Annotated in this window: 37 protein-coding genes; 16 read left to right on the top strand and 21 right to left on the bottom strand. The window is 75.3% G+C overall.

Annotated features, from left to right (window positions below; all coding sequences use genetic code 11):
* Window positions 1–280 (top strand): GNAT family N-acetyltransferase (locus tag ACERUJ_RS08200; protein WP_370248018.1); only part of this gene is annotated, 280 nt, incomplete at its 5' end.
* Window positions 281–321: 41 nt separating this feature from the next.
* On the opposite strand, the gene ACERUJ_RS08195 is transcribed toward ACERUJ_RS08200, so the two are convergent.
* On the bottom strand, window positions 322–1527 hold the full coding sequence (locus ACERUJ_RS08195; RefSeq protein ID WP_370248017.1) for an ROK family protein: 1206 nt from the start codon (window positions 1525–1527) through the stop codon (window positions 322–324).
* An 82-nt stretch (window positions 1528–1609) separates the two neighbouring features.
* On the opposite strand from ACERUJ_RS08195, the gene zwf reads away from it, so the two are divergent.
* Genes zwf through ACERUJ_RS08175 form a run of 4 tightly spaced genes read left to right on the top strand, consistent with a single transcriptional unit; the run spans window position 1610 to window position 6864 of the window.
* Window positions 1610–3097, top strand: a complete 1488-nt coding sequence (gene zwf, locus ACERUJ_RS08190) for a glucose-6-phosphate dehydrogenase (RefSeq protein ID WP_370248016.1) — start codon at window positions 1610–1612, stop codon at window positions 3095–3097.
* A gap of 44 nt (window positions 3098–3141) precedes the next feature.
* A complete protein-coding gene (gene edd / locus ACERUJ_RS08185) occupies window positions 3142–5028 on the top strand; it encodes a phosphogluconate dehydratase (RefSeq protein WP_370248019.1) in 1887 nt (628 codons plus the stop codon).
* On the top strand, window positions 5021–5659 hold the full coding sequence (gene eda, locus ACERUJ_RS08180; protein ID WP_370248015.1) for a bifunctional 4-hydroxy-2-oxoglutarate aldolase/2-dehydro-3-deoxy-phosphogluconate aldolase: 639 nt from the start codon (window positions 5021–5023) through the stop codon (window positions 5657–5659). Before edd ends, eda begins: the two co-directional genes overlap by 8 nt.
* Before the next feature lie 23 nt (window positions 5660–5682).
* Complete coding sequence (locus ACERUJ_RS08175) at window positions 5683–6864, top strand: class I tRNA ligase family protein (RefSeq protein WP_370248014.1); 1182 nt, start codon at window positions 5683–5685, stop codon at window positions 6862–6864.
* 25 nt (window positions 6865–6889) lie between these two features.
* Here the strand turns inward: ACERUJ_RS08175 and ACERUJ_RS08170 are convergent, their stop codons facing one another.
* Entirely contained in the window at window positions 6890–8095 is a 1206-nt protein-coding gene (locus tag ACERUJ_RS08170; protein ID WP_370248012.1) for a PP2C family protein-serine/threonine phosphatase, read from the bottom strand.
* Between the two features lie 25 nt (window positions 8096–8120).
* Window positions 8121–9536: a mycothione reductase gene (locus ACERUJ_RS08165; RefSeq protein ID WP_370248011.1), complete on the bottom strand. Its 1416-nt coding sequence runs from the start codon at window positions 9534–9536 to the stop codon at window positions 8121–8123.
* 160 nt (window positions 9537–9696) lie between these two features.
* On the opposite strand from ACERUJ_RS08165, the gene ACERUJ_RS08160 reads away from it, so the two are divergent.
* Window positions 9697–10755 (top strand): NAD(P)-dependent alcohol dehydrogenase, encoded by a 1059-nt coding sequence (locus ACERUJ_RS08160; protein WP_370248010.1) that lies wholly within the window; start codon window positions 9697–9699, stop codon window positions 10753–10755.
* 125 nt (window positions 10756–10880) lie between these two features.
* Here the strand turns inward: ACERUJ_RS08160 and ACERUJ_RS08155 are convergent, their stop codons facing one another.
* The 3 genes from ACERUJ_RS08155 to ACERUJ_RS08145 all read right to left on the bottom strand — a co-directional run bounded on the left by ACERUJ_RS08155 (window position 10881) and on the right by ACERUJ_RS08145 (window position 15347).
* On the bottom strand, window positions 10881–12716 hold the full coding sequence (locus ACERUJ_RS08155; protein ID WP_370248009.1) for an amidohydrolase family protein: 1836 nt from the start codon (window positions 12714–12716) through the stop codon (window positions 10881–10883).
* A 77-nt stretch (window positions 12717–12793) separates the two neighbouring features.
* A complete protein-coding gene (locus ACERUJ_RS08150) occupies window positions 12794–14218 on the bottom strand; it encodes a phytoene desaturase family protein (protein WP_370248008.1) in 1425 nt (474 codons plus the stop codon).
* An 82-nt stretch (window positions 14219–14300) separates the two neighbouring features.
* Complete coding sequence (locus tag ACERUJ_RS08145) at window positions 14301–15347, bottom strand: alcohol dehydrogenase catalytic domain-containing protein (RefSeq protein ID WP_370248007.1); 1047 nt, start codon at window positions 15345–15347, stop codon at window positions 14301–14303.
* Between the two features lie 69 nt (window positions 15348–15416).
* On the opposite strand from ACERUJ_RS08145, the gene ACERUJ_RS08140 reads away from it, so the two are divergent.
* Complete coding sequence (locus tag ACERUJ_RS08140) at window positions 15417–17318, top strand: FAD-dependent oxidoreductase (RefSeq protein WP_370248006.1); 1902 nt, start codon at window positions 15417–15419, stop codon at window positions 17316–17318.
* Window positions 17315–17926: a TetR/AcrR family transcriptional regulator gene (locus ACERUJ_RS08135; protein WP_370248005.1), complete on the top strand. Its 612-nt coding sequence runs from the start codon at window positions 17315–17317 to the stop codon at window positions 17924–17926. Before ACERUJ_RS08140 ends, ACERUJ_RS08135 begins: the two co-directional genes overlap by 4 nt.
* Before the next feature lie 95 nt (window positions 17927–18021).
* Here ACERUJ_RS08135 and ACERUJ_RS08130 read toward each other — a convergent pair whose 3' ends face one another.
* The 5 genes from ACERUJ_RS08130 to ACERUJ_RS08110 all read right to left on the bottom strand — a co-directional run bounded on the left by ACERUJ_RS08130 (window position 18022) and on the right by ACERUJ_RS08110 (window position 24819).
* Window positions 18022–19095: an ABC transporter ATP-binding protein gene (locus ACERUJ_RS08130; protein WP_370248004.1), complete on the bottom strand. Its 1074-nt coding sequence runs from the start codon at window positions 19093–19095 to the stop codon at window positions 18022–18024.
* Window positions 19088–20593: an ABC transporter permease gene (locus ACERUJ_RS08125; RefSeq protein ID WP_370248003.1), complete on the bottom strand. Its 1506-nt coding sequence runs from the start codon at window positions 20591–20593 to the stop codon at window positions 19088–19090. Before ACERUJ_RS08125 ends, ACERUJ_RS08130 begins: the two co-directional genes overlap by 8 nt.
* 50 nt (window positions 20594–20643) lie before the next feature.
* Window positions 20644–21672: an iron ABC transporter substrate-binding protein gene (locus ACERUJ_RS08120; protein ID WP_370248002.1), complete on the bottom strand. Its 1029-nt coding sequence runs from the start codon at window positions 21670–21672 to the stop codon at window positions 20644–20646.
* Window positions 21669–24224, bottom strand: a complete 2556-nt coding sequence (locus ACERUJ_RS08115) for an AMP-binding protein (RefSeq protein WP_370248001.1) — start codon at window positions 24222–24224, stop codon at window positions 21669–21671. The genes ACERUJ_RS08120 and ACERUJ_RS08115 overlap by 4 nt, the downstream gene beginning before the upstream one ends.
* 94 nt (window positions 24225–24318) lie before the next feature.
* Entirely contained in the window at window positions 24319–24819 is a 501-nt protein-coding gene (locus tag ACERUJ_RS08110; RefSeq protein ID WP_370248000.1) for a VOC family protein, read from the bottom strand.
* Window positions 24820–24867: 48 nt separating this feature from the next.
* Here ACERUJ_RS08110 and ACERUJ_RS08105 point away from each other — a divergent pair, with 48 nt between their 5' ends.
* From ACERUJ_RS08105 to ACERUJ_RS08085, 5 genes are all read left to right on the top strand, one after another.
* Window positions 24868–25848 carry a calcium-binding protein gene (locus ACERUJ_RS08105; protein ID WP_370247999.1) on the top strand — a complete coding sequence of 327 codons (981 nt, stop codon included), beginning with the start codon at window positions 24868–24870 and terminating at the stop codon, window positions 25846–25848.
* Entirely contained in the window at window positions 25836–26162 is a 327-nt protein-coding gene (locus tag ACERUJ_RS08100; RefSeq protein WP_370247998.1) for an antibiotic biosynthesis monooxygenase, read from the top strand. The genes ACERUJ_RS08105 and ACERUJ_RS08100 overlap by 13 nt, the downstream gene beginning before the upstream one ends.
* A gap of 112 nt (window positions 26163–26274) precedes the next feature.
* A complete protein-coding gene (locus tag ACERUJ_RS08095; protein ID WP_370247997.1) occupies window positions 26275–26799 on the top strand; it encodes a DUF2231 domain-containing protein in 525 nt (174 codons plus the stop codon).
* A 62-nt stretch (window positions 26800–26861) separates the two neighbouring features.
* A complete protein-coding gene (locus tag ACERUJ_RS08090) occupies window positions 26862–27566 on the top strand; it encodes a response regulator transcription factor (RefSeq protein WP_370247995.1) in 705 nt (234 codons plus the stop codon).
* Entirely contained in the window at window positions 27563–28879 is a 1317-nt protein-coding gene (locus tag ACERUJ_RS08085; RefSeq protein ID WP_370247994.1) for a sensor histidine kinase, read from the top strand. The genes ACERUJ_RS08090 and ACERUJ_RS08085 overlap by 4 nt, the downstream gene beginning before the upstream one ends.
* 298 nt (window positions 28880–29177) lie before the next feature.
* Here ACERUJ_RS08085 and ACERUJ_RS08080 read toward each other — a convergent pair whose 3' ends face one another.
* The 10 genes from ACERUJ_RS08080 to ACERUJ_RS08035 all read right to left on the bottom strand — a co-directional run bounded on the left by ACERUJ_RS08080 (window position 29178) and on the right by ACERUJ_RS08035 (window position 45044).
* Window positions 29178–30827 (bottom strand): phosphate ABC transporter substrate-binding protein PstS, encoded by a 1650-nt coding sequence (locus ACERUJ_RS08080; protein ID WP_370247993.1) that lies wholly within the window; start codon window positions 30825–30827, stop codon window positions 29178–29180.
* Window positions 30824–32056 (bottom strand): phosphate ABC transporter permease PstA, encoded by a 1233-nt coding sequence (gene pstA, locus ACERUJ_RS08075; RefSeq protein ID WP_370247992.1) that lies wholly within the window; start codon window positions 32054–32056, stop codon window positions 30824–30826. Before pstA ends, ACERUJ_RS08080 begins: the two co-directional genes overlap by 4 nt.
* Window positions 32057–32067: 11 nt before the next feature.
* On the bottom strand, window positions 32068–33144 hold the full coding sequence (gene pstC, locus ACERUJ_RS08070; RefSeq protein WP_370247991.1) for a phosphate ABC transporter permease subunit PstC: 1077 nt from the start codon (window positions 33142–33144) through the stop codon (window positions 32068–32070).
* Window positions 33141–33977 (bottom strand): phosphate ABC transporter ATP-binding protein PstB, encoded by an 837-nt coding sequence (pstB, locus tag ACERUJ_RS08065; RefSeq protein WP_370247990.1) that lies wholly within the window; start codon window positions 33975–33977, stop codon window positions 33141–33143. Before pstB ends, pstC begins: the two co-directional genes overlap by 4 nt.
* Window positions 33978–34000: 23 nt before the next feature.
* Entirely contained in the window at window positions 34001–35011 is a 1011-nt protein-coding gene (locus ACERUJ_RS08060) for a sortase (protein WP_370247989.1), read from the bottom strand.
* A complete protein-coding gene (locus tag ACERUJ_RS08055; protein ID WP_370247988.1) occupies window positions 34996–37305 on the bottom strand; it encodes a hypothetical protein in 2310 nt (769 codons plus the stop codon). The genes ACERUJ_RS08060 and ACERUJ_RS08055 overlap by 16 nt, the downstream gene beginning before the upstream one ends.
* 221 nt (window positions 37306–37526) lie before the next feature.
* Complete coding sequence (locus ACERUJ_RS08050) at window positions 37527–38645, bottom strand: substrate-binding domain-containing protein (RefSeq protein WP_370247987.1); 1119 nt, start codon at window positions 38643–38645, stop codon at window positions 37527–37529.
* 50 nt (window positions 38646–38695) lie between these two features.
* Entirely contained in the window at window positions 38696–40459 is a 1764-nt protein-coding gene (locus ACERUJ_RS08045; protein WP_370247986.1) for a hypothetical protein, read from the bottom strand.
* Between the two features lie 616 nt (window positions 40460–41075).
* Window positions 41076–42587, bottom strand: coding sequence for an SDR family NAD(P)-dependent oxidoreductase (locus tag ACERUJ_RS08040; protein ID WP_370247985.1), 1512 nt, complete (start codon window positions 42585–42587; stop codon window positions 41076–41078).
* 69 nt (window positions 42588–42656) lie between these two features.
* Window positions 42657–45044, bottom strand: coding sequence for an enoyl-CoA hydratase-related protein (locus tag ACERUJ_RS08035; protein ID WP_370247984.1), 2388 nt, complete (start codon window positions 45042–45044; stop codon window positions 42657–42659).
* A 93-nt stretch (window positions 45045–45137) separates the two neighbouring features.
* Here ACERUJ_RS08035 and ACERUJ_RS08030 point away from each other — a divergent pair, with 93 nt between their 5' ends.
* Genes ACERUJ_RS08030 through ACERUJ_RS08020 form a run of 3 tightly spaced genes read left to right on the top strand, consistent with a single transcriptional unit; the run spans window position 45138 to window position 47933 of the window.
* On the top strand, window positions 45138–46469 hold the full coding sequence (locus tag ACERUJ_RS08030; RefSeq protein WP_370247983.1) for an FAD-dependent oxidoreductase: 1332 nt from the start codon (window positions 45138–45140) through the stop codon (window positions 46467–46469).
* Complete coding sequence (locus tag ACERUJ_RS08025; RefSeq protein ID WP_370247982.1) at window positions 46466–47488, top strand: NAD(P)/FAD-dependent oxidoreductase; 1023 nt, start codon at window positions 46466–46468, stop codon at window positions 47486–47488. Before ACERUJ_RS08030 ends, ACERUJ_RS08025 begins: the two co-directional genes overlap by 4 nt.
* A gap of 22 nt (window positions 47489–47510) precedes the next feature.
* Window positions 47511–47933 carry a hypothetical protein gene (locus tag ACERUJ_RS08020; RefSeq protein WP_370247981.1) on the top strand — a complete coding sequence of 141 codons (423 nt, stop codon included), beginning with the start codon at window positions 47511–47513 and terminating at the stop codon, window positions 47931–47933.
* Window positions 47934–47979 lie beyond the last annotated feature (46 nt).

Raw genomic sequence — 47979 nt, 5'->3', positions numbered from 1 at the left:
CGTCGCCGCGCAGGTGGAGCTCGACGGCGCGCCCGCGGCGTCCGGGCGGGCCGCTCTGATCGGCGACGCCGTGGTGCTCGACTCGATCGTCACCGCCCGCGCCCATCGTCGTCGGGGGCTCGGCGCGGCCGTGGTGAGCGCCCTGGTGGCCTGGGGTCGCGGCGCCGGCGCCAGCCGGGGCCTGCTCGTCGCCACCCCCGAGGGTCGCGCGCTCTACACCGCCCTCGGCTGGCGCACCCTCGCCGTCGTCCACACCTACGCCCCCGACCCGGGTCCATGAGATCGGGGCGGCCAGGTCGGGCCGGCGCCGTCGAAGAATCCTCAGGTACCTGACGATTCCTCGGCAGCCCGCGCGGCGCCTCGGCCGGCCACACGCTGCCGGAGCAGCGCGTCGACCGCGCGGGGGGCGAGGGCGTGGTCGAGGGCGAGGGCGGCGCAGCCGACCAGCCCGGCCCGGTCGCCGTGGGCGGCCGGCAGCACCTGCAGGTCGCGGGTGGCCAGGGCGGTGCCGCGGGCGGCGAGGGCGGCGCCGACGCCGTCGGCGTAGAGGTCGTAGGCGGCGGCCATGTCGCCCCCGAGCACCACGGCCGCGGGGTTGAGCAGCGTGACGGCGGTGGCGAGGACCTCGCCGAGCAGCCGGGCGCTGCGGGCGAGGGCGTCGCGGGCCCGCTCCTCCCCGGCCAGGGCGAGGGCGACCAGGTCGCGCACGTGCGCGACGTCCTCGCGCTCGGCCACGAGCGCCCAGCCGCCGGCGACGGCCTCGAGACAGCCGTCGCGGCCGCAGCGACAACGGCGCCCGGCCGCCTCGGGCACCGGCACGTGCCCGATCTCGCCCGCCGCGCCGAGCACTCCGGGCACCCGGCGACCGCCGACGACGAGCCCGAGGCCCAGGCCGGTGGAGGCCTTGACCACCAGCGCCTCGGCCAGGTCGGGACGCGCCAGCTGCTCGGCGGCGGCCAGCACGTCGGCGTCGTTGCCGATCACCAGCGGCGCCCCGGCCACCCCCGGCAGGTCGGCGAGGAAGGGGGCCAGGGGGACGCCGTCCCACCCGGTCATGACGGGCGAGTCGCGGCTGCTGCCGCGCGCGGTGTCGACCGGCCCCGGCAGGCTGAGCCCGACGGCCAGCACCGGCGGGCCGGCGGCGCCCCCCGGGGAGGCGAGCAGCGCCTCGAACCGCTGCGCCACCGAGGCCATCACGACCTCGGGGCCGGCGCCCACCTCGTGGTCGCGGGAGTCGGCGGCCAGGGTGGTGCCGGCGAGGTCCACCACGGCGACCTGGCTGCGCGAGCGGCCCACGGCCGCGGCGAGCACGACCCCGGCTCCGGCCACCAGGTGCAGCCCCAGCGGACGGCGACCGCCCGTGGAGGCCAGCTCGTCGCCGACCGCGACCAGGCCGGCGTCGGCGAGCGCGTCGAGGCGGGCCAGCACGGCGGTGCGGGACAAGCCGGTGAGCCGCACGAGGTCGGCGCGGGTGCGGGCCCGGCCGCTGCGCAGGAGGGCGAGGAGGTCGCCGGCGGTGTCGGGCACGCCTCGACCCTAGTCGCTACTTCTGTCTGAAAAGTGCATAAGACCCTGTTGGATCGATCCAAAACATGTCATCCTCGACCTCGTGACCCTGCCCACCGTCGAGCTGGCCACCGATCTGCCCGTCGCCGACGTCGTCGTCTTCGGCGGCACCGGCGACCTCGCGCTCCGCAAGCTCATCCCGGCCCTCTACCACCGCGAGGCCGAGCACCAGCTCGCCCCCGGCACCCGGATCATCGGGGTCTCGCGCTCCGAGATCGACGACGCCGGCTACCGCCGCTGCGTGCGCGAGGCGATCGCCCAGCACGTGCCCGACGCCGACCCCGACGCCGTCGCCCGGATGTGCGGCCGCATCCACCACCTGCTGCTCGACGCCGAGACCCCCGAGGACTGGCACCTGCTGCACGCCCTGCTCAAGGACACCCCCACCCCCGGTCCGCGCGTGCGGATGTTCTACCTCGCCGTCGCCCCCCACCTCTTCGGCCCCACCTGCCGCCGACTCGCCGAGATCGACGTCGTCGACGAGCACTGCCGGGTGGTGCTGGAGAAGCCGATCGGGCGCGACCTGGCCTCGGCGCGCGCCATCAACGACGCGGTGGGCGAGGTGTTCACCGAGTCCCAGATCTTCCGCATCGACCACTACCTCGGCAAGGAGAGCGTGCAGAACCTGCTGGTGACGCGCTTCGCCAACACCTTCCTCGAGCCGCTGTGGAACAGCCGGTGGGTCGACCACGTGCAGATCACTGTGGCCGAGACCCTCGGGGTCGGCACCCGCGGCGACTACTACGACCGCTCCGGCGCGCTGCGCGACATGGTGCAGAACCACCTGCTGCAGCTGCTGTGCCTGGTGGCGATGGAGCCGCCCACCTACGTCGGGCGCGAGACCGTGCGCGACGAGAAGCTGAAGGTGCTGCAGGCCCTGCGCCCCCTCGACGACGCCGCCCTGCAGCGCGACGTCGTGCGTGGGAGGTACGTCTCCGGCGAGATCGACGGCGTCGCCGTGCCGTCCTACGCCCACGACCTGGGCCGGCGCAGCCGCACCGAGACCTTCGTCGCGATCCGCGCGGAGGTCGGCAACTGGCGCTGGGCCGGCGTGCCGTTCTACCTGCGCACCGGCAAGCGGATGCACCGCAAGGCCTCCGAGATCGTGGTGGTCTTCAAGGAGCCGCCGCACGCGATGTTCCCGCACAGCGAGGGCGTGACGGCCGCCAACCGGCTGCACATCCAGGTGCAGCCCGAGGAGGGCATGCAACTGCACCTCACCGCCAAGGAGCCCGGTCCCGGCGGCATCCGGCTGCGGCCGGTCTCCCTCGACCTCTCCTACGCCACCACCTTCGACCAGCGCAGCCCCGAGGCCTACGAGCGGCTGCTCATGGACGTGCTGCGCGGCAACCCGACGCTGTTCATGCGTCGCGACGAGGTCGAGGCCGCCTGGACCTGGGTCGAGCCGATCCTGCGCCACTGGGAGGCCGGCGAGGACCGCCCGCAGCGCTACGCCGCCGGCACGCCCGGCCCCGCCGCAGCCGAGCGGCTGCTGGCCCGCGACCGACGCACCTGGCAGGAGAGCGCATGACCGCCCAGCCCCCGCACCAGCCCCCGACCCGGCCCCCGGTCCCGCTGCACCCGGTGGTCGCCGCCGTCACCGAGCGGCTGGTCGCCCGCAGCGCCGCCTCCCGTGCGGCCTATCTCGACCGGCTCGCGCAGGCCCGGCGCAGCCACGGCGGCGCCCCGGCGCGGGCGCGGCTGGGCTGCGCCAACCTCGCCCACGGGTTCGCCGCCGCCGAGCCGGAGCAGAAGGACCAGCTGCGCCAGGTGCGCGCCGGCAAGCCCAACCTGGCGATCGTCACCAGCTACAACGACATGCTCTCGGCCCACCAGCCCTTCGTCGACTACCCGCCGGTGCTCAAGGCCGCCGCGATCCGGGCCGGCGGGCTCGCGCAGGTGGCCGGCGGCGTGCCGGCGATGTGCGACGGCGTCACCCAGGGCCGGGCGGGCATGGAGCTGTCGCTGTACAGCCGCGACGTGATCGCGATGTCCACCGCGATCGCCCTCTCCCACGACATGTTCGACGCCGCGGTGCTGCTCGGCGTCTGCGACAAGATCGTGCCCGGGCTCGTGATCGGCGCGCTCGCCTTCGGCCACCTGCCCACCGTGCTCGTGCCGGCCGGCCCGATGCCCTCGGGCCTGCCGAACGCCGAGAAGGCACGGGTGCGGCAGCTGTTCGCCCAGGGCATGGTCGGCCGCGAGGAGCTGCTGGCCGCGGAGGCCGCCAGCTACCACGGCCGCGGCACCTGCACCTTCTACGGCACCGCCAACTCCAACCAGCTGCTCATGGAGGTCATGGGCCTGCACCTGCCGGGCTCCTCGTTCGTGAACCCCGGCACCGAGCTGCGCGAGGCGCTCACCCGGGCCGCCGCCGCGCGCGCCGTCGAGCTGGCCCGCGAGGCCCGCGAGGGCGGGCCCGGCATCGGCGACCTGGTGGACGAGCGCACGATCGTGAACGCCTGCGTGGCGCTGCTGGCCAGCGGCGGCTCCACCAACCACACCCTGCACCTGCCCGCGATCGCCCGGGCGGCCGGCATCGCCCTCACCTGGGACGACCTGGAGGAGCTGGCGGCCGTCACCCCGCTGCTGTGCCGGATCTACCCCAACGGCACCGCCGACGTGAACCACTTCCACGCCGCCGGCGGCATCGGCTACCTCGTGCGCACCCTGCTCGACGCCGGCCTGCTGCACGACGACGTCGCCACGGTGGCGGGTCCGGGCCTGCGCCGCTACACCACCGAGCCCGTGCTGGGCCCCGACGGCGCGCTCACCTGGCGCGAGGGCACCCCCACGAGCCTGGACCCCGCCGTGCTGCGTCCCGCGAGCGACCCCTTCTCCCCCGACGGCGGCATGCGGGTGGTGCGGGGCGCGCTCGGCACCGCGGTGGTGAAGACCTCCGCCGTGGCGCCTGCGCACCGTCGCGTCGTCGCGCCCGCGCTCGTGGTCGACGACCAGGCCGAGCTCATCGCCGCCTTCGAGCGCGGCGACCTCGACGGCCGCGACCTCGTGGCCGTGGTGCGCTACCAGGGCCCGGCGGCCAACGGCATGCCCGAGCTGCACAAGCTCACCCCGCTGCTCGGGGTGCTCCAGGACCGCGGCCAGCGGGTCGCGATCGTCACCGACGGCCGGATGTCCGGCGCCTCGGGCAAGGTGCTGGCCGCCATCCACGTGACCCCCGAGGCCGCCGCCGGCGGGCCGCTGGCGCGGGTGCGCGACGGCGACCTGCTGGAGATCGACGCCGACGCCGGGGTGCTGACGCTGGCCGACGACGTCGCCCTGGCCGAGCTGCCGCTGCGGCCGACGACCGGCGCCCCGCTCGACGCCGCCGCCTGGACCGGCACCGGGCGCGAGCTGTTCGCGATGTTCCGCGCCGGCGTCGGTGCGGCCGACACCGGCGCCAGCGTGTTCCCCGAGGTCCCCACCGCCCCGATCACCGACCGCGAGGTGTCGCATGTCTGAGTCCCCGCCCGACCCGATGGACCCGCTCGCGCTCGTGCCGGTGGTGCCGGTCGTGGTGATCGAGCGGCTCGCCGACGCCGTCCCGGTGGCGCGGGCGCTGGCCGCGGGCGGCCTGCCGGTCGTGGAGCTGACGCTGCGCACGCCCGTGGCCCTGGAGGCGATCGCGGCGATCAGCGCCGAGGTGCCCGACGTGGTGGTCGGCGCCGGCACGATCACCGCCCCCGCCCAGGCGCAGGAGGCGGTCGACGCGGGCGCCCGCTTCCTGGTCTCCCCGGGCGCCACCCCGCGCCTGCTCGCGGGGATGCACGCCACCGGCGCGCCGTTCCTGCCCGGCACGGCCACCGTCTCGGAGGTGCTCGCGGTGCTCGAGACCGGGCAACAGGCGATGAAGTTCTTCCCCGCCGAGCTGAGCGGCGGCACCGGCTACCTCAGGGCGGTCGGGTCCGTGGCGCCGCAGGCGCGGTTCTGCCCGACCGGCGGCATCACCCCCGCCACCGCGGCCGACTACCTCGCCCTGCCGAACGTGGGCTGCGTGGGCGGGTCCTGGCTCACCCCCGCGCCGCTGGTCGCGGCCGCCGACTGGGCGGGGATCACCGACCTGGCCCGTGCGGCGGCCTCGCTGCGCTCCTGAGGTCGGGGTGCGAGGATGACCGCATGGCTCGCACCCTGACCTCCGGGATCCTCGACCCGCGCCTGCGTGCCGGACGCGCGCCCGCGCCGCACCGCCACCTCGTGCTCGGCGGCGCCCGGGTGCCCGCGGTCGGCACGGCCCGCCTCTACGTCTGCGGCATCACGCCCTACGACGTCACCCACCTGGGCCACGCGAGCACCTTCGTGTGGGCCGACGTGCTCGCCGCGGTGCTCGACGCCACCGGCGTGACGCCGTCGGTGTGCCGCAACATCACCGACGTCGACGACGTCCTCACCACCGCCGCCCGCGAGCGCGGCCACCACTACGACGAGCTGGCGCTGCTGCAGCAGGCCCGGTTCGAGCAGCACATGCGGGCACTGCGGGTGGCCACCCCGGCCGCCGAGCCGCACGCGCGCCACCACGTCGACGCCGTGCAGCACCTCGCCGCCGCCCTGCTGGCCGCCGGCCGGGCCTACGAGCACGAGGGCTGGGTGTGGTTCGACGGCACCGGCGTGCCCGCGGCCGCCGGCCTGGAGCGGGCCGAGGCCGAGCGCCGGCTCGCCGAGTACGGCGACGCCCCCGACCGCCCCGGCCAGCGCGACCCGCTCGACGTGCCGGTCTGGCAGCCCTCCGACGAGGGCCACCCAGCGTGGCCGAGCCCGTGGGGCTGGGGCCGCCCGGGCTGGCACGCCGAGTGCGCGGCCATGGCGCTGGCGGTGCACGGCGCCCACGTCGACGTCCTCGTGGGCGGCATCGACCTCGCCTTCCCCCACCACGCCTACCAGGCCGCGCTCGCGGAGGCCGCCTCCGGCACCGCGCCGTTCACCACCGCGACGCTGCACGTCGGCGAGGTGCGGCTGGACGGCGAGAAGATGGCCAAGTCCACCGGCAACCTCGTGCTGGTCGACGACGTCCTCGAGCACGCCTCGCCCGCCGCCCTGCGCCTGCTGCTGCTCGACCGCCCCGTCGGCGAGCCCTGGGACCACACCGACGCCGGGCTGGCCCGCGCCCAGGAGCGGCTCGAGCGGCTCTTCGCCGCGGCAGCGGCCCCCGGCCCGGCCGACGCCGAGGCGGTGCAGGCCGGCGTCGACGCCGCCCTGGCCCGCCTGCTCGACGGTCTCGACGTGCCCGGCGCCCTCGCCGTGGCCGAGCAGGCCGGCGGCGAGGTCGCCCGACGCCTGCTCCACCTGCTCCGGCTGTCCTGAGCGCCGCCCGGCCGGCCCGCGGTCGCTAGACCGGGGGGCCGTTCCAGCGCACGAACACCGCGGTGGCGTCGTCGTTGAGCCAGGCGTCCTCGCGGGCGAGCAGGTCGGCGCGCACGCGGCGCACGATCTCGGTGGCGGTGCGCTGCTCCCGCGCGGCGGTGGCGAGCACGTCGGCCAGGCCGTCGACGCCGAGCAGGTCGCCGTCCAGGCCGCGGGCCTCGGTGAGGCCGTCGGTGAAGGCCACGAGCAGGTCGCCGGGCTCGAGGTAGTCGACCCCCACGTCGGGGTCGGTGAGCACCAGCCCCGTGCCCAGCGGCGGCACGGGCTCGACCTCCAGGGTGCGCACGCCGCCGTCGAGGGCGACCACGAGGGCGCCGGGGTGGCCGGCGCTGACCCACTCGATGCGCCCGGTGGCGACGTCGAACTCCGCGAACCAGGCCGTCACGAACCGGCCGCCCAACCCCTGGGTGTCGAGCAGGGCGTCGGTGGCGCGGACGTTCTCGGGCAGGTGGAAGCCCTGGCGCCGGTGGCTGCGGTAGGCGGTGATCGCGACGGTGGAGGCGTGGGCGGCGCCGTAGCCGTGGCCCATGGCGTCGAGCACGCCCAGGTGCAGGACGTCGGCGTCGACGGCGTGGTCGTAGGCGTCGCCGCCCGCGGAGTAGACCGGCTCGACGAGCGCGGCCAGGCTGAACCGGGCGGTGGTGAGGGCGGCCGGGGGCAGCACCGCCTGCAGCAGCTCCGCCGCCGAGGCCATCTCCTGGGAGCGCCGTGCGAGCTCGAGGTCGTCGCGCAGCGGGCGGGCGGCGGCGAGGGCCTGGGCCACCGCGGGTGCCACCCCGCGCAGCACCGCGGCGAGGTCGGCGTCGATCACGCCGCCCTCGGGCAGCCGCACGAACAGCACGCCCAGCCGCTCGCCGGCGTAGGTGATCGGCTCCCAGCGGGTGCAGGGGTGCGCGGCGTCGGTGACCCCGACCCCGCCGATGTAGGCGCGGCCGGCCTCGGTGCCGGCCACCGCCACCGGACGACGGCGTCGGGCCGACTCGATCGAGCCCACCGGCACCAGCTCGGTCTCCTCGTAGGTGACCAGGTGGATCGCCACCTCGGCGGCGCCGAGCAGGGAGGTGAGCGTGCCGCTGACGGCGTCGGCCAGGCCGGTGGGGCCGTGGGTCGCGATCCGTTCCAGCAGGTCGGCGATCAGCACGCCGGGCCGCGGGAGGGGCTGGGCACTCACCCGCCCATCATCGCAGCCCGACGGCTCACCGGGGCGGGGCCAGCTCGCGGGCGAGGTCGAGCAGCGCGTTCTCGACCACCTCGGTGGGCGCGGGGTGGATCCAGTACTGGCCGCGGGCCAGGCCCGCCACGGGCTGGTCGAAGCTCATCGCCTGGATGAGCGGCTGGATCAGGGTGGCGGCCATGGGTCCGATCAGGTGGGCGCCCACGAGCCGGCCGGTGGCCCGGTCGGCGAGCAGCTTCACGCACCAGCCGGCGTCGTCGTGGTGCTGCGCCCAGCCGTAGGCCGTGCCGGCGTACTCGCGCACGGTGACGGCGGCGTCGATCCCGCGGTCGCGGGCCTGCGCCTCGGTGAGCCCGACGGCGGCCACCTGCGGGCTGCTGAACACCGCCTGGGGCACGAAGCGGTGGTCGGAGACGCGGAGGTCGTCGGGGTGCAGGATGTTGTGGGCGACCACGCGGGCGTCCTGGTTGGCGACGTGCTTGAGCGGCTCGGGGCTGGAGGCGTCGCCCAGCGCCCAGACCCCGGCGGCGGTGGTGCGCTGGTGCTCGTCCACGACCACGCGCCCCGCGTCGTCCACCTCCACCCCGACGTGCTCGAGCCCGAGGTCGTCGGTGGTGGGGCGCCGGCCCACCGCGACGAGGAGTCGGTCCACCACGAGCTCCTCGCCCCCGGCCAGGTGCAGGTGCAGGCCGTCGGCGTCGCGCGTGACCCGCTCCAGGGCGGCGTCGGTGCGCACGTCCCACTGCTGCCGGGCCTGCGCCGTGAAGCGGCGCGCGATCTCCTCGTCCTGCGCGCCGAGCAGCACCGGACCCCGCTCGAGCTGCACCACCGGGTCGGGCCGGCCGGCGGCCCGCCCGAGGGAGGCGAAGACGTGGGCGAACTCGGTGCCGACGTAGCCGCCGCCGAGGATCGCGAGCCGGGCGGGCAGCGCGGTGAGGTGGCGCAGGTCGTCGCTGGTGTCGTAGCCGGACCCGGCCAGGCCGGGCAGGTCGGGCACGACCGGGTGCGAGCCGGTGGCGATGACGACGTGCGCGGCGGTGACCTCCCGCGCCGTGCCGTCGAGCAGGTCGATGCGCAGCCGGCCCGGTCCGAGGAACCGGCCCCGCCCGCGCAGCACGTCCACGTGCGGCTGCTCCTCGCGGAACCGCAGGCCCTGGGCCGCGACGTCGTCGGTGCGGGCGAAGACGCGCCCGTGCAGCCCCGGCCAGTCGACGCCGTCGACGTGGGTGAGCAGGTCCAGCCGGGCACCGTCGTCGGCGGCGGCGCGGGCGAGGTCGGCCGGCACCACGAACATCTTGCTCGGGATGCAGCCCCGGTTCAGGCAGGTGCCGCCCCAGGGGCCGGGCTCGACGATCGCCACCCGCAGGCCGGCGTAGCCCCGGTGCACGATCGAGTTGCCGGAGCCGGCGCCGAGGATCACCACGTCGTAGTGCGTCACCATCCGAACCTAGCGGGGCCCCCTATTCCCGGTCGGTCGCGTGAACCATCCCTCACCCGCGGGTGGTCTAAGCCGGGCGCGGCCCGGGGAATGATTGCCGGTGTCAACGACCTTGATGGTCTGTCGAACCCGTCCCTCGAGCCGTCCCAGGAGGACACCCGTGCCCACCCTCGTCCCCGCGCTGTCCGTGCCGTCCGCCGGCGCCCCCTTCGAGCGCATCGAGCTGACCCGCCGCGACCTGCGCCCCGACGACGTGCGCATCGCCATCCGCTACGCCGGCATCTGCCACTCCGACATCCACCAGGTGCGCCAGGAGTGGGGCCGCACCACCTACCCGATCACCCCGGGCCACGAGATCGTCGGCGAGGTCGTCGAGGTCGGCTCCGAGGTCACCCGCCACGCCGTGGGCGACCGCGTCGGCGTGGGCTGCTTCGTCGACGCCTGCCTGGAGTGCGCGGCCTGCAAGGACGGCGAGGAGCAGTTCTGCGAGCGCGGCGTCGTCGGCACCTACGCCGCCACCGGCTACGACGGCGAGCGCACCCAGGGCGGCTACAGCGGCCAGATCGTGGTGCGCGACCACTTCGTGGTGCGCATCCCCGACGCGTTCAGCGACGACCAGCTGGCCGCCGTCACCCCGCTGCTGTGCGCGGGCATCACCACCTACTCCCCGCTCAAGCGCTTCAACGTCGGCCCCGGCACCCGGGTGGGCGTCATCGGCCTGGGCGGCCTGGGCCACGTCGGGGTGAAGATCGCCGCCGCCATGGGCGCCCGCGTCACCGTGTTCAGCCGCACCGACTCCAAGGCCGCCGACGGCCTCGCGATGGGCGCCACCGACCACGTCGCCACCGCCGAGAAGGGCGCGCTGCGGGCCAAGGCCAACTCCTACGACCTGCTGCTCAACACCGTCGGCGACGGCATCGACCTCAACGGCCACCTCGCCACCCTCGACCGCGGCGGGGTGATGATCAACGTCGGCGCCCCCAGCGACCAGCTCTCCTTCGGCGCGTTCTCGCTCATCGGGTTCCGCCGCCAGATGGTCGGCTCGCTCGTGGGCGGTCTGCCGGAGACCCAGGAGATGCTCGACTTCTGCGCCGAGCACGGCATCACCGCCACCGTGGAGGTCATCGGCGCCGACGACGTCGACGCCTACTACGACAAGATCGTCGCCGGCGACGTGCGCTACCGCGCGGTCATCGACACGGCCACGTTCTCGGGCTGATCACCCGGGGACTCCCCCGATCCGGCGCGTCGTCGTCCGCTCCTGACGACGCCGCGCCGCCCCTGCCGCCCCCGGTCCCCCCGGGGGCGGTGCACTTTTCCACGCCCTCGGCCGCGGGGCGGGGCTCAGCGGTCGGCGACGCTGCGACGGGCCTCGGCGGTGACGGGCGGCGTCGGCCGGCCGGCGCGCAGGAACACCCCGGTGCGCTCGCGGCCCAGCAGCTCGGTGGGCTCACCGTTCTCCACCACCGTGCGACCGGAGATGAGCACGGCGCGCACGGCGGCTTCGTTGCGGTTGACCATCCGCGACAGGCCGCCGTACTGCTCCACCCGCGACTCGTGGTACTCGTCGAGCCGGTCGTCCAGCGCGGCGGGGTCGACGATCACGACGTCGGCGCGGGAGCCGATGCGCAGGTGGCCGGCGTCGAGGTCGTACCAGTCGGCGAGCTCGCCGGTGAGGCGGTGCACGGCCTGCTCCAGGGACAGGAAGGGGCGACCGGCCTGCGCGGCGTCGTGCACGTGGCGCAGCAGCCGCAGCCCCATGTTGTAGAAGGCCATGTTGCGCAGGTGGGCGCCCGCGTCAGAGAAGCCCATCTGGATGGCCGGCTCGGCCGCCATCCTCTTCAGCATCTCGGGACGGTGGTTGGAGATCGTGGTGCGCCAGCGCAGGTCGGTGCCGTGCTCGAGCACGAGGTCGAGGAAGGCGTCCACGGGGTGCAGCCCGCCGCGCTCCTTGCCCACCTGGCCGAAGGACTTGCCGATCAGCGCGGCGTCGGGGCACTCCACGATCTCGGCGTCGAAGAAGTCGCGGTGCCACACGCGCGGACCGAACTTGGCGTCGTAGTCCTTGCGGAACGTGCGGCGGTAGGACTCATCGCGCAGCAGCTCGTTGCGGGCCACCTGGTCGGCCAGGTGCAGGGCGGCGGCGCCGGAGCCGAACTCCTCGAAGATCACCAGGTCGATGCCGTCGGCGTAGACCTCGAACGGCACCGGCAGGTGCTGCCAGCGGAAGTCGCCGCCGAGCTTGTTGGCCATCGCCGCGAGCGGGCCCATGATCCGGATGACGGCGGGGTTGGCCTTGATGTCGGCGGCCGAGAGCAGGCTGACCTTGAGCTGCTTGCGGCCCACCGCCGCCGAGGACAGCACCTGGGACAGGATGTTGCCGGGGTTGGTGATATCGGGACCGGACTGCAGCACGCGGCCGCGCGTGCGCAGGATCGCGTTGAGGCGGCGCAGCTCGCGGGCCTTGGCGTAGGTCGAGGGCAGGGTGCGGGAACGGCAGACCTCGCCGTCCAGCTTGTCGAAGAGCAGCTGCTGGGAGGACATGCCGATGAACCCGGCGTCCAGCGCCTCGGTGAGCATCTGCTCCATGCGGGCCTGCTCCACCGGGGTGGGGCGCACCTCGTCGCGGGTGGCGCGGTCCAGGCCCATCGTGGCGGTGCGCATGTCGGAGTGGCCGAGGAACGCCGCGAGGTGGGGGCCCAGCGGCAGCCGCTCGAGGGCGGCGACGTAGCCGCGGGCGTCGCGCCAGGACTTGTGGCGCCCGACGGCGTCGATCACGTGCTGGCGCGGGATGGCCTCGACACGGCCGAACAGGTCGCCGGCGTCGACGGGGTCGACGTGCACGGTGGACAGCGAGCAGGAGCCGAGGAAGATCGTGGTGACGCCGTGGCGCACCGACTCCGCCAGGCCGGGGCCCTCCAGCACCTCGACGTCGTAGTGGGTGTGGATGTCGACCATGCCCGGCATGACCCACGCGCCCTCGGCGTCGATGACCTCGGTGTGCTCGGCGACCGGGAGCGGGTCCTCGCTGATGGCGGTGACCACGCCGTCGATGATGCCCAGGTCGCGGATCGCCGACGGCGAGCCGGCGCCGTCGAACCAGCGGCCGCGTCGGATGACGGTGTCGAACCCGGTGGGCGGGGCGGTGGTCTCGGGGGTGGCGGGGGTCACAGCGGTCACCGCACCATTGGACGACCTGGAAATGACTCGCGTCAAGACACCCTGTCCAGAGTTTTCCTCGGGCGGCGGTCGGACGGTCAGGCCCCGAGCCCGGCCAGCGCCCGGCGGGCCGCGCGCAGGCCGCACATGCCGTGCACGCCGGCGCCGGGCGGGGTGGAGGAGGAGCAGAGGTAGACCCCGTCCACGCCGGTGGCGTACGGGTCCCGCAGCCGCGGACGGGCGACCAGCTGCACCAGGTCGTTGGCGCCGCCGGCGATGTCGCCGCCGCGGTAGTTGGCGTTGTGGGCGGCGTAGTCGGCCGGGGTGTGGGTGGCGGTGGCGACGATGCGCGCGCGCAGGCCCGGGGCGAAGCGTTCGACCTGGTCGAGCACGGCGTCGGTGGCGTCCTCGGCGTGGGCGTGGGGCACGTGGCCGTAGACCCACACCGGCTGCAGGTCCGGGTCCTCCCCCAGTCGCAGGGGGTCGGCGACGGCCTGCTGGGCCACGAGCACGAACGGGTCGGGGGGCATCCGCCCCGCCGCCACCGACGCCTCCGCCGCAGCGATCTGCTCCAGCGTGCCGCCGACGTGCACGGTGCCGGCGCGCCGCACCTGCGGCGCCGTCCACGGCACCCCGCCGCGCACGACCAGGTCGAGCTTGAAGGCGGCCGGGCCGTAGCGCCAGCGGCGGTAGGCCCGCGCCGGACCGGCGGGGAGGCGGTCGTCGAGCAGCTCCAGCGCGGCGGTGGGGGTGAGGTCGAGCAGGACGACGTCGGCGGGCGGCAGCTGCGCCATCGACGTGACGCGCACGCCCGTGTGGATCTCTCCGCCCAGGCTCTCGAGCAGGGAGGCGAGGGCACGGGTGATCGCGGCCGACCCGCCCGCGGCGACCGGCCACCCCGAGGCGTGGCCGGCGAGGGTGAGCATCACCCCCACCGCCGCCGAGGCGGGGGCGGTGAGCGGGGTGTAGGAGTGGGCGGCCGAGCCGGCGAACAGGGCGCGTGCCGCCGGGGTGCGGAAGCGGCGGGCGAACCAGGTGGCGGGCAGGCCGGCGCGCAGTCCGAAGCGGGCCAGGCGCACCGGATGGCGGGGCACGTGCACCAGCGGGCGCAGCACCTCGTCGAGCAGGTCGTCGACCCCGGGCAGCAGCGGCGCGAAGCTGCGGCGCCACGCGGCGCCGTCCTCGCCCAGGCCGGCGCAGGTCTGCTCCAGATCGCGGTGCAGCAGGGCGGCCGAGCCGTCGTCGAGGGGATGCGCCAGGGCGATCTCGGGGTGGCGCCACTCCAGACCGTGCTCGGCCAGCGGCAGGGAGGCCAGGAACGGGGAGGCGATGCCGAGCGGGTGCACCGCGGAGCAGATGTCGTGGCGGATGCCGGGCAGGGTGAGCTCGGCCGTGCGGGTGCCGCCCCCGATCTCCTCGGCCGCCTCCAGCACCGTGACGCGCAGCCCCGCCTGCGCCAGCGCCACCGCCGCCGACAGCCCGTTGGGTCCCGAGCCGACCACCACCGCGCTGCGCTGCGTCACACCTCGAGCCTGTCACGCCCTCCGGGCCGCGCGCTCACCCGACGGGGCCCGACACCGGCCCCTGGAACGGCTCCGGCCCGGCTCAGGCGCCGGACCCCGCGACGTCGAGGCGGACCTTGAGCACCTCGGCGCTGCGGGAGGCGACGGCGGCGTAGGCGGCCGCGGCGTCGTCGAGGGCGAAGCGGTGGGTGATCAGGTCGCCGGTGTGGAGGCGACCGTGCTGCACGAGCGGCACCAGCTGCGCCCACGTGCGATGCAACGGGGCGGTGGTCATGCGCAGGGTGAGGCTGCGGAAGACCCCCATCAGGACCGGGAGCGGGTAGGGGGCGAGGTCGTGCACGCCGATGACCGACACGGTGCCGCCGGCGCGCACCGCCGCGAGTGCGTCGTCGAGGGAGGAGTCGGTGGCGACGGCGTCGATCACGGAGTCGGCGCCGCGGCCGCCGGTGAGCGCCTTCACGGCCTCGGCCAGGCCCTCCTCGCCCACGACGAGGGGCTCCGCACCGGACGCGGCGGCGCGGTCGCGCCGACCCGCGACGGGGTCGACGGCGAGCACGCGGCCGGCGCCCTGCAGGAGCGCGGCCCGCACCGCGCACTGCCCCACCGCCCCGAGACCGAGCACGACGACGGTGCCGCCGGGCGGGATGTCGGCGCGCTGGGCGCCGGCCCACCCGGTACCGAGGTTGTCGGTGAGCAGCAGGGCGGCGTCGTCGTCGATCCCCTCGGGCACGGCGAGCAGCTGGAAGTCGGCGGCGGGCACGGCGAGCAGCTCGCTCTGGCCGCCGCCGAGCAGCCCCGAGCCGAACACCTGGGCGCCCTGAAGGCACGTCACGGGGTCGCCGGTGGCGCAGCCCACGCACGCGCCGCAGCCGGCCACCGAGGCCACGAGCACCCGGTCGCCCACGCGGAAGCGACGCACGTCGGCACCGACCTCCACCACACGGCCCACCACCTCGTGCCCGACGGCCACGGGGAAGAAGGGCAGGTCGCCGTCGTAGAAGTGCAGGTCGGACCCGCAGATCGCGGCGGCCTCCACGGCCACGACCGCGCCGCCGGCGTCGGGCAGCACCGGGTCGGGGACGACGTCGACGCTCACCTGTCGGGGTCCGTGCACGATGACCGATCGCATGCCGCGCGACGCTAGCGGCCAGCCTCCCCCTCTGTACACACTTTCCCCAGAGTGTCTACTGTCCGCCTCGTGATCCCCGACGACGCCGAGCTCGCCGCCCACCTCGCCGACGTGGCGGTGCCCGCCCTGCTGGCGGTGTGCGCCCACCTCGGCACCCCCGAGCAGCGGGCGCGGGTCCTGGCCGGCGCGGTGCGGCCGGCGGGCTCGATGCTCAACGAGTACCAGGGCTTCCTCGACCCCGACGCCCTCGCGGCCGGCCGGGCGCTGGGCCTGGAGGTGATCGGCGGGTGGCGCGACCGCGGCGAGCCCGCGCCCGACTCGCTCTCCGCGGACGAGCTCGTGGCGCTCATGGGGCTGGTCGTGGGCGCGGAGGTGGGGCCGGAGTACGTGCCGCTGATGCTCTCCGAACTGGCGCTGGACCGCGACGCGGCGCCGGCACCGGACGCCCCGGTCGAGCCCGTGCCCGGGGCGGGCGACCTGCCGGTCGTCGTCATCGGCGCGGGGATGTCGGGACTGCTGGCCGCGGTGCGACTCCAGCGCGCCGGGCACCCGTTCGTGGTGCTGGAGAAGAACCCCGGCGTCGGCGGCACCTGGCACGACAACACCTATCCCGGCGCCCGGGTCGACGTCGGCAGCCACTTCTACTGCTACTCCTTCGAGCCGTCGCACCACTGGACCGAGTACTTCGCCCGCCAGCCCGAGCTGCGCACGTACTTCGAGCAGGTCGTGGCGCGCTACGACCTCGGCCCCCAGCTGCGCCTGGGCGTGGAGGTCACCGGCGCCACCTGGGACGACGACGCCGGCACCTGGATCGTGCACGTGCGCGACGGCGAGGGGGACCACGACGTCGTCGGCCGGGCGCTCATCAGCGCCGTCGGCCTCCTGCACGCCCCCCTGCTCCCGGAGGTGCCGAACGACTTCGCGGGCCCGCAGTGGCACACCGCCCGTTGGCGCCACGACGTCGACCTCACCGGGAAGCGCGTGGTCATGGTGGGGGCGGGCGCGACGGGCTTCCAGGTGGCGCCGGAGATCGCCGACGACGTCGCCCACCTGACGGTGGTCCAGCGCAGCGCGCAGTGGATGTTCCCCAACCCCGGCTACCGCGACGCCGTGCCGCCCGGTGCCCTGTGGGCGCTGCGGCACCTGCCGTTCTACGACCGCTGGTTCCGGTTCCTGATCTTCTTCCCCAGCTGCGACACCGGGCTGGCGGCCGCCCGCGTCGACCCGGACTGGCCCGGCCAGGAGCGTGCCGTGAGCGAGGTGAACGAGCTGGTGCGCCAGATGTTCACCGAGTGGATCGTGAGCCAGGTGGGTGACGACCCCGACCTCGTGGCGCAGGTCGTGCCGACCTACCCGCCCACCGGCAAGCGCACCCTGCAGGACGACGGCTCCTGGCTGCGCACCCTCACCCGCCCCGACGTCACCCTGGTGCGCGCCGGCGTCTCCCACCTCACCGCCACCGGGGTGGTGGACTCCGCCGGGGTCGAGCACCCGTGCGACGTCGTCGTCTGGGCCACGGGGTTCCGCGCCAACGAGCCGCTGCTGCCGCTGGCGATCACCGGCCGCGACGGCGTGGACCTGCGCGCCTCCTGGGGATCGCGGCCGCGCGCCCACCTCGGCATCACCGTGCCCGGCTTCCCCAACCTGTTCCTGCTCTACGGCCCGGGCACCAACCTCGCCAGCGGAGGCTCGATCATCTTCGCCAGCGAGTGCGAGATGGAGTACGTGATGGGCTGCCTGCGCCTGCTCGGGGAGGGCCGTCGCAGCCTCGAACCGACCACCGCCGCCTACGACGACTGGTACGCCCGCTGCCAGGAGGAGCTTGCGCTGACGGTGTGGGCCTCCCCGCACATCGAGCACAACTACTACCGCGGCGAGGAGGGGCGCGTGCACGTGCTCAACCCCTTCCGCCTGGTCGACTACTGGTCCTGGACGCGCCGTCCCGACCCGGCCGACCTGCTGCTGCGGTGAGCGCCCCGAGGGTCGCCGAGGACACCCGCGACCGGATCCTCGACGCCGCCGAGGTGTGCCTGCGCCGCGACGGCATCCGCCGCACGACGGTGGCGGGCGTCGCCGCCGAGGCGGGCCTGTCGCGCGCCTACCTCTACCGCTTCTTCCCCGACAAGCCCACGCTGCTCTCGGCGGCGCTGATCCGCCGCGACGCCGCGTGGTGGCACGACGTGCGGGCGCGGGTCCTGGCGGCGATGCCGCAGGGCCCGGCGGCGATGGTGGCCGAGGCCGTGCTCGCCGCCCGCGCCTCGCCGCTCGGCCCGCTCGCCCTCGACCTCGCCGAGGCCGAGCCCCGGGCCTACGCCGAGGTGATCGGCACCTACACCCACGAGGTGGTGCCGGGGCTGGCCGGCTTCTGGGTCGACGTGCTCGGGCAGGCCCGGCGCGCCGGCGTCGTCGCCGCCGACCTGGACCTGGACGCGGCGGCCGAGTGGGTGCTGCGCACCGTGGTGTCGCTGGTGAGCATCCCCGGCCGCGCCGTCGACCCCGACGACCGGGCCTCGCTCGTGCACCACCTCGACACCTTCCTCGCCCCCGCCCTCCTCCCCCGCCCCGCCGGTGGTCGCTGAGGGGACGTTGCAACTAGCGAAATGTGCACACCGCACCGCGGTACCCGCCGCGGGCGCTACACATTTCGCTAGTTGCAACGGGAAACGGCGGGGACTCAGACGGCGGGGAGGGCGCGGACGACGGCGGGCAGGCCCACGGCCACCCGGTCGCCCAGGGCGGGGGCCAGGGGGCCGAGCACCCGGGCCCGCAGCCGGATCGGGGCCGCGCCGGGGGCGACGGGGGGCGTGACGTCGACCTCGAGCAGGGCGTCGTGGCCGTGGAAGTCGCGCCCGACCACCACGCCGGTGTGGCCGGGGTCCGCAGGGGCCCCGAGCGCGACCTGCTCGGGGCGCAGCAGCACCTCGACGGCGCCGTCGGGGGCGTCACCGGACACCGTGAGGTCGCCGAGGGCGCAGCGCACCCGGTCGCCGCGCCGCTCACCGGGCAGCAGGGTGGCGTCGCCGAGGAAGGTGGCGACCCAGCGGGTGGCCGGCTCGGCGTAGGCGACCGCCGGCGGGGCCACCTGCTCGAAGCGGCCGGCGTCCATGACGGCCAGCAGGTCGGCGAAGCCCAGCGCCTCGTCCTGGTCGTGGGTGACGAGCAGGGCGGTGGCGCCGGTCTCGCGCAGGATGCGGTGGACCTCCGCGCGCAGGCTGGTGCGCAGCGAGGCGTCCAGGGCGCTGAAGGGCTCGTCAAGCAGCACGAGCGCCGGGGCCGGGGCCAGCGCGCGGGCCAGCGCCACCCGCTGCCGCTGACCGCCCGAGAGCTGGTGCGGCATCCGGTCGGCGAGGTCGCCCAGACCGGTGAGCTCGAGCAGCTCGGCCACCCGGGCACCCACGTCGTCGCGGCCCCGCGCCCGCCCGCGACCGGTGGAGGTCAGCCCGTAGGCGACGTTGCGCCGCACGTCGAGGTGGGGGAACAGCGCCCCCGCCTGCGGCACCAGACCGACTCCGCGCCGCTCGGGGGGCACGACCGAGCGCACGTCGTCCACGACGACGTCGCCCAGGCGCACCTGCCCGGCGCTGGCGCGGTGGAGCCCGGCGAGCACGCGCAGCAGCGTCGACTTGCCCGAGCCGGAGGGCCCCAGGACGGCCGCGATGGTGCCCGAGGGCACGGTGAGGTCGACGCCGCGCAGCACCGGCGCGGCGCCGTAGCCGGCCTCCAGCCCGCGCAGCTCGACGTCACTCACGGTCCCCAGCATCCCGCTCCGGCCGCGAGAGCAGGTACGCGGGTCCGGCGGCGAGCAGGATCAGGGCCACCGCGTACGGCGCGGCCTGGCCGTAGGCGCCCACCCCCGTGGCGGTCCACAGCTCGGTGGCGAGGGTGTCGACGCCGAGGGGGCGCAGCAGCAGGGTGGCGGGCAGCTCCTTCATCGCCGTGACGACGACGAGCAGCAGCCCGGCGAGCACGCCCGGGGAGGCGATGCGGGCGGTGACGCCCACCCACACCCGCACGGGTCCGCGGCCCAGGGTGCGGGCGACGTCCTCGACCTCGCGCGGCACCTGGCCCAGCGCGGCGCGCACCGCCCCCACCGCCTTGGGCAGGAACATCACCGCGTAGGCCGCCGCCAGCGCGAAGGCGGTCTGGTAGAGCGCCGGCACGAGGGTGACGGTCATGAACACCAGCGCGAGACCGACCACGATGCCGGGCAGCGCGTTGCCGAGGTAGGACGCCGACTCCACGACCGCCACCGTGCGGCCGCGGTAGCGGGCCGCCAGGGCACCGATGGGCAGGGCGAGCACGAGGGTGAGCAGCCCGCCGGCCACGCTGAGCACCAGGGTGGCGCCGGTGGCCGCGATCAGGTCGTCCCAGACCACCCCGGCCGACAACGAGGCCCCCATCTGCACCAGGAGCGCCACCGCCGGCACCCCGACGCCGGCGGCGCCGACGACCCCCAGGAACACCATCGCGGGGAGCCGGCCTCGACCCAGCTCGCGCGGCGGCGCCGGCCGCGCCCCCGCGGCGGCGGCCTGACGGCGTTGCGCCCCGCCGCGGCACGCGCGCTCGACCAGCACGACCACCAGCGCCAGCGCGGCGAGCAGCAGGGCGAGCACGGCGGCGAGGGTGCGGTCGAAGCCCACCCGGTAGGCGTTGCGGATGCCGAGGGTGAAGACCTCGTAGCGCATCAGCGCGGGCGCACCGAAGTCGCTGAGGGTGTAGAGCGCGGCGAGCAGGGCGCCCGCGCCCGCGGCCGGGGCGGCCTGCGGCATGAGCGTCGACCACGCCGCCACCACCGGAGAGCGGCCCAGGGTGCGGGCGACGTCCTCGACGTCGGTGTCGGCGCGCCGCAGCGCGGCGGCCACGGGCAGCGTGACGTAGGGGGTGGAGACCAGCGTCAGGACCAGGGTGGCGCCGAGGTAGCCGTCCAGGCCCGGCACCAGGCTGAGCCAGGCGTAGGCGCCGACGTAGGAGGGCACCGCCAGCGGCAGCGCGGCCAGCACCCGCCACCACCCCAGGCCGGGCAGCCGGGTGCGGGAGATGAGCCAGCCGGTGGGCACGCCCAGCAGCAGCGAGCCCAGCGACACCGAGACGCACAGCAGCACGGAGTTGAGGGCCAGGGTGCCGGTGCGCTCGCGCCAGATCAGCGGGCCGATCTCGCCCCAGCCCGCCTGGGTGGTGCGCAGCACCAGGTAGACGAACGGCAGCGCGACGGCGACGACGCTCACCACGGCGGCGAGCAGCAGCACCCGCGGCGGCCGGGCCGTCGCGGGTGTGCGGGAGGGGGTCAGCAGCGTGCTCAGATCAGCCCCACCTCGGTGAGCAGGTCGAGCGTGACGTCGAGGGAGGCCAGCTCGCTGAGCTGCACGCCGGCGCCGGCGCCGAGCTCCTCCAGCGACGGCACGCCCTCGGGCCCGGGCACGCCGGTGAGGGGGTACTCGCCGGTGCGCTCCACGAACTCGGTCTGGGTCTGGTCCGAGAGCAGGAAGTCGAGGAACTCCTGGCCGTGGCCCTCGGGGTCCTCGGCGTCCGCGAGCAGACCGACGCCGGCGACGTTCACCAGAGCGCCGGCGGTGCCCGGCGGCAGGAACTTCAGCTGGGTGCGCACGTTCTCCGCGCCCAGCTCGGCGCGCCGGGCGGTGACGTAGTAGTGGTTGATGAGGGCGACGTCGACCTCGCCCGCCTCGAGCGCGTCGAGCGCGGCGAGGTTGTTGTCGAACAGCTGCACGTCGTTGTCCTGCAGGTCCTCCAGGTAGGTGCGGGCGACGTCCTCGCCCTCGGTGAGGCGCAGCGCGGTGACGAAGGACTGGAAGGAGGCGTTGGTGGGGGCGATGCCCACGCGGCCGGCCCACTGCGGCTCGGCGAACTCCAGCACGTCGTCGGGCAGGTCGGCCAGCGCCACGGCGTCGGGGTCGTAGGCCACCACGCGGGAGCGGCCGGTGATCCCGACCCAGGTGCCCTCCTCGCTCGCGAACTGCGCCGGCACCCGGCCCAGCGTCTCGGCGGGCAGCTCGGCGAGCAGGCCCTCGGCGGTGAGCGCCCCCAGCGCCCCGGCGTCCTGGGAGAAGAAGACGTCGGCCGAGCTGGCGTCGCCCTCCTCCAGCAGCTGCGCGGCGAGCTCGGCGGTGTCGCCGTAGCGCACCTCGACGTCGAGCCCGCTCTCCTGCTCGAACCGCTCGATCACCGGGCCCACCAGGGTCTCGTTGCGGCCCGAGTACACGACCAGGTCGGGGTCGGTGAACAGCCCGCAGCCGGTGAGCAGGGGGGCCGCCACGAGCGCGGCGGCCAGCAGCGGCAGCCGGCGGTGTCGGGGGAAGGGGTGCGTCATCGCAGCGCCTCTCGGGTCGGTCGTTCGGGGACGGGACGGGTGGTGCGGAGGTCGGGAGTGGTGCGGCGGGTCGGGCCCCAGCGCCGCTCGGCGGCGGTGATCAGCAGTCCCACCGTGAGCGAGGCGAGCAGGCCGCCCAGCGGCCACCGGGTCTCGAACCAGGGGTAGATCTGCCAGTGGGTGAGGTAGGTCCACAGCGAGGCCGCGGCCAGGGCGGCGGTGGCGGGCACGAGCGCGCGCGGCCAGCGCAGGGTGGGGCACCACACCAGCAGCAGCACACCGAGGGTGATGACGCTGAGTCGGGGCAGGACCACGAAGTCGGCCGCGGCGAGCAGCACCAGCACGGTGAGGACGACGCGCTGACGACGGGTGCGCACCACCACGGCCGCCCAGCCGGCGGCGAACAGCCACGCCGTCCAGGGCAGGGAGTGGATGTGGTCGCGCCAGGGCAGCAGGTACTCGGTCCAGCGGGCCAACGCCGCCACGGCCAGCACCGTGAGCGCCACCCGCGCAGGATCGCGGCGCTCGGCGCGGGCGACGGCCGGGATCGCGAGCAGGCCCACGCTGAGCACGGTGGCCTGCAGGAGCACCTCGAGGAACCAGTAGTGCCACTGCTCGTCCCAGGAGGAGTCGACCAGCGACTCCACGAGCAGCACCGCGGCCCAGGAGTAGGAGCCGGTGACCACCGTGACCACGCCGATCCACAGGACCGCGGGCACCAGGATCCGGGCCAGCGCGCGGGCGGCGCGGCGGGGACGCTCCGCGGCGGGGACGGGCAGCAGGAACCGCGCGAACCCGGCGCCCGCGACTGCCAGCAGCACGTGGGCGCCGCCCTTGAGCGTGAACAGGTCGGTGTGGGAGCCGACGACGAGCACGATCGCGAGCGCGCGCAGCACCACCGCGGTCTCCAGGCGCGCCCAGCGGCCGGGGGCGTCGGCCGGGCCCCGCGGGGTCGTCGGGGTCGTCGGGGCGGCGGTGCGGTGCACGAGCTCGCGCCAGGTGAGACGGGGCCAGTCCAGCGGCAGGGCGCCGAGCAGCCGCTCCAGGCGCACGCTGGCCTCCACGAAGGACAGGGAGTCACCGCCCAGACCGGCGAACGCCGACTCCGGGGTCACGGTCTCCAGCGGCAGCTCGAGGACCTCCGCGACGGCGCGGCGCACGGCGGTGAGCACGTCGTCGGGGGCGTGGGGGTCGTCGGAGTCCCCCGGGCCGATCGGGGCGGCGGGGGCCGCCGACAGCAGCGCGGCGATGGCGGGCTGGTCGGGCTTGCCGTTGGGCCGGCGGGGCGGCTGGTCGGCGCCGCGTGCCTCCACCCGGTGGGCGGGCAGGTCGGCCAGCTCGGCGACCACGCGGCGCACCTCCACCGGCTCGGCGCCCGGGCCGTGCAGCACGCCGACGCCGGCGTCGTCGGGCAGGGCGACGGCGTGGGCCCAGGCGAGGTCGGGCAGCTCCTCGCGCAGCCGGTGCTCGAGGTGGTCGAGGTCCAGGCGCACCCCGAACACCTTGGCGCGGCGGGCCCGGCGTCCGACCACGCGCACCAGGCCGTCGGGGTCGATCGTGGCGAGGTCGCCCGTGGCGAGCGCGGCCACCTCGGGGCCGCGGGCGAGGTCGGCGGCGGTCGTGGCGTAGCCCATCATCACGTGCGGGCCCTCGACGACGAGCTCGCCGACCCCCGGGGCGCCGCCGTCCTCGGCGGGGACCTCCGCCAAGTGCACCCGACCGCCGGGCACGGCGTAGCCCACGGCGTCGGGGTGCACCGCGGCGAGCTCGGGCGGGAGCACGGCGATCCGGGCGGTGGCCTCGGTCTGGCCGGACATCACCACCAGGTCCCAGCCGTCGCGGCGGGCGGTGCGTGCCAGGGCGAGCACCCGCTCCGGGGCGAGCCGGCCGCCGGCCTGGGTGACGCGGCGCAGCGGCAGGTCGGGCCACCCGACGCGGTCGAGCAGGTCGAGGGTGTGGGGCACCGCCGGGAAGGAGGTGACCCCCGCGGCGCGGGCGTGGGACCACAGCCCGGCGTCGAGCACCGACCCCGGGTGCAGCACCACGGCCGCGCCGACGAGCAGGTGGCTGTGCAGGACCGAGAGCCCGTAGCAGTAGTCCAGCGGGAGGGTGAGCAGCACGCGGTCGGTCTCGTCGAGGCCGAGGGCGGCGGCGATCGCCGCGGCGTTGGACTCCAGGTTGGTGCGGGAGAGCCGCACCAGGCGGGGCGACCCGGTGGAGCCGGAGGTGCCCAGGAGCAGCCGCAGGTCGGGGTGCGGCGCGGGCGCGTCGGCGTCGTCGAGGAAGCGCGCGGTGAGGGCGTCGTCGTGGGTGAGCAGCACGGGCTGCGCCGACTGCAGGTGGGCGAGGTACTCGGTCACGAACGCCCGGGTGGGCGCCGGCGCGAGTGCGCGCGCCCGGCGTGGCTCGGCGGCCAGGACCTGCGCGCGCCGGTGCACCGCGGCCGCGAGATCGGCGTAGGAGAGCGGTCCGTCGTCGTCGATCAGGGCCGCGCGGTCGCCCCAGCGCGCGAGGTCCACCAGGGACGGCTCGCGGGTCTGCGGGGCGCTCATCACCCTCACAGGGTAAGGCAAGCCTATGCACACTGAGGTGTGGCTTACCTGACGGACACCCTCCCGGCGTGGACGCGCGTGCGCCGCAGGCGCCTCAGAGCACCTTCAGGCCGTACATCTCCCCGAGCGGATCGGCGATCAGCTCGATGCGGGCGCCGTCGGGGTCGGTGAAGTAGACCGAGACGCCGCTGTGCACGACGTGCTCGACCCCGGCCTGCTCCAGGCGCGCCACGATCTCCTGCCAGCGCTCGGGGTCCACGGAGATCGCGCAGTGGTGCAGCCCGCCGCGCACCTCGGCGTAGGGCCCGACGTCCAGGCCCGGGAAGTCGAAGAAGGCCAGCAGGTTGCCGTGGCCGATGTCGAAGAAGAAGTGCGTCGAGCCGGGGTAGTCGCGGTTGTCCACCAGCTCGGTGAGGGGGAAGCCGAGCAGCTCCTGGTAGAAGCGGATCGTGGCCTCCACGTCGCTGCTGATGAGCGCGGTGTGGTGCAGGCCGCGGGCGGTGGAGGCGGGGCGCTCGCCGGGCGGACGCAGGTACTGGTCGCGGAGCCGGTCGCGCGTGGCCTCGATGGCCACCAGGTCGGGGGTCTCGCTCATGCCCTCGACCCTAGGCGCCACCCGGGTGCCGGCGCCTACCCTGAGCGGGTGATCCCCCTGCGCGTCGTGTCCCTCGGTCTCGCCGTCCTCGGCGCGGCGACCGGCCCCGGTGCGGTGGCGCCGACGGTGGCGGCGGGCGAGGACCCGCCCCGACGCTGGGCCGAGCTGACGGTCACCGACTCCGGGTTCACCCTGCGCGCCGGCCTGCAGGACTCCCGCCTCACCCTCTCCCTCACCGACGCCGGCCAGCTGCGCGTCACCGACCCCGGCACGCTGCAGTGGCGGGTGCTCGACCCCGCCTGCACCGCGCTCGCCGAACCCGGTCAGGTCGGCATCGCCGCCGAGTGCCCCCTCCCGTCGCCCGCCGGCCCCGGAGGGCTGCGCGTGCTCATCGCCCCCCGCCTCGGCGACGACGTCGTCGACACCACCGCGCTGCCCGCCCGCATCGGCGTCACGGTGCTGGCCGACGCCGGCGACGACGTGCTGCTGCTCGGCCCCGGGCCCGACGTCGTGAACGGGGCGCTGGGCGACGACGTCGTGCGCACCGGCGCCGGACCCGACCTGGGGCGCACCGGTCCGGGCGCCGACGACATCGACGGCGGCCCCGGCCGCGACCGGCTGCTCGGCCTCGAGGACGACGACGTCGTCGTCGGCGGGCCGGGTCGCGACGAGGTGGACGGCGGACCGGGCGACGACGTCCTCGACACCCTCGACGGCGGCGTCGACATCGCCCGCGGCGGCCCGGCACCGACACCGTGCACAGCGACCCCACCGACCGGGTCCGCACCGCCGAGGCTGTGGACCACACCCCCGCCCCGCCCGCTGTGGACGGCTGAGGGTCGGTCGCCGCGCGACAGTTTGCTCGGCTGGCCGAGCAAACTGTCCGACACGCCGTCGCCCGGGGCCCGAAACCGACAGTTTGCTCGGCTGACCGAGCAAACCGTCGCTCGGCCCCACCGGGGGGCTGGGGAGGTTCGGGCGACAGCGAGCAGCCGGAGGGGTCCTAGGCTGATCCCATGCCGGTCGTGAAGATCAACGCCATCGCCGTGCCGCCGCAGGCGGGTCCCGAGCTCGAGCGCCGGTTCGCGGCGCGGGCCGGCGCGGTGGAGGGCACGCCGGGCTTCCTCGGCTTCCAGCTGCTGCGCCCGGTGGCGGGCGAGGACCGCTACTTCGTGGTGACCCACTGGCAGGACGACGCCAGCTTCGAGGCCTGGCGCGACGGCGACGCCCGCGCGGCCCACGCCGCCGAGCCGGGCCAGGCCCCCCAGCAGCCGGTCTCGAGCGGGGCGAGCCTGCTGGAGTTCGAGGTCGTGCTCGACGTGCCCGGCGGCACCCCCGCCTGATCCGCCCGCGGCCCGACACGCCGCGGTCGGCGACAGTCAGGTTCCTGGCAGGTCGCAGGGGACAGACTCACCCTCGTGACCCGGGAGGTGCCCGGGCGCAGGAGGAGGAGTCGTGTTCGACCTCATCAACGGACTGCCGGTGCACCCGCTGGTGGTGCACGCCGTCGCCGTCCTGCTGCCGATGGCCGTGATCGGCGCGATCGCCCTCGTCGTCCGTCCGCAGTGGCGGGTGACGTTCGGTCCGCTGCTGATCGCGATCACCGCGGTGGGCACCGTACTGATCCCCGTGGCCACGTCCAGCGGCGAGAAGCTGGAGGAGCGCGTCGGCGACCCCGCCTACGGCCACGCGGAGAAGGGCGAGCAGCTGATCTGGTTCGCGCTGCCGCTGCTGATCTTCACCGTCGCGCTGGTGCTGCTCGAGCGCCGCAAGGCCGCCGCCGCCGACGCCGAGTCCCCCGCCACCGCCTCGGCGCTGCCCACGTGGCTGCCGATCGCGGTCGCAGCCGCCGTCGTCGTGTTCGCCGCCGCCACGGCCGTGCAGGTCTACCGCGTGGGCGATTCCGGCGCGAAGTCGGTCTGGAAGGGCGAGGTGTCCAGCTCCAGCGGCGCCCAGCCCGCCGACGGCGACGACGACTGACCGCCGTCGCCACACCCGCACCTCGCACCGGGGGCGAGGACGTCCTGGGCCACACTGGTCCGGTGACGTCCTCGCCCCCGGTCGCGTGCACGGTCGGCGTCTGCGAGGACGACCCGGCCATCCGGCAGCTGCTGCGCCGCGGGCTCGAACGGGCCGGCCACCGGGTGGTCGTGGCCCACGACGGCGGTGAGGCGCTGCGGCTGCTCGGCCCGGCCACCCTCGACGCGATCGTGCTCGACATCGGCCTGCCCGACGCCGACGGACGCGACGTCGCCCAGGCCCTGCGCGCCGCCGGGCAGACCGCCCCGGTGCTCTTCCTCACCGCCCTGGGCGGGTTGGAGGACAAGCTCCAGGCCTTCGCCGCGGGCGCGGAGGACTACCTCGTCAAGCCGTTCGCGCTCGCCGAGCTGCTGGCCCGCCTGGAGGTGCTCGCCCGACGTGCCCGCCCCGCACCGCCGGCCGGGGCCGCCGACGCCGACACGGGCGGGGTCGCGCTCGACCCCGCCGCCCACGCGGTGACCGGCCCCGACGGCACCGCGGTGCTCAGCCCCACCGAGTACCGGATGCTGGCCGCGATCCTGAGCCGGCCGGGCGAGGTCGTGCGCCGCCGCGTCGTCGTGGCCGCCGCCTGGCCCGAGGGCGCGATCGTGGCCGAGAACACCGTCGACAGCTACCTGCGCCGGATCCGCGGCAAGCTCGCCGAGGCCGACGCCTCGGCGCGCATCGCCACCGTGCGGGGCGTCGGCTTCCGCCTGGAGCGCGGATGAGCCCGCGCGCCACCGCCGCGCAGCCGACCCTGCGACGACGCCTCATCGGCGTCGCGGCCCTCATGAGCGGTCTGGCGGCGCTGCTGTTCGTCGTGGTCGGTCACCTCCTGCTCGACGCCGCCACCGGCACGACGCTGGACCGCGTGCTGCGCGAGCGCGCCGACGCCGTGGCCGCCGGCGTGCGCACCGACGACGCCGGCCGGCTGCAGGTGCCCGAGGTGCTGCTCACCCCGGGCGTGGTGGTCTACGACGCCACCGGCCGTGCGGTGGCCGGCAGCCCGCCGCCGGCCGAGCAGCGGCTGTTCGCCGAGCTCGCCACGTCGACGGAGCCGGTGGACCGCAGCCGCGACGACCGCTACCAGGCACGTGCACTGCCGTTCACGACCCCCGACGGCGCCGCCGGCGTCGTGGTGGTGAGCGAGCCGCGCGACCCCTACGAGTCCGGGGAGTCGACGGCCCTGCTCATCTCCCTCACCGCCGGCGCCCTGCTCGTCGCGGTCTCCGTCGGCGTCGCCGCCTGGACGGGGCGCCGCGCGCTGGCCCCGGTCGCGGCGATGGCGGCCACCGCGCAGGAGTGGAGCAGCACCGACCTCGAGCGTCGCTTCGGCCTCGGCCCGCCCACCGACGAGATCCGCGCCCTCGGCGCCACCCTGGACGGGCTGCTGGGCCGGGTGGCCGGCGCGATCCGGGCCGAGCAGCGCCTCACCGCCGAGCTCGCGCATGAGCTGCGCACGCCGCTCACCGTGCTGCACGGGACCCTCGACCTGCTCGCGCTGCGCGCGGACCTCGACGAGGAGACCCGCGAGGACGTCGCCGAGATGCTGGCGGCCACCCGCACGATGGCGGCCACGATGACCAGCCTGCTCGACCTGGCCCGCTCCGGGGGCGGGTCCACCGAGGGCCTGTGCGCGGCCCCCGCGATGGTGGCCGAGGCGGTGCGCTTCAGCGACGACGCCGACCGCGTCGCGCTCGGCCCGGTCCCCGACGTGCTGCTCCGCGTGCCCGGCGCGCTCGCCGTGCGCGCGCTCGCCCCGGTGCTGGCGAACGCGCTGCGCCACGGGGATGCGGTGGAGCTCACCGGCACCCTCGAGGGCGACCTGCTGCGCCTGCGCATCACCGACGACGGCCCGGGGGTCACCGCCGCCCCCGAGGACCTGTTCATCCCCGGCCACAGCGGCGCCGGGTCCACCGGCCTCGGGCTCCCGCTGGCCCGGCGGGTGGCGCGCTCGGTGGGCGGCGACGTCGTCGCGGCCGCGAGCCCGCCCACCGGCGGCGCCGCGTTCGACGTCCTGCTCCCCCTCGCCTCCGACTGATCCCCCCGCCGGCGCCTCGCCCGAGGCCGACGGCCGTCTCACCGCGTCTCGTGACGGCGCTGGAGCGCCTCCTCGACGAACGAGGGGGAAAGGCCCACCACGTCACGGCGTTGGAGCGCCTCCTCGACGAACGAGCCACTGACGGTCGTCGAGGAGCGAGCGCCAGCGAGCGTCACGAGGCGCCAGCACCCGCCAGAGCGTCGTCACCCACGACCGACCTCCACCCCACCGCACCTCGTGACGGCGCCGGGGCGTCTCCTCGACGACCGTGGGGGTCCACGGTCGCCGAGGAGCTGCGTCAGGGGCGTTGCATCCGCCGCCACAGCAGCGGTGGCGCGACGACGACGAGCAGCAGCATCAGCGCCGTGAGCCACCCCAGGGCGGGGCCGTCACCGGTGCGGGTGCCGTCCACGGTCTGCGGGGCGCCGGGCACACCGGTGAGGCCGGCGGCCGTGGTGGTGGTGCCGTCGCCGGACACGACCTGGCCGGTGACGGGGTCCACCACGGGGGCGCCGTCGCCGCCGGGCGCGCCGTCGACGCCGGGCACGTCGGTGCCGCCGTTGCCGGTGGTGCCGGTGCCGGTGCCGTCACCACCCCCGGTGGTGCCGGTGCCACCGTCGCCGCCGGTGTCGCCGCCGGTGCCGCCACCGTTGTTGCCGGTGTCGTCCCCGCCGGTGTCGCCGGCCGGGTCGCCCTCACCGGGCGCGCACGTCGCGCCCTTCTTCGAGCACGGGTCGGGGGCGGGGGCGGAGGTGAGGATGTCCAGCGCCGGGTTGTCGCACTTGCTGATGGCCGGCGGGGCGACGAAGCCCGGGATCCGCTTGACCTGCTTGAAGCCCGCCTCCACCAGGTTCTTCGGCAGCGGGGAGTAGCCGAGGATGTCGGCCTTCTGCTGGCCCGTGCAGAGGAAGTAGTTGATGAACGTCGAGAGCGTGCGGCCCTTGTCGGCGTTGAACGGCGCGTCGGTCGAGGTCGGCACGACCATGTAGCTGTAGCTCGACATCGGGTAGGCCCGCGGGTCGGGGTTGGTGTAGACCGACTCCAGGTTCTGGGTGAGGTCGGGGTTGATCTTGGCCTTGGTGAGCGCCACCGCCACGTTGCCGGCGGTGGGCTGGGCGTAGTACCCGGCCTTGTTCAGCAGACCCGCGACGGGGAAGTCGATGCGCTTGGCGTAGGCGTACTCGACGTACCCGATCGAACCGGTGCCGTAGTCGGCCGCGACGTAGTTGGCCACACCGTTGGAGCCCACCTGGGCCTTGGAGGAGCCGAACGCGGGGTAGAACGACACGCTCGGGCAGTCGTTGCCGCCCAGGCGCAGCTTCTCGCGGATGAAGGGGCAGTAGATGTCGGGGGCCTGGCTGCGCATGTAGAGGCTGAACTGCGCCGAGGCGCCGGCGCCGTCGGAGCGCACGACCGGGATGATCGGGATGTCGGGCAGCTTCTTGCCGTAGTCCTCGGTGATCCGGTCGTCGCTCCACCGGGTGATCTCCCCGGTGAAGATGCCGGCGAGCGTGGCGGCCGAGAGCCGCAGGTCGCGCACGCGCTGGCCACCGAGGGTGAGGTTGTACATGAACGAGGTCCCACCGGCCACGATCGGCAGGTAGGCGAAGTCGCGCGAGGGGATCTCGGCCTGCTGGCCGGGCTCGGGCGGGTTCTGGAACGGGATCTCGGTGTTGGCGAAGTCGACGGTGCCCTGGATGTACTGCGAGCGACCGTCGGTCGAGCCGGTGCCGGCGAAGTTCACGACCACGCCGGAGGCGCGCACGTCGGCACGCCACGCGTCGACCGCCACCTGGCTCCAGGTGGAGCCGGCGCCGGAGATCGGCACGTAGTCGGCGGCCTGGGCGGCCGGAGCCGGACCGAGCAGGGTCAGGCCGGTGCTGGAGAGCAGCATCGCGCCGGCCATGAGCAGGGAGCGCAGGCGGGGCGCCCGCCGGGTCGGATTCATCGGGGGTCCTCCTGGGACGTCGAGGTGGCGAGGGCGGCCATCTGGGCGTTGATCTTCTTGCGCTGGCGTCGGCTCATCTCGCCCGGAGCGCGGCCGCCGATGATGCGGGCGAGGGCGAAGAAGATGACGACCAGGCTGAGCAGCACGATGCCGGCGCCGAACGCACGCTCGATGGCGACGTCGAAGGGCTGGCGCAGGCCGTTGAACACGTACAGCGGCAGCGAGAGCTGCGGTCCGCTGAAGGCGTTGTAGTTGAGCTCGTTGGTGAAGCCGGCCACGAGGAGCACCGGCGAGGTCTCGCCGATCACGCGGGCCACACCGAGCAGCACGGCGGTCACCAGGCCCGGGCGCGCGGTCGGGATGACGACCTTGCGCACCGTCTGCCACTGGGTGGTGCCCAGCGCCAGCGAGGCCTCGCGCAGCCCGTTGGGCACCAGCTTCAGCACCACCTCGGCGGTGGTGGTGACGACCGGGATCATGCTCACCGACAGCGCGAGCGCGGCCGCGAAGCCGGAGCCGTCGCGCCCGAGCTGGATGAGCACGAGGGCGTAGATGAACAGACCCGCGACGATCGTGGGCACCGCCGTCATGGCTTCCACCACGATCCGCACCAGCCGCGCCAGCTTGCCGCGCACCTCGCTGAGGTAGACGGCGGTGGCGATGCCGAGCGGCACGGAGACGACCACCGAGATCGCGACCTGCTCGAAGGTGCCGATCATGGCGGCGTAGATGCCGCCCTTGTCCAGCGGGGCGTCGGGGCCGTAGAGCGCCATGGTCTCGGTGAAGAAGTTCAGGTTGGCCAGGGCGCCCTTGCCGCGCAGGAAGGTGAACAGCACGATCCCGCCGAGCGCGGCGACCATCACCAGACCGGCGGTGCTGACGACGGCGCCGATGAGGCGGTCGACCACGCCCTCGCGGTCCAGGGTGGTGGCGCTGATGACCCCGAAGAAGCCGAGGAACAGGGCGTAGGCGAGCAGCCAGAACCCGATCGCGCCCGAGGTGGGCAGCAGGTTCTCGTACAGCAGCCAGGCCACCGAGACCGAGCCGATCAGCGACAGCACGGCGTGCTGCCCGAGCTCGGCGTCGATCCCACCGAAGCGCTTGGCGGGCGGCGCCTTCTGCACCGGGGGACCCGCGGCCACCCGGTGTCGGGGCGCGTCGGGGTCGACCTTGGTGAGGACGGGGGCGGAGCCCACGGGCGGGCTGGACTGGCCGGGGAGGCCGGACACGGTCGTCATCGTCAGATCTCCGTCGCGGCGCCGGAGCGCGATCGGCTCACCACGATGCCCGCGAGGGTGTTGATGGTGAGGGTGAAGAAGAAAAGCACGAGGCCGGCGCCGAGCAGGCCCGCGAGCGCGATGCCGCTGGACTCGGAGTACCGGATCGCGATGTGGGCGGCGATCGTGTTGGTGCCGCTCTCCAGCGGGTTGGTGGTGAAGTCGAAGACCGGGCTGATGATCGCGAACACCACGATGGTCTCGCCGAGCGCGCGGCCCAGGCCGAGCATCGTGCCGCCGATGATGCCGGCGCGACCGAACGGCAGCACCACCGCGCGGATCATGCCCCAGCGGGTCGCGCCGAGCGCGATGGCGCCCTCGCGCTCGCCCACCGGCGCCTGGGAGAACACCTCGCGCATGACCGAGGTCATCGTCGGGATGATCACGACGCCCACCGCCACACCGGCGATGAACGCCGAGGAGGTGTAGGACGACGGCGAGTCCGGCACGGCGACGGCGAGGAAGCCCAGCGGGCCGTCCAGCGTCGTCGAGAGCCACTGCGCCACGCCGAGCAGCTGCTCCTGGAGGAAGAATAGCGCCCAGATGGCGTAGATGACCGCGGGTACGGCCGCCATCAGGTCGGTGAGGGTGATCAGGGCCTTCTTCAGCGACCGGGGAGCGAACTCGCTGATGAACAGGGCCGCCCCCAGCGCGATCGGGAACCCGACCACCAGGGCGATCAGGCCGACCACGAAGGTGCCCCACAGCAGCGAGGCGATGCCGAAGTTGCCCGCCTCGGGCAGCCACTCGTTCTCGAGCAGGAAGCCGAATCCCTGCTGCCGGAACGCCGGCATGGCACCGAGGGTGAGGAACACGCCGATCAGCAGCATGATCACCAGCGTCGAGACCGCCGCCCCGCGGGCGGTGAGCACGAAGGCCCGGTCCTGGGTGGTGGGGCGCTGCGCGATCGTGCGCCCCTCCGGCGCCCGCGGCTCGGGGGCCTTCTCGACCACGATCGTGGGCGCGTTGCTGCCGGTGCGGCCCGAGGAGGCCCCGAGCCCGTCGAGCCCGGCCAGCTCGTCCTGCGACGGGCCGCTCATCCGAAGCGACCGTTCACGTAGTCCTCGGTGCGCGCGTCGCGCGGGCGCTCGAAGATGTCCTCGGTGCGGCCCTGCTCCACGATGTGGCCGGGCTGCCCCTGGGCTGCGAGGAAGAAGGCGCAGTGGTCGCTCACGCGGCGGGCCTGCTGCATGTTGTGGGTCACGATCACGACCGTGACCTCGCCCGCGATCGCCCGGATGGTCTCCTCCACCCGGCGGGTCGAGGTGGGGTCCAGGGCCGAGCAGGGCTCGTCCATGAGCAGCACGTCGGGACGCACCGCGAGGGCGCGGGCGATGCACAGGCGCTGCTGCTGACCACCCGAGAGCGACGACCCCGGCGCCTCGAGGCGGTTCTTGACCTCCTCCCACAGGCCCGCGCTGCGCAGGCTGTGCTCGACGAGCGCGTCGGTCTCGGCCTTGGTGATCTTGCGGCCGGTGAGCTTCATCCCGGCCACGACGTTGTCGTAGAGCGACATCGTGGGGAACGGGTTGGCCTTCTGGAACACCATGCCGATGCGGCGGCGCGACTCGATCGGACGGCGGGCGGGGTCGTAGATGTCCTCGCCGTCGAGCAGGATCCGCCCCGAGAGCGAGGAGCCCGGCACGAGCTCGTGCATGCGGTTCAGCGTGCGCAGGAAGGTGGACTTGCCGCAGCCGGAGGGACCGATGAGGGCGGTCACCTCGCCGGCGGCCATCGTCAGGTCGACGTCGGCCAGCACGTGGTGGGTGCCGAACCAGGCGTTGACGGACTCGGCCACGAGGGCCGCGGGCTTGAAGGCGGAGACCGGCACAGCGGGCAGCTGCTCGGTCACGGAGGTGTCGAACGTGGTCATGGTGACGTCCTTCGCGAGGAGGGTCAGAGGGTGTTGGGCAGCAGCACCGCGAGATGCGCGGAGACCTGCCAGGAGAGGACCAGCAGCAGCGGCGTCGCACCGATCCACAGCGCGCGCTTCGGCAGCCGTGCGGCGAGCCAGGTGACGGCCGCCGCCGCCACGAGCAGGCCCTGCGACCACAGCAGCAGACCGACGGCGCCCGCGCGGCTGCCCGCCCCGGGCTGGTCGGCGGCCACCGAGGCGGTGCCGGTGCACGCCGGGAGCGCGTCGCCGTCCAGGGCCGCGGACACGCTGAGCGTCCGGTTCGGCGCGTAGGCCGGGTCGGAGGTCACCAGGGTGAGCCGCGAGGGCACGATCGGCACCTCGGTGGGCGGGGCGTCGCTGGTGCGCACGAGGTCGACGACGTAGCGGAACACGCCGTGGCCGGTGGTGGCGGTGATGACGTCGCCGGGCTGCACCCGGTCGAGGTCCCGGAAGGGCGCGCCGCCGGTGACCCGTCGGCCGACCAGCACCGAGAGGCCCTGCTGGCCGGGGAACACCGAGTCGTGGCGCAGGCCGGGGGCCAGCAGCGTCTGCTCGGAGGCGGCGCCGACGACGAACGCCTGCTCCAGACCGATGCTGCGGATCTCGACCAGACCCACGGGCTGCCCGTCCGGCACGACGCCGCAGACCGGCACCTCCGCCAGCGAGAGCTGCTGGACGAGGTCGTCGAACATCAGGCTCTGGGCCCGGTTCGCGTCCAGCCGCGAGCCGACGAAGAGGTACCCGGCGAAGGTCACCGCCAGCAGGGCGATCAGCCCGAGCACCGCGGCGATCACCGACCCCAGCGTGGGGCCCGCGGGGCGCGGCGGGCGCGGACGCGATCCGCCCCGACCGCCGGAGCCGGCTCCGCGGCCCGCACGTCGCAGGCCCGGGGAGGGCGCCGTCAGCTGGCGCCACGACGCGCGGGACACCGGCTCGAGCCCGGCGGGCCCGCCCCCCGTGGAGGTGCCGAGGTGGTCCAGCGGCTCCTGCTCGCTCACCGTCGCAGCCATGCCGGCCCCCGTCCCGTGCGGTCGAGCCACCACAGCAGCGGACCGCCGCCGGCCGTGAGCACGGCCAGGGAGAGCAGCAGCGGGATCATCAGCTGCTTGGCCCCCTTCGGGATCGAGCTCACCAGCGCGGTGTCGACCTGCGCGGGCTCCTCGTCCAGCGGCGCGCCGTCGGGCGTCTCGGTGGGTTCGGGGTCGGTCCCCCCAGGTGCGCTGGGGGGACCGTCCCCACCGTCGGTGGGTGCGACCGACGGGTCCGTGTCGGTGCCGGTGTCGGTGCCCGTGTCGGTGTCACCGTCGCCGTCACCGTTGTCGCCGTCACCCTGGTCGCCGCCGTCCCCGTCGCCGCCACCGTCCCCGCCGTCGTCGGCGGGGCCGGCCAGCACGGCCGCGCGGGCCTTCGTGAGCTGGGCGCGCAGGGCGGGGCTGAGCGGGGCGTGGCCCTCGGGCAGCTGCCCGACCTCCTCGCCCGGCTGCTGGCCGGAGGTCCGGATGTAGGAGAGCAGGTCGGCCATCTGGGCCCGGCTCTCCTCGTCGGCCTCGGTGGAGAGACCGGCGGAGATCAGCAGGGTCAGGGGGTAGGCGTTGGGGATGGTCGAGGCCGGGTCCACCTGCCGGGTGACGCCGTCCTTGTTCAGCGTCGAGGCCTTGATGCCGGCCAGCATCGTGGCCGGGGTGGGCGCCACGTAGTTGCCGGCGCCGTTGAGCAGCCGGGCGGTCGGCAGCCGGAACCGGGCCGCCGAGGCGGCGTCGATGATGCCGATGACCTCGCGGCGCCCGGGGTTCTGCCGCGGGGGCTTGGTCGTGATGTTCACGCCGTTCTCGACCGTCACCAGCGCGCCGGGGAAGCGGGCGATGGAGAGCTGCCGCGCGACGGCGTCGAGCTCCTGGATGGGCTCGAAGGTCTGGGTGAGCAGCGGGTCGAGCAGCGGGAAGCTGGCGAAGGGCAGCTTCACGTCCTTGTAGTTGGCGTTGACGGTCATGCCGTACGGGTCGGGCTCACCGGCCAGGAAGGCGCGGGCGTCGGCGTCGGCGTTGATCCAGCGCGTGAGCGCCAGCGTCGTGTCGGACAGGTCGCCGAGCAGCAGCGGGTGGTTGCCCGGAGCGCCGCCGGGCCACTTCACGTCGGGGTTGAGCGCGCGGAACTCGGGGTCGCGGAACAGGTTGACCGGGTTCTTGATCACCGCCTCGTTGCCGCCCGAGCGGTAGGAGCCGGTGATGATCTTGGCCACCAGCCGCGGGTTGAGCTTCAGGTCGCTGACGGGCTTGCCGTCGGCGTCGTCGATCTGGAAGGCGATCACGAGGCCGGTCACGGTGATCGGGGCGTAGACGACGCCGCGCTCCTTGGCGGCCGCGGTCTCGAGCGGGTCGATCACCAGGCCGACGTCGGTGGTGCCCGAGGCGAGGTCGGCCCGGGTCTGCGGCTCACCGATGGAGGTGAAGTCGACGCGCACGGAGTCCGTCGCCAGCGTGCAGGTGCGGGCGCGCCAGGAGGCCAGCGCGTGCCCGATCACCGGGGAGCCCTCGACCCGCAGCCCGCTGCCCGTGAGCGGGCAGGCGTCGTCGACGGGGAGGAACTCCAGCGGCACGACCGTGCGGCGCTCCCACGCCCACGGGGCGTCGAGCAGGTCCTCGGTGGCGCCGCGGCTGGTCTCGCCACGGCCGTAGTTCGGCACCACGACGATCGAGCACGGGGTGTCGTCGTCGCAGCCGAGCGAGGCCGACTCCCGCTTGGTGAACAGCTGGATCGTCACCTCGCCGGTGCCGTCGGCGCGGGTGACGTTGTCCTGCCAGTTCGCCGGGCCGTCGGGGGTGGCGTCGAAGGCGTTCTGCTGGCCGGGGTAGGTGTAGGGCGGCACCGCCGGCACCGCCTCGGCGTCGCCGCTGGCCTCGGCGCCCCGGAAGCCCTGCGAGCCGTAGCAGTCGCTGCTGCTCACCGGGTCGGCGCCGCGGCACTGGTAGACGCGCACCGGGAAGTCGGTGTTGACGTCGAGGGAGTCACCGGAGTTGTCGAGCCGGCTGGCCGAGCTGGGACGGAAGCCGGCCCACGAGACGAGCACGGTCTGGTTCACCAGCTCGGTCGTGCGGCTCACGGTCACGGTGGCGTCCGGGCCGGCACCCGGAGCCGGCACGGTCACGCTGACGTCGCCGGTCGCCCGGGCGGCATCGGCGGGGACGCCCAGCAGCGCGACGGCCGAGGCGAGGCCGAGCACGCTCGGCACCCCCAGCACCAGGGTCACACCGGCGGCGACGCCGCGGCGGGCCCGCGCAGCGCGCGGGAACACAGGGAAGGACATCTCGGAAAGCACCCGATCCGATCGATGAGGTCCCCGCGATCACGCGGCCGGCGGCCGCGCCCTCGCGGGGAGGGATGGAGAGGAAGGAGGGACGAGGAGTCCCCGGGCGCACCCCGGGGATCGCACTGGTGGAACCGCTGTGCCGGGCCGGAGCCCGACCGCCGCGTCGCTGGGGCGGTGGGGCTCCGGCCCGTCAGGCTCGGAGACGACGCTGAGGGGGGTCAGCTGGCCTGTCCGCAGAAGCGGGACTGGGTCGTGTCGTTCCCGAGGGGGGTGTTGCCGAAGGGCACCAGGAAGGCGTCCTGGTTCTGGCAGAGGTAGCCGCCGGCCTTGAAGAGGTCCTTCAGCTCCTGCGGCGCGTCGTTGCGCACGGCGTTGAAGAACAGGCGGCCGAAGGAGGCGCTGGCGCCGGTGGTGAACGCCGGGTTGAGCACCTGGTAGCTGCGCCCGCCGAACGTGGTGGCGATCGTCGGGGCAGCGTCGGTGTTGACCGTGCCGATGTGGGCGCCGCCGCGGTAGTCCGGGATGCCGGGGGCACCGTTGCCCTGGGCGGCCCACTTGGTCACGGTGTAGGGCGCGATGCCCTGCGGGTCGCCGTTGAGGCTGCGGCCGTCGTTCTGCTGGTTGGTGTAGACCCGCGGCAGGCCGGCGCAGCCGGCGTTGACGTTGGTGAGGTTGGTGCCCAGCGCCTGCAGGAAGAAGGTCAGCGTCGCCGCCGAGGCCGCCGGCAGGTAGACGTGGATCTCACCGGCCTGGCCGCCGACCTCGCTCCAGTCGCTCACCGTGCACTCGAAGATGTCCTTGAGTTGGGCGGTGGTGAGCGGGGTGGTGGGCGCGTAGGCGTTGCCGATGACGGCGTAGCTCACGGCATCGCGGCTCTGGGCGTAGAAGGTCAGGTTCTGCTCGGCCGGCGCCGCGCCCTTCGCACGGCTGGCCCGCACCCAGTCGATGCAGAACTCGTTGGTGTCGACGGTGCTCTTCTGGTTCAGCGTGATGGCGGAGATCGCGGCGTTGGCGCCGTTGGGCCGGGTGATCGAGCAGCCCGGCTTCGTGACGATCGTCTCCTGGGCCGCCGCGGTGGTCGGGTTCACCGCGTCGTAGGAGGCCAGCACCCGGGTGGGTGCGGGGGTCTGGGCGTTGTAGACGGTCGCGATGTTGGAGGTCAGCTCCGCGAACGCGTCGGCGCCGACCGTGGCGTAGATCTGGCTCGCGGTCTTGCCGGCCGGCGGGGTGCCGGGCTGGGCGTTGTCGGGGTCGGCGCTCGCGACACCGGCCGCGGCGACGCTGAGCGTCGTGATCGCGGCCGCCGCGGCGACGGTGCGGGTGAGGAAGCGGTTCATCGGGGCTCCTGGACGAGGGCGGCGGAGACGGGGACGGGCGGGCGCGTCGGTCACGAGGTCACCTGCACGAGACCCACGGGCACCGAGGTGCCCTTGCTCTTGGCCGCCTTGGTGCCGGCCACCACGATCTGCACGGTGTGGGCCCGCACCTCGCCGGTGAAGGTGAAGGTCCTCACGACGGTGCCGGCCTTGGCCTTGAACAGGTCGACCGTGGTCTTCTTGCCGTCCACGATGAGGGTGACGCGGCCGTTCTTCGGGCCGGTGCCGAGGGTGAGGCGCACGGTCTTGCCGTAGGCGGTGAAGGCGAGCTTGGCGTTCTTGGTCTTCGAGGTCAGACCCTTGCCGTCGGGGCTCTTGGCGAAGGCGTAGGCGGTCCAGCCCTTGCTCGCGGTGATGCCCTTGGCGCGGGGGCTGTAGGTCCCGGCCAGCAGCGCGCCGGCCGGGGCCGAGGTGCCGCTGTAGGTGACGGGGCGGGTGATCGTCGTGCTGCCGCCCGTGTCGGTGGCGGTCACGGTGATGGTGCCCGCGCCGGCCGCGAGGCCCTGGGTAGGCACGTTGGCGGTCCAGATGTTCCCGGCGCCCTTGGTGGCGGCGGCGGGGGATCCGCCCAGGGAGATCTGCACGCCGCTGACGGCGCGCGGGGAGGCGACGTAGACCGAGACCGGCGCGGTGGCGGCGCCGATCGACACCACCGAGCCCGCGGCCGGGGTGCGGAAGAACGCGGACGGGCCGAGGTCGCCGGTGGGGGCGAGCGCGATGCCGCGGTACTCGGTGTTGGTGGGCGCGGTCTCGAGCACGGTGGGGGCGGCCGGGCTGAAGCCGGTGCCGGCGCCGTTGGTGTCGGAGATCGCCAGCACCTGGGTCGGGGTCGCGACGGCGAGGTTCACCGCCGAGCCCTCGACGTCGGCGACCAGGCCGCTGACGCCGGCGACGTCGAGGTCGCCGGACTTGACGAAGGTGGTGCCGTCGAAGCGCCACTTCTCCACGGTGCCGGCCCGGTTGGAGGCGTTGGCGATGTAGAAGGTGTCGATGGTGGACCCGGCCCAGCCGGCGCTGGTGAGGTCCAGCGCGGCGAAGCCGTAGGTGAGCAGGTTGCTCGGCAGGCCGGGCGCGTCGGTGAACGCGCCGCTCTCGACGATCGCGAGGCGGTGTTGGAGCAGCCCGCTGACGAGCACCTTCCCGGCTTGGCGCGACACGGTCGCGAGGTTGGTCGCGGCCTCGCCGGCCGAGACCGTGGCGGCGGTGGAGCTGCGGGTGGTGGCGAGCAGGCCGCCGTCGCCGCCGGCCGCGAGCAGCGACTCGCCGTCGGTGGTCACCGCGGAGCGCACGATGGCGGGCGCGCTGGCGCCGGGCAGCGCGGTGCTGGTCTCGATCGTGCCGTTCTTGTCGACGACGCCGACGACGCGGGCGACCGAGGCGGGGTCGGAGCCGGTGAGCGAGATCCCGGCGGGTCCGGTGGCGCCCGGGGCGGCGGCGTACCCGGTGAAGGACACGAACCGGCCGTCGGGGGAGGCGGAGAGCACGCCCTCGGAGCGCGAGAGGCCGGAGGCGGTCAGCGGCAGGTTGCCGTCCGCCGCGGTCGTCGGCACCGGGATCGACTGGGCCACGGCGCCGGCCGGGGTGATCTCGTCGAGGAACACGGCGGTCGCGGCGTTGGTGAGCGGCGCGGTGCCGGCACCGACGCGGTACACGAGCAGGTTGCCGCCGCTGAAGCTCGACGCGGCCGTGGCCTCGCCGGAGGACAGCAGCGGGATGGTGACGGCGGTCGCGGCCAGAGCCAGCGACGCACCGACGAGGCGCAGTCGTGTGCGCATGGTGACCTCGTTTCGGGTGGGTGGACACGTCGGTCGGCCCCCCGAGGGGAGTGGGTGACCGCGTGCACGAGTCGGGGAATCAGACGTTTAACTCGACTGAACAAGGTGAATTAAGTAAGAAAACCCGATAGCACGTCAAGCGGAACCGATCACGTGTCGCGCACCCCACACGGGGCCCCGGGCACAAATGGCCCGAACGGACTAGTCCCGACTGGTCATTCCGGGCCGATCGGGCTCACCGACCCGCCGGAGGCCGGATCCCGGCCCACCACGTCTCGCGACGGCGCCGGGACGCCTCCTCGACGAACCCCGCCACCCACGGGCGTCGAGGAGCGAGCGCCACGAGACGCCCCACCCGTCCCACCGCGTCTCGTGACGGCGCCGGGGCGCCTCCTCGACGAACGTGACCACTGACGGTCGTCGAGGAGCGAAGCGAGCGTCACGAGACTGGACCCGGCTCGCCACGTCATCCGACGCGGGCCCGGTGGCGGGGACCCATCGGTCGTCGAGGAGCGAGCGCCAGCGAGCGTCACGAGACGCCCGCACCAACCCACCACGTCTCCCGACGGCGCCGGGGCGCCCCCTCGACGAACCCGCGTCCCCGCGCGGGCCAGGGTCACCAGGGGCTGGGGTCGTAGTCCTTGAGGAAGTGGCCGTGGAGGTCCTCGCCGCGCTCGCCGCGCACGATGGGGTCGTAGACGCGGGCGGCGCCGTCGACGAGGTCGAGGGGGGCGTGCCAGCCCTCGGCGGCGATGCGGAGCTTGTCGTAGTGGGGGCGCTCGTCGGTGATCCACCCGGTGTCGACGGCGTTCATCAGGATGCGGTCACGCTCGAACATCTCCCCCGCCGAGGTGCGGGTCATCATGTTGAGCGCGGCCTTGGCCATGTTGGTGTGGGGGTGACCCGGGCCCTTGTAGCGGCGGGAGAACTGACCCTCCATCGCCGAGACGTTCACGACGTGGGCGCGTCCCGACGGCGACGCCGCGGCGGCCGCGGCCAGCGCCGGGCGCAGCCGCGAGACCAGCAGGAAGGGGGCGACGGCGTTGCACATCTGCACCTCGAGCAGCTCCAGCGGATCGACCTGGTCGACGGTCTGGGTCCAGGAGTTGCTGGTGACGACGTCGGGCAGCAGGCCGCCGGCGTCCACCGCCGTGCCGGCCAGGTGCGCCTCCAGGGAGGCGCTGCCGGCGTGGAGCGCGAGCGCGGTGAGGTCGGCGGCCGAGCGCGCCTGCTGCACCGCCCGCGCGTGCTCGGCCGACTCCCCCGCGTGGTGGGCCACGGGCGCGCCGGCCAGGGCGCCGGAGATCGCCGCGGGGTGCAGCTCGGAGACCCGGTCGAAGGTCACCATCTCGGGCAGGGCGACGCCGTCGGGCAGCGGCAGCCGCTCGGCCTCCACCAGCGGGGCGTAGGAGCCGGGCTGGCGCCGCACGGTCTGGCAGGCGTTGTTGATGAGGACGTCGAGGGGGCCGCGGGCGGCGACGTCGTCGGCCAGCGCCGCGACCTGGGTGGGGTCGCGCAGGTCGATCCCGACGATCGTGAGCCGGTGCAGCCACGACGCGCTGTCGGGCATCCCGGCGTAGCGACGCACGGCGTCGCGGGGGAAGCGGGTGGTGAGGGTGAGGTCGGCGCCGTCGCGCAGCAGCCGCAGCGCGATGTGCATGCCGATCTTGGCGCGACCGCCGGTGAGCAGCGCCCGACGGCCGGCGAGGTCGGTGCCCTGCTCGCGCTTGGCGTGGGAGCGGGCGGCGCAGTCGGGACACAGCCAGTGGTAGAACGCATCCACCCGCGTGTAGTCGTGCTTGCAGATGTAGCAGCCGCGCGGGTTGATCAGCTCGCCCGCCACGGCCCGGCCGTCCTCGCGGGCGGCGGAGGTGGGCAGCAGACCCTCGGTCTCGTCGTCGATGCGCAGCGGGCTGCCCGTGGCGGTGGCCTCCAGCACGGCGCGGTCGTGGGCCAGCTCGGCGGCGCGGGCCGCGAGCTTGCGCTCCCGCTTGACCGCCTTGAACATCCGAGCCGTGGCCCGGCGCACCGCGATGTGGTCGGGATGCTCACCCGGCAGCAGGTGCACCGCGTCGAGCACCCGCAGCGTGGTCGCGAGGTCCTCGGGCGTGATCACGGGCTCCGGCACCGGCCGATCGTACGGCGTCCCCCTCCTTCGGGGTGAACTCGCGACCGGTGCCGGAGCACCGGTGGGGCATCAGCGGCCGGCCCAGCGCGGCGGCTCGCCCGTGTACGCCGCCTGCACGCCGAGGCTGGCGTCGGTGGAGACGAGCAGCCGGTCCAGGGCGTCCTCGGTGTCGCAGGGCCCGTCGCCGGCCAGCACGCCGAGGGCCAGGCCCACCGACGTCGGCGAGCTCAGCGCGACCTCCTGCGCCAGCGCGAGCGCGGTGGCGCGCACCTGCGCGGACGGCACCAGCTCGTCCACCAGCCCCAGCTCGTGGGCCCGCGCCACCGGCAGGTCGGCGCCGGTGAGGATGAGCCGGTGCGCGAGGCCGTGCGGCAGCCGGGCGAGCAGCCGGCGCGGCCCGTCGCCGGCCGAGAGCAGCCCGACCCGCTGGTGGGGCAGCACGAACCGGGTGCCCTGCGCGGCCACGATCAGGTGGCACACCAGGACCAGCTCCAGCGGCGATCCGACGGCGTCACCGGTGACCGCCGCGATCACCGGCGTGCGCAGCGTGCGGGCGGTGAGCCCGCCGACGCCGGAGGCGGGCAGGCCCAGGGCCATCGCCACCGAGGGCTCGGCGAGGTCGGCGTCGCCGCAGAAGACGTCGTCGCCGGCACCGGTGAGCACCGCGGCGCGCACCTCGGGGTCGGCGTCGACGGCGTCCCACACCCCGGCCAGGGTGCGGCTCACGGCGGGGGTCAGCAGGTGGCGCTCGTCCTCACCGAGCACCGCGACCTCGACCACCGCGTCGTGGCGGGTCACCCGCACGCCGGGCAGCTCCAGCGGCGCCGCGCCGGGCGCGGGCAGCCGCACCGGGGCGGCGACGGGGCCGAGCAGCGCGTCGAGGGTCGCGACGTCGCGCGCGGCGACGTTGCCGGTGGGCGTGGGGCGAACCGCGAACGCGGCACCCGGCCCGTCCTCGCCCTCGAGCAGCGCCAGCAGGGAGCCCTCACCGGCGTCCTCGGGGTGGGTGTTGGCGAGGAAGCGGCGTCCGGCGTCGGGGCCGTCGGTGAGCCGGCCGACCACGATGCCGCGACGTCCACCGGGCAGGCCGGGGCCGTACTGCACCGTCCAGGTCTCCACCACCGCCGGGCCCTCGGGGGCGGCGGCCACGGGCGTGGGCGGGCGGGCGTCGAGCTCGGCCTGCACGGCCGCGCTGCGACCCGGGCGCCACGGCACGGGGTCGGTGGCGTAGACGCCGGCGGAGTACTTGCTCAGCATCCCGCCGTTGGCGCCGACGAGCCCGACGCTGCCGGGCGCGCGGCGGCAGCGGTCGACGATCTCCGCCACGGCGTGCAGGGAGTAGCCGTTGCCGGGACCGCCGAAGAACGGCAGCCCGCCGGTGACGGTGAGGCCGCGCGGGTCCTCGGGGTCGAGCCCGAGCTCCTCGGCGACCACGCTCACCGCGATCGGGAAGCAGGAGTAGAGGTCGAGGTGGGCGACGTCGTCGAGCGCGACACCGGCGAGGTCGAGCGACTCGGTGATGGCCCGCACCGACGGCTCGCTGCGGCCGAGGTCGGGGCGCTGGAGCAGCTCGACGTCGTGCAGGTCGGCGTGGCCGTGCAGGAACACCCGGCCCTCGGCGGCGACCTCCAGCTCGTCGGCCAGCTCGGCGCTGACGAGCACGACGGCGGCGGCCTGGTTGACCTTCTCCCGCGCCACGACCGACTTCGGGAAGGGGTCGACGATCACCCGGTTGGCCGGGGTGACCTCCATCAGCTGCGCGGCCGTGCGCTCCTCGCGCACGACGGCGTAGGGGTTGGCCGCCGCGATCCGGGTGAAGGGGGCGAACCAGGCGCCCATGTCGGCGGCCAGCTCGGCGCGACTCCAGCCCTTGCGGCCGCGGCGCGCGTGCTCGAACAGGGCGTACTGGGTGGGGGCGTCGGTGAGACCGTGCACGACCTGCACGCGGGTGACCAGGCCGCCCAGCCCGGCGCCGCGGTCGATGCGGCGGCCCACGTCGGCCGTCACGGTCTCGCTGTAGTCCGGCGGCTCGGGGCTGCGGGCGAGGTCCAGCACCGTCGAGATCGCCTCCGCGCTGACGATGACGGCGGCGCGGAGCTCGCCGGCCGCGATCCGCCCGCCCAGCTCGGTGACCAGGTGCTGGGGCGACTGGCCGCCCGCCACCTCGTAGAGGCACTCCTGCGGCCGGGCGCCGAGCCGCTGCGCGACGGCGGCGGTGAAGTGGTCGGGGCGGCCGAGGGTGGCCGGCATGCCCGGGAAGGACTCGTCGAACTGGCGGGTGCAGGCCAGCACGTCGACGGCCTCAGCACCCAGCCCGGCGTCGGCCAGCGCGGCCCGGGCGACGACGGCGGCCAGGTCGGCCGGCGACAGCGCGGCGTAGGCGGGGTCCTCGCGCCGCTCGGTGTGCTGGGCGGCGCCGACGAGCACCGGGGTCGTGGGCGGGACATCAACGGCCATGGGCCATCCCTATCGCAGCCGGGGCGGGTCGCGGAGCGCGGTCCACCTCGGGGTGTCCCGTTCGGGGTGTGGCGCCGGACAGCATAGACCCCTGTGAGCCCTCAACCGGATCCTGCCGTGCGCCCCGACGCCTCCCGAGCGCAGGCCGACGTCGACGTGGTCGTGGTCGGGGCCGGGCTCGCGGGGCTGCGCTGCGCCCTCGCGGTGCAGGACGCCGGGCTCTCGGTGCGGGTGCTCGAACGCGCCGACGCCGTGGGCGGACGGGTGCGCACCGATCGCGTGGACGGGTTCCTCCTCGACCGGGGCTTCCAGCTGCTCAACCCCTCCTACCCGGCCCTGCGCCGCGGGATCGACGTCGAGGCGCTGGGGCTGCAGTCCTTCGATGCCGGCGTGGCGGCGCGCACCGAGAGCGGCCTGGCCCGGCTCGGCCACCCCTGGCACGCGCCCCGGCTGATCCCCAGCTCGGCACGCGGGGTGCTGCCCGACGCCCTCGACGGGATCCGGCTGGCCCGCTGGCTCCGCCCGCTGCTGCGCCGACCCGGTCGTCCGCTGCGGCCCGGGCTGGACGCGCGCGCCGACGCGCCGCTGCGCGAGTCCCTCGACGCCGCCGGCGTCGGCGGCCTGCCGCGGCGGGTGATCGACGCCTTCCTGGCCGGGGTCGTGCTCGACGACACCGGGGCGACCTCCACCCACTACGCCCACCTGCTGGTGAACTCCTTCGTCGCCGGCACCCCCGGCCTGCCGCGGGCCGGCATGCAGGCCCTGCCCGAGCAGCTGGCCGCCCGGCTGCACCGGCCGGTCGAGACCGGTGTGACCGTGCTGGAGGTCCGGGCCGGCGCGACCCCGCGCGTGCGCACCGAGGCCGGGGAGATCCGCGCCCGCCACGTCGTCGTCGCCACCGACGGCGCCACCGCGGCCGCGCTGGCCGGCACGCCTGCGCCCGCGCCGCGCGGCGTCGTGACCACCTGGTTCACCACCCCCACCGCGCCGGTGGCCGGACGCCGCGCCCGGCTGCTGCACGTCGACGCCCGTGAGGTGCCGCGCGGACCGCTGGTGAACGTCGCCGTCGTCTCGGCCGCGGCCCCCACCTACGCCCCCGCGGGGCGGCACCTGGTGGCCGCCTCGGCGCTGCTCGACACCGCCGCCGGACGCGTCCCGTCCGACGACGCCCTGCGCGACCACGCCGGCGGGCTGCTCGGCACCCCGGTCTCGGACTGGGAGGTCGTGCACCGCTACGAGATCCCGTTCGCCCTGCCCGCCCAGCCGCCGCCGCTGCGCGCGGCCCAGCCGGTGGGCGCGGGCGAGGGCGTGCTGGTGTGCGGCGACCACCGCGACACCGCCTCCATCCAGGGGGCGCTCGTGAGCGGTGAGCGGGCTGCCCGCCACCTGCTGCGCACCCTCGGCGCCGGGCGGGTGGCGGCATGAGCGCGCCGGTGGTGGTGGTCGGCGCCGGGATCGCCGGCGTCGCCTGCGCCCGCGAGCTCGTGGCCGCCGGGGTGCCCACCCGGCTGCTCGACCGCGGCTACCGCATCGGCGGCCGGCTGGCGGCCAAGCGGGTCGACGACCGCTCGGTCGACCTCGGCGCCAGCTACTTCACCGTCTCCGAGCCCGCCTTCGACGACGTCGTGCAGGGGTGGGCGGCGCGCGGCCTGGCCCGGGCGTGGACCGACCACTTCACCGTGCTCTCCGGGCGCCCCGGCGACCCCGAGGCCTCCCGCCTCAGCACCGGACCGGTGCGCTGGTCGGCACCCGGCACGCTGCGCGGGCTGGTCGAGGACCTCGCGACCGGGCTCCCGCTGGAGCGGGCGAGCGTCGCCGAGGTGACCCGCCACGACCACGGCCTGGCCGTGGACGGCGAGCCGGCGGCCGCCGTCGTGCTGGCCATGCCCGACGGCCAGGCCCGCACCCTGCTGACCGGTCCCGGCCACGACGACGTGCACGACCGGCTGACCCGCCCCTGGGAGCCCGTGCTCGCGCTGGTGGCCCGCTGGCCGTCGGTGCTGTGGGGCGACCTCGGGCTGGGCTCGCCGTTCGAGGGCGCGTTCGTGAACGACGACGACGTGCTGTCCTTCGTCGCCGACGACGGCCGGCGCCGCGGCGACGCCGCCCCGGTGCTCGTGGCCCACTCGACCCCGGAGTTCGCCGCCCAGCACCTGGTGGACCCCGACGCCGCGTGTCCGCCGATGGTGGCGGCGCTGCGGGCCCGCTTCGACCTGCCCGATCCCGAGGCGGCCTTCACCAAGCGCTGGAGCATGGCCCGCCCCACCGGCCACCGCCACGACCCCTTCCTGCTCACCGACCCCGCCCACGGCGCCCCGCTCGGGGTGTGCGGTGACGGCTGGGGCGACCCGCCGCGGGTGCAGACCGCCTGGCTCTCGGGCCACCAGCTCGGCCGGGCCCTGGTCGAGCGGCTGGTCGAGCGGCTGGTCGAGCGGCCCGCCTGAGTCCGGGCGGATCGGAGCACCGATGGACGCCGGCGTCGCCTTCGCCGCCGTGGCCTGCGCCCACTTGGGCTTCCAGGCCACGGTGACCCTGCTGGTCTACCCCGGCTTCACCGGGGTGGGGCCCGCGGAGTGGGCGCGCTTCCACGAGGCCCACAGCCGCCGGATCGTGCCGCTCGTGGCCGTGCTCTACCTCGGCCTGCTCGTCACCGTGCCCCTCGCCCTGCGCGACGACCCCGACCCGCTGACCTGGCTCGGCGCCGCCGGCGTGGGTCTCGCCCTGGCCACCACCGCCGTCGCCGCCGCCCCCACCCACGGCCGCATCGGCGCCCTGCCCCCCGGCTCCCCCGACCTCCCGGCGCGGCTGCGCCAGCTGCAGGTCGTCGACGCCGTCCGCTGCCTCGGCGCCCTCGTGGGCGCCGTCGGCGCCCTCCTCGCCGTGGCCTGAGGCTCACCGTCTCCCGTCGTCACCAGCGGAATGCACCGGTTCGGGG

It is taken from the genome of Nocardioides sp. (assembly GCF_964228225.1).
Lineage (GTDB): Bacteria > Actinomycetota > Actinomycetes > Propionibacteriales > Nocardioidaceae > Nocardioides.
The sequence above is the reverse complement of the archived record's forward strand: the minus strand, read 5'-3'. Positions and strand labels throughout refer to the sequence as shown.

Excerpts from the sequence above, each read along its gene's own strand:
- ACERUJ_RS08055 (WP_370247988.1), bottom strand. The coding sequence starts at position 37,305 with ATGTCCTTCCCTGTGTTCCCGCGCGCTGCGCGGGCCCGCCGCGGCGTC.
- ACERUJ_RS08175 (WP_370248014.1), top strand. The coding sequence starts at position 5,683 with ATGGCTCGCACCCTGACCTCCGGGATCCTCGACCCGCGCCTGCGTGCC.
- pstB (WP_370247990.1), bottom strand. The coding sequence starts at position 33,977 with ATGACCACGTTCGACACCTCCGTGACCGAGCAGCTGCCCGCTGTGCCG.
- ACERUJ_RS08100 (WP_370247998.1), top strand. The coding sequence starts at position 25,836 with ATGCCGGTCGTGAAGATCAACGCCATCGCCGTGCCGCCGCAGGCGGGT.
- ACERUJ_RS08025 (WP_370247982.1), top strand. The coding sequence starts at position 46,466 with ATGAGCGCGCCGGTGGTGGTGGTCGGCGCCGGGATCGCCGGCGTCGCC.
- ACERUJ_RS08045 (WP_370247986.1), bottom strand. The coding sequence starts at position 40,459 with ATGCGCACACGACTGCGCCTCGTCGGTGCGTCGCTGGCTCTGGCCGCG.
- ACERUJ_RS08080 (WP_370247993.1), bottom strand. The coding sequence starts at position 30,827 with ATGAATCCGACCCGGCGGGCGCCCCGCCTGCGCTCCCTGCTCATGGCC.
- ACERUJ_RS08110 (WP_370248000.1), bottom strand. The coding sequence starts at position 24,819 with ATGAGCGAGACCCCCGACCTGGTGGCCATCGAGGCCACGCGCGACCGG.
- ACERUJ_RS08035 (WP_370247984.1), bottom strand. The coding sequence starts at position 45,044 with ATGGCCGTTGATGTCCCGCCCACGACCCCGGTGCTCGTCGGCGCCGCC.
- ACERUJ_RS08020 (WP_370247981.1), top strand. The coding sequence starts at position 47,511 with ATGGACGCCGGCGTCGCCTTCGCCGCCGTGGCCTGCGCCCACTTGGGC.
- pstC (WP_370247991.1), bottom strand. The coding sequence starts at position 33,144 with ATGAGCGGCCCGTCGCAGGACGAGCTGGCCGGGCTCGACGGGCTCGGG.
- ACERUJ_RS08060 (WP_370247989.1), bottom strand. The coding sequence starts at position 35,011 with ATGGCTGCGACGGTGAGCGAGCAGGAGCCGCTGGACCACCTCGGCACC.
- ACERUJ_RS08085 (WP_370247994.1), top strand. The coding sequence starts at position 27,563 with ATGAGCCCGCGCGCCACCGCCGCGCAGCCGACCCTGCGACGACGCCTC.
- eda (WP_370248015.1), top strand. The coding sequence starts at position 5,021 with ATGTCTGAGTCCCCGCCCGACCCGATGGACCCGCTCGCGCTCGTGCCG.
- ACERUJ_RS08115 (WP_370248001.1), bottom strand. The coding sequence starts at position 24,224 with ATGAGCGCCCCGCAGACCCGCGAGCCGTCCCTGGTGGACCTCGCGCGC.
- ACERUJ_RS08120 (WP_370248002.1), bottom strand. The coding sequence starts at position 21,672 with ATGACGCACCCCTTCCCCCGACACCGCCGGCTGCCGCTGCTGGCCGCC.
- ACERUJ_RS08145 (WP_370248007.1), bottom strand. The coding sequence starts at position 15,347 with ATGCGATCGGTCATCGTGCACGGACCCCGACAGGTGAGCGTCGACGTC.
- ACERUJ_RS08050 (WP_370247987.1), bottom strand. The coding sequence starts at position 38,645 with ATGAACCGCTTCCTCACCCGCACCGTCGCCGCGGCGGCCGCGATCACG.